Raw genomic sequence first — 56296 nt, forward strand, 5'->3', positions numbered from 1 at the left:
CCCTGCAACTGCTGGGGCAAAGCCAAGGCGTTGATGATTTGGCGGATTGGGCGGGCACGATCGGCTATGAGGTGCTCACCTCTTTGGGCGCAAGATATGCGCGAAACTACGCCGGTTAGGTCGGCGATTTTCCCCGCGTCGCAGCACGCCGCCGCGAAAGATGCTGCGCGACTCACTGCCATTTCCCCAGGGTACGCCTCGTCCCTGCCCTGCGCTGCCAATCACGAATTGCACTGCGCAGGCGCAAATAACTTCCGAAAAACCTGCGGTTGTGCCATAATCTCGGCAAAACTACGTTAAATCCTCAGCATAATCCCGCAGGGAATGGGAACAAAGAAGGATAAGGAGGCGTTGGTCGGCAGAAACTTGCTTAGTAGCTCTTCCAGGGGGGAGAAAGTATGTCCCAGCTTCGTTCCTTTGCCTACCTCATCCAATTCGCCTTTCAGCGGCTCGCCGTTGTGGTTTTTGCCCTCGCGGCGCTTGCCCTTACCGGGGCCAGCCTCATGGCGGCCCTTGGCCTTTGGAATTGGATCAGCCTTGATCTGCAATACGGCGGTGAGCCTGTCGAAAACGCCGGGATGTACGCCCAACTGGCGCTGACCGTCCTTGCCGTGGGCTTGTGCTTTTTCCTGCCAACCAACCGCCGTGTCATGCAGCTTGAGACCTCGCACCGCCAATTCAATGTCGGCATGCAGGACGTAGCCCGCGCCTATGCCGCTGTGCACGCCGCCGACCGGGCCGAAACCTTTCAGATGAGCTCGGAATTCGATTCGGTGCGCGAACGTCTGGCCTATCTGCGCGATCATCCCGACCTCGCCACGCTGGAGCCCGCCGTGCTGGAAATGGCCGCTCAAATGAGCCACGTCGCCCGCGATCTGGCCGAAGTCTATTCGGATGAGAAACTGGCCCGCGCCCGCAGCTTCCTCAAGCAGCGTCAGGAAGAGGTCGAACTCTTCAACAGTCGCCTCGATCAGGCCAAAGCGATCTCGACCGAGATGAAACATTGGCTGCACGAAGTCGAACTCGAAGAAAGCGTCGCCGTGGCCCAGCTTGAGCGTCTGCGCGAGGAAATGCGTGAGATCATGCCAGAGCTTGGCCTTGAACGTGTGGTCCAGACCGAAACACCCGAGCGCAAACCCGAGGCGACATCGCTCGACAATATCGTGATCGACCTGCCGCCCAAAGCCGCTGAGTAATACCAGCGGCGGCATCCGGCCCATTGGGTTCCCCCCCGGGATCATCACCCAAGGGCCGGATGCTTTTCCTTTGACGCCATCGGGCACCTGCGCGAAAAGGGCCCATGGCCAAATCCTCCTCCAGTTTTTCCTGCGCCGAATGCGGCGCGAAACATTCCAAATGGTCCGGGCGCTGTGACGCCTGCGGCGCTTGGAACTCCATCGTCGAAGACAAAGGCATCTCCGCAGGCCCGCCCAGCAAATCCTTGGGCGCAAGGCGCGGCTCTGCCATTGAACTCACCGATCTTGCCACCCAAGAAACCCCGCCCCCGCGCGCACAGTCGGGCATTGCGGAGTTGGACCGCGTGTTGGGCGGCGGTCTGGTGCCTGCTTCGGCGATCCTCGTGGGCGGCGATCCCGGCATCGGTAAATCGACCCTTCTGCTGCAAGCCGCCGCGCATTTCGCCAACTCCGGCCTCAAGACGATCTATGTCAGCGGGGAGGAAGCCAGCGCGCAGGTCCGCATGCGCGCGCAACGTCTGGGGCTTTCGGACGCGCCGGTGAAACTGGCCGCGGAAACCAACCTGCGCGACATCCTAACCACGCTTGAGGCCGAGCGCCCGCAGCTTGCCATCATCGACTCGATCCAGACCATGTGGGCCGACAACGTCGAAAGCGCGCCCGGATCGGTCAGTCAGGTCCGCGCCGCGGCGCATGAGTTGACCAGTTTCGCCAAACGCCGCGGGGTTGCGGTGATCCTCGTGGGCCATGTCACCAAGGAAGGCCAAATCGCTGGCCCCCGCGTGGTGGAGCATATGGTCGACACCGTGCTCTATTTCGAAGGCGAGCGTGGCCACCAGTTCCGTATCCTGCGCGCGGTGAAAAACCGCTTCGGCCCGGCGGATGAGATCGGCGTTTTCGAAATGACGGGCGGCGGTCTGTCAGAGGTGATCAACCCATCGGCGCTGTTCTTGTCGGAACGCGGACAACCCTCTCCCGGCTCGGTCGTCTTTGCGGGCATCGAAGGCACCCGGCCGGTTTTGGTCGAGCTTCAGGCGCTCGTGGCGCCCTCGCCCCATTCCCAAGCGCGCCGGACGGTGGTGGGCTGGGATTCGGGGCGTCTGGCGATGATCCTCGCGGTGTTGGAAGCGCGTTGCGGAATTCCTTTCGCGGGGCTGGATGTCTACCTCAATGTGGCGGGCGGGATGAAGATCTCAGAACCTGCCGCCGATCTCGCCGTGGCCGCCGCGATCCTCTCGGCGCGGGAAGACGCGGCCCTGCCCGCCGAAACCGTTGTTTTCGGTGAGATTAGCCTCTCCGGTGCGCTGCGCCCCGCCAGCCAGACGGAAAACAGGTTGAAAGAGGCGCAAAAACTTGGTTTTACGAGCGCTATTGCACCGCGCGGCGGCAAGGCTGTGGGTGTGACCGGAATTGCGCTGAATACGATGAGCGATCTGACCGGATTTGTTGGCGAAATTTTCGGGGCGGGCTGATCCCCCCTTAGACGAGGGCGAGAACGCGCATGGACGGTTTTACCATTATTGACGGGGTGGTCGCGGTTGTCATCGTGCTATCGGCACTGCTGGCCTATGGCCGCGGGCTGGTGCGCGAGTTGATGGCGATTGTCGGCTGGATTGCAGCGGCTGTGCTGGCCTTTCTCTTTGCGCCGCAGGTCGAGCCGCTGGTGCGTGAACTGCCCTATGTGGGCGAATTCTTAGCCGATAGCTGCGAATTGTCGGTGATCGGTGCCTTCGCGCTGGTCTTTGCTGCAGCACTGATCGTGGTCTCGCTCTTCACGCCGCTGTTCTCCTCGCTTGTGCACCGCTCGATGCTGGGTGGCGTGGACCAAGGGCTTGGCTTCATCTTTGGCGTCGTGCGCGGTGTGCTTTTGGTGGCGATTGCCTTCTTCGTCTACGACACCGTCATCACCGGTGAGCGGACCACAATGGTCGAAAACAGCCGCTCCGCCGCCGTATTCTCGCGCTTCACCGGCCAGATCGAAGAAAAAGACCCGCAAGAGGCGCTCGGCTGGATCACCAACCGCTATGAGGCGCTGGTGGGCAAATGTAGCGCCTAAGGCCTTCATAATCTCTTAACACAAGCCTTTTAGACAGGCGGCCAGAGCATCATGGCCGCCTGTTTTGCGTTTGGGCTTGGCAGGCTACGGTGGCCGCCTCCTTGGCGGGCAATGCGGCGCTTTATCCTGCCTCATGCCCCCCGCAGGCGACATGCGGGGTGACAGCCGCTTGCGAAGCCCCTACATAGGCAGCGACCTCACCCGGATTCGGAGTTTCCCCGTTGTCCAAGCACATGCCGCCCGCCCATCCCTTTGACACTTCCTATCTGCGCGACAGCGGAGATGAGGATAAACTGAAGGAGGAATGCGGCGTCTTTGGCGTGGTTGGCGTTGCCGATGCCGCCACTTTCGTGGCCCTTGGCCTGCACGCCCTCCAGCACCGTGGACAAGAAGCCGGTGGCATCGTCAGCTACGATCCCGCCGCCGGTTTCCAATCGGCCCGCCGCTTTGGTTATGTTCGCGACAACTTCACCTCGCAGGATGTGATGCAAACGCTCCCCGGCGAGCTTTCCATCGGCCACGTCCGTTATTCGACTTCCGGCAACAAAGGCCCCACCGCGATCCGCGACGTGCAGCCTTTCTTTGGTGAGTTCGCCATGGGCGGGGCCGCGATTGCCCATAACGGCAATATCACCAATGCCAACGCCCTGCGCCGTGAGTTGATTGAGCGGGGCTCGATCTTCCAATCCTCATCCGACAGTGAGTGTATTATTCACCTGATGGCCCGGTCCTTGCAGCAGAACATCCCCGAGCGGATGGAAGATGCGCTGCGTCGGGTCGAGGGGGCTTTCTCTGTCGTTGCCATGACGCGCACCAAGCTGATCGGCGTGCGCGATCCGCTGGGCGTGCGCCCGCTGGTGCTGGGCCGTGTCGGCGATGGCTGGGCGCTGAGCTCAGAGACCTGCGCGCTCGACATCATCGGCGCGGAATTCGTCCGCGAGATCGAACCGGGCGAGATGGTGGTGATCACCGAGAAAGGGGTCGAAAGCCACTTCCCCTTCCGCCGTGTCGCCTCGCGTTTCTGTATCTTCGAACATGTCTACTTCAGCCGCCCCGACAGCATCCTCGGCGGTCGCTCGGTCTATGAAACGCGTGAGAATATTGGCCGCGAACTGGCCAAGGAAAGCCCTGTGGAGGCCGATCTCGTCTGCCCCGTGCCCGACAGCGGCACCCCGGCGGCGATTGGCTATAGCCTTGAATCCGGCATCCCCTACGCGATGGGCATCATCCGCAACCAATACATGGGCCGGACCTTTATCGAGCCGACCGAGCAGATCCGCAACATGGGGGTCCGCCTCAAGCTCAACGTCAACCGCGCGCTGATCAAAGGCAAGCGGGTGATCTTGGTCGACGACTCGGTGGTGCGCGGCACGACCTCGCGCAAAATCAAAGAGATGATCCTCGACGCGGGCGCGAAGGAGGTTCACTTCCGCATCGCCTCCCCCCCCACGGCTTGGCCCTGCTTCTACGGCGTCGACACCCCGCAGCGCGAAAAGCTGCTGGCGGCGACCATGTCCGAGGATGAGATGCGCGACCATTTGCAGGTCGACAGTCTCAAGTTCATCTCGCTCGACGGTCTCTACCGCGCGGTGGGCGAAGCCGAAGGCCGCAACGCCGACTGCCCGCAGTATTGTGACGCCTGCTTCTCTGGCGACTACCCGGTGACCCCTGCCGATCAGGTTAAGGAAGGTTTCCAGATGAAGCCCGCCGCCGAGTAACCCACCAGCGGGATCAAACCAAAGCAAAGGCCGCGCCCGGTTCCCCGGACGCGGCCTTTGCTTTTCCGCGCTGCGCGGAGCCGCTTAATTCTGCGCCGCAGGCTCCGCCGCGTCATTGGCGCTCTCGGTTGCGCCGTCCACGGCATCGTTGATCGCCTCCCCGGCGGCATCCACGCTGCCTGCGATCGCATCGGCGGCGTCTTCGGCGGCGTTGGTCATATCTTCGGCCACCTCGGGTGCATTGATCGCCTCAGAAGCGTCGATGGCCACTTCTTGCGGCCCCTTGCCGGTGAAAAGCATATAGCCCGCCAGCGCAATCAGCGCCGCCACGACCAACCAGACCAGATTCTTCATTCCATTCCCCTTAATCTACGCCCCGCGAGGTTAAAGATTTCCCCCGGGGCCGCATAGCCGTGAATTGCGCCACAATCGCCCCAAACCCCACGCATAGCGTGATTTTGCGACTTGAAGATGGCCCCACGCGGGTTTACCTTGCATTCTCGAATTAGGTAACAATCAAAGGACCATCACCATCGCTCGCAGACCTCATAACGCGCCGCCCCAACGTGACACCGGCCCGCGCGTCAACGACAAGATTCGTGCCCCCGAAATCCGCCTGATCGGTGCCGATGGCGAAAACGTCGGCGTTGTCTCGCCGCAGCGTGCCATGGAAATGGCCGATGACGCCGGCCTCGACCTTGTTGAAATTTCGCCCAATGCCAAGCCGCCCGTGTGCAAGATCATGGATTTCGGCAAGTTCAAATATGAACAGCAAAAGCGCGAGAGCGAAGCCCGCAAGAAACAGAAGATCATCGAGATCAAAGAGGTCAAGTTCCGTCCCAACACGGACAAGAACGACTACGATGTGAAGATGCGCAATGTCTTCAAGTTTCTTGAAGGTGGCGACAAGGTGAAGGTTACCCTCCGGTTCCGTGGCCGTGAGATGGCGCACCAGAACCTCGGTCGTGAGCTTTTGGAGCGCGTCGCTGCCGACACCAAAGAGATCGGCCGGGTGGAGAACTTCCCCAAGATGGAAGGCCGCCAGATGGTCATGGTGATCGGGCCCCTGCCCAACAAGTGATCAGGCTCAATCGGGTCCGCATAACGGGCCCGACTGACACATTCACCATCCAATATCGCAAAACGCCCCCGGATCACTCCGGGGGCGTTTTCTGTTTGGGGTGGCGGTCTGCTTAGCGCAGCAGACCTGTAATGTTGCGCACCACGGCACGACGGTTCGCGGGTTCCGCCGACGTGGTCGGCACGCGCAGCTGGCTCTCGCCATAGCCTTGCGTGATCAGGTTGGCGGGCGGCACATCGAAGTACTCGGTCAGCGCCAGGGCCACGGTCTCCGCGCGGCGGTCCGACAGGGCGAGGTTATAGCTCGCATCGCCAACCGCATCGGTGTGACCTTCGACGAGGATCACGGTGCGCGGGTCCTTCTGGATCAGGTCACGCAGTGTGGTGCCGATATTGGCCAGTGCGCGGGCCTGTTCCGGCTGGATCGCGGCGGAGCCTGTGGGGAAGCGCACGGCATCGAGTTCCAGTTCCGGCGCGAGCGAGCGTACCTCACGGATTTCACGCACCTGACGCAGGGAGAATGTCCGCCCCTGATCGTTGCGCATCTCAGCTTGCAGCGCCTGACGCAGCGCGGCTTCGTCTTGGGTGCTGGCGCGCTGTGCTTGCTGGGTCTGCTGAACCTGCGGCAGATCGTTCACGACAACTTCGCGCTCTTCCACGAGGTCATCGACCAGCACATATTCACGGCCCTGCGCATCGAAGTTCGTCCGGCGCAGTACGGTGCCATCGCGCGAGCGGATGGTCTCGACCCGGCTGCCGTCGCTTTTGGTCACGATGGTCCGAGTGGAGCCGTCGTCGAAGGTCTGGGTCTGCACCTCGTCACCGGGGCGGCGGAGCAGAGCGTTGTCGTCCTTCAGCACGCGCAGCTCGCCAGTGTCGTCCTGCACGACCACACGGTCACCGGAGCGGCTGACGATTTTCTCACCATTGTTTAGAACCGAGCCGACAGCCACGGCCCCAAGGCCAAGCAGCAGCGCTTTTTCGAAGTCCGACATCCCGCTGTCGTCGTCATCAGCGGCGGCGGCGTCGGCTTCGCCTGCGGCAGTCACTTCAGTTTCGAAGTCTTCGTCCGAGCTGCGCACGTCTTCTTCGGTCACTTCTTCGGTCACGACTTCGGCGTCCGCCTCGTTTTCGGCGGCAGCGGCGGCGGCAGCGGCAGCTTCACGCTCCGCGCGACGTTGCTCACGGCGCTCTTCGCGACGTTCGGCACGGCGGGCTTCGCGGCGCTCTTCACGGGCTTGGATCTGCTCTTCGGTCAGACCGGCATTGTCTTCTTCGCCGACCGCTTCGCCGCTGGTTTCGGCTTCCATTTCGGCCTCAGATTCTTCCGAGGTCTCATCGGCTTCCGCGTCAGCCGCAGCGGCGGTTTCCTCGGTCTCTACGTTCTCGGTCGCCTCAGCATCGGACTCGGAGGTCAGCTCGGCATCAGCTTCGGCGGTCGCTTCGGCTTCAGCTTCCACGTCCTGCGCGGTCTCGGCCTCGGCGTCGTCTTCAATCTCGGCCTCGGCCTCTTCCTCAACTTCGCTTTCCTGCTCGGCTTCAACTTCCGCTTCGGTCTCGACGTCTTCGTCGACTTCGCTCTCAGCCTCGGCGGTCATTTCGGCTTCGGCCTCTCCGGCTTCCGCTTCCGCTTCGCTTGCAGTTTCCTCTGCCGCCTCGGCTGCGGCTTCGGCCTGCGCCTCTGCTGCTTCGGCGGCCTCTTCGGCCTGTTCGGTCACGTCATTCACAGCAGCCGCGGCCGCGTCCCCCGTCGCTTCTACCGCACCGGTCGCCTTATCTAGCAGCGAACCCGCCTCGGCTTCGGTCTCCGCCTCGGCCTCGACCTCTGCTTCACCTTCCGCCTCGGCCTCACCGCTCAGCCCGGCCATAACACGAAGCTCTTCGGCACTTTCTACCGTCTGATCGTCGAATGCGCAGGGGAATTCGGTCGCTTCGCCCACGGGGCCGCATTCATTCAGATTCTGCTCCTGCGCAAAGGCGCCATGCGGGAAAGCCAAGGCAAGGCTCAGACCCAGCGAAGTCGTAGATCTCAGTAGGTTTTTCATGTTCACGTCCTCATCATTACGGGAACGCCGTTCGGGCAGCGCTTGTCACCCAACGCATGATGGGGGCGCTGGTTCCGCTATCCAATATCAAGAGCTTACCCCATGAAAATACCGCGCCCCCTCTGGGGACGCGGCAAAGGTTTACGCTGCTGTTATCGGCTATCAGGCGATGGCGCCCACGGCGCGACGGGTCATCACCCCGCACAGATGGGCGCGGTAGGCGCCGCTGCCGTGCAGATCGCTGATCATGTCGCCCGCCTCCAGTGTCAGCCCCTCCAACGCCTCCGGCGCGAACCGTTCCGACAGGGCAGTTTCGGCTTCACTCCAGCGGAAGACACCGTCGTTCGACGCGCCCGTGATCGCTACGCGCACCCCATCGCCGAAGCGCGCGACATAGGCCGCGACCAGCGGGAAGCGCGAGGCGGGCTGGATGAATTTCTCGTAATGCGCGGCCTTAGGGATGGGGAAACGGACGCCGGTGACGATCTCCCCTTCCTCCAACGCGGTGGTGAACATGCCTTGAAAATAGTCATCCGCGGCAATCTCGCGGCGGTCGGTCTCAATCGTCGCGCCACTGGCCAGAGCGGCCGCCGGGTAGCAGGCAGAGGGGTCGTTATTGGCGAGCGATCCGCCGATGGTGCCCCGGTTGCGCACCGCCGGGTCGCCGATCCGTGCGGCAAGGCTGGCGAGCGCCGGGTAGCTTTCCGCCGCCTCGCGCATGACCGTGGCATGGGTCGTGCCGCCACCGATCCACAGCGCGCCATCGCGCATCTCAACCCCTTTGAGCGCATCGATCCCCGCCAGTGATACCAGAACCGAGGGCATCGCCAGCCGCGCCTTCAGCGTGGGGATCAACGTCTGCCCGCCGCTGAGCGGTTGCGCATCCTCCTGCCCCAAAGCCTTGACCGCATCCGCCACGCTGCCGGGGCGCACTACTTCGAAATCATACATCTTTCATCCTTCCCAGAGGCCGCCCGAGCGTCGCCTCTTTTCTCAAACCAATCTTCAGCAGGCGCTTAGCCATTCATCGCCTCCCAGACCCGCGCGGGGCTGACCGGCATGTCGATATGGCCGATGTCCTTCCCGCCCGAGCGCATGGCGTCAAGCACCGCATTGACCACCGCAGGCGGCGAGCCGATGGCCCCCGCCTCCCCGCAGCCTTTCACGCCCAAGGGGTTATGGGTGCAGGGCGTCTGGCAGGAATGATCCACGTCATAGAAAGGCAAATCGCTGGCGCGCGGCATGGCGTAATCCATGTAGGACGCGCTGAGGAGTTGGCCGTCTTCATCGTAAGCGCAGTTCTCCAAAAGCGCCTGACCGATGCCTTGGGCCAAACCGCCATGGACTTGGCCGGTCACGATCATCGGGTTCACCACATTGCCGAAATCATCGGCGGCGGTGAAGCGTTCGACGGTGACATGGCCGGTTTCAGGGTCCAACTCGACCTCGCAGGCATAGGCCCCCGCTGGATAGGTGAAGTTCGACGGGTCGTAAAAGGCGGTTTCCTCAAGCCCCGGTTCGATCTCTTCCAACGGGTAGTTATGCGGCACATAGGCGGCAAGCGTCACATCGCCCCAAGCCACGGATTTATCCGTGCCCGCAACGCTAAAGGCCCCATCCTTCAACTCGATATCCCCTTCCGAGGCTTCGAGCAGGTGGCTCGCGATCTTCTTGGCCTTGGCGATGATCTTTTCGGTCGCGCGCACCATGGCGCTGCCGCCCACCGCGAGCGAGCGCGAGCCATAGGTGCCCATGCCCATCGGCACCTTAGAGGTATCGCCATGGACGATCTCGACCATATTCTCGTCGATGCCGATCATATCGGCCACCACCTGCGCGAATGAGGTCTCATGCCCCTGCCCGTGGCTGTGGCTGCCGGTCATCACGACCAGCCCGCCGGTGGCGTTGACCCGCACCGTCGCGCTTTCATAAAGCCCCGCCCGCGCGCCGAGTTGGCCCACGAGGTTCGACGGCGCAATGCCGCAGGCCTCGATATAGCAGTTCACGCCAAAGCCGCGCAGCTTGCCCTTCGCCTCACTCTCACGGCGCCGCGCTTCAAAGCCTGCGTGGTCGGCAATCTCTTCGAGCTTGTCCATCGTGGCGTTGTAATCGCCCGTGTCATATTCCACCGCCACCGGGGTGGCATAGGGAAACTCCGTCACGAAGTTCTGGCGGCGCAGTTTGATCGAGTCGACCTGCAACTCATGCGCGGCCTTGTCGATCAAACGCTCCAACTGATAGGTCGCCTCGGGCCGACCGGCCCCGCGATAGGCATCTACTGGCACGGTATTGGTAAAGACCGCCTTAACGTTCACATAGATCAGCGGTGTTTTGTAATTCCCCGCCATGAGCGTGCCGTGCAGCCAGGTCGGAACCGAAGGCGCGAAGGTCGACAGATAGGCCCCCATATTGGCATAGGTATCGGTGCGCAGGGCGGTGAAGTTGTTCTCAGCATCCAGCGCCAGTTCGATCTTGGTCACATGGTCGCGGCCATGGGCGTCGGACATGAAGGCTTCCGAGCGGCTCGACGTCCATTTCACCGGACGCCCCACCGCCTTGGCCGCGAAGGTGCAAAAGGCCTCTTCCTGATAGTGGAAAATCTTAGTGCCGAAACCGCCGCCCACATCCGGGGCCACCACGCGCAGCTTGTGCTCGGGGATGCCCAGCACGAAGGCGCCCATCAGCAGGCGGATCACATGCGGGTTCTGGCTGGTGGTATAGAGCGTATGTTCCCCGTCCGAGCGGTTGTAATCACCGATGGCGACGCGCGGCTCCATCGGGTTGGCGACGAGGCGGTTGTTGACCAGTTCCAGCGTGGTGACATGGGCGGCCTCGTCAAAGGCTTTGTTCACCGCCTCCTTATTCTCTTCCACGAAACCCCAGTCGTAGCAGAGGTTGCTGGTCAGGTCGTCATGCACCTTGGGCGCATCGTCTTTCACCGCCTCTTTCATGTTCACCACGGCGGGCAACTCGTCGATATCGACGACAATCGCCTCGGCGGCGTCACGGGCCTGCGCCAACGTCTCGGCCACGACGGCGGCGATGGGCTCGCCCACATGGCGGACCTTTTCATGGGCCAGCACAGGGTGTTTCGGCTCCTGCATGGGTTGGCCGTGTTTGTCGGTCACCTGCCAGCCGCAGGGCATGCCGCCCACTTCGGCGAAATCCGCGCCGGTGAAAATCTTTAGCACGCCGGGCATGTCTTCGGCGGCAGAGGTATCGACCCCGGTCAGCCGCCCATGCGCCACATCCGAGCGCAGGAAAAACACATGGGTCTGGCGGCGCAGGTTGATGTCATCGGTGTAGCGCCCCGCCCCGGTGAGAAAGCGCACATCCTCCCGTCTTTTGCTGCTGGCCCCAATACCGCTCGTCGGTTCAAAATCCTTTGGCATAATATCCTCCCGTTTGGTGGCGGTGCGATGCACCTGATCCGTCACGCGGCCTCCGGTTCTAGCGGTCCTCCCTCCGCCATCACCGGCCTGCTCAGCGCGACACTGCTTCCAACGTTACTCTGCCGCCAGCGCGCTGACCTCTTGGCCGCTGGCCGCCATGATCGCTTTGACGATATTGTGGTAGCCGGTGCAGCGGCAGATGTTGCCGTCAAGGTAATGGCGTACCTCGGCCTCCGAAGGTTTCGGGTTTTCCTTCAGCAGGGCCGCCGCCGACATCACCATCCCCGGTGTGCAAAATCCGCATTGCAGCCCGTGGTGATCTTGAAACGCCTGTTGAATGGTGCTGAGCGTGCCATCGGGCGCCGCCTGCCCTTCAATGGTCTCGACCTCGGCGCCATCGGCCTCGACCGCGAACATGGTGCAGGCTTTGACCGCATTGCCGTTCACATGCACCACACAGGCGCCGCATTGGCTGGTATCGCAGCCCACATGGGTGCCAGTCATTTCCAGATCATCGCGCAGGAAATGCACCAGCAGCGTGCGGCCTTCGACCTCTCCCGACGCGGGTTTGCCGTTCACGGTCATCTTGACCTGTGTCATGTTCTTCCTCCCAGTCTGACGCTTGTTGAGATCAGTTAAGCACGACAAGCCCTAGTTGAGAACATATATTTTCCTACGGTTTTGCCTCAGCCGCCTGCGCTTTTGCCGGGGTTGCGCGGCTGCGGGCGCGTGGGGATCTCTTTCAGCAAGCCGCCCACCCCCATCGACGCGATATCCGCGCTGGTGACGGGAATGCCGCAAACCAGCCGCGACAGCACCCAATCGGCTCCGTTGAGCGCGGGCGAACGGGCGCAGCCCGGCAGGCCGATCACGGCGCGGGTGCCAAGTTGGCCGAGAAAAAGCAGATTGCCCGGATCGACCGGCATCCCAAAACGCGTCACCTCGCCGCCAGCAGCGCGCAGGGCGGAGGGGGCCACGTCATTGATGTCTGACGTGGCGGAGGCGGTGAGGATCAGGACCAGATCGGTCTCTGCCGCCGCAATCGCCTCGGCCAGCGGGGCGCTGCGGTGGGGAACGGTTACGACATCGCGAAGGGTCACATTAAGCGCCGTCAGCCGCCCCTCCACCGCGGCGCGGCCCTTGTCACCCGCGCCGCCGGGCACGTCGGTGATGATCAGCGTGGCGTCGCGCAGCACAGGCGGCGCGAGGCGCAAGGCGCCCTCTCCCGCCGCTGCGCAGGCGGCCTCGACTGTGCTTTCAGGCAGGGCGTAGGAGATGATCTTGATCGTCGCCACCATGCCGCTCTCGCCCATCTGCTGATAGGGGGGCACGGTGGCCAGCGTGATCATCGGGTCTACCGCATTGACCGCCTCAAGCGCCGCGCGGTCCATCACCACCACCCCAGGCCCATCGGCCAGCAGGTTCACCCGCCCGGTGAAGGGTTTTGACATCCGCAGCCCCGCACCGCAGAGGCTTTCGGCCAGCCGCGCGGCGCCTGCGTTCTCGTCAATATCACCGGGGTCGAGCCGGGCGACGATCACCTCTTCGATGCCTGCGCCTTCCAGCGCTGCGATATCCGCTTGGGTCAGCACGCGGCCCTTACGCAGCCGCCCCGCCGTCACAGCGACGGAATGGGCCAGCGTCGCGCCCAAAGCCGCGCTCAAAGGGACCGGGCCAAACCTCATGGTCGGCGCAGGCTTTGGATCATCTGGGCAAGGATCGACACGGCGATTTCAGCCGGGCTGGCCGCGCCGATATCGAGGCCGACCGGCCCGTGGATACGCGCCGCCTGCTCTGCCGCCACACCTGCTTCCGCCAGCCGATCAAGCCTGCTGGCCTGCGTCCGGGTCGAGCCGAGCGCGCCGATATAGAAAGCCTCGGACCCGAGCGCCACATGCAGCGCCGGATCGTCGAGTTTCGGGTCATGGGTCAGCAAGACCACGGCGGTACGCGCATCAACCCCGATCTCGCGCAGGGCGGCGTCGGGCCAATCGTTCACCACTTCGCAATCGGGGAAGCGGGCGGGTGAGCCGAAAGCCTCCCGCGGGTCGACGACGATCGGATCGAACCCCGCCTCTATCGCCATGCGCACCAGATGCTGCGCGATATGCACGGCACCCACGATCACCAGCCGCAGCGGCGGATTGTGGATGGCAATGAACCGCCCGGTTTCATCCTCGACGCCAGAGCGGTCGCGGCGAAAGCGGTCCTCATGTCCCGCCTCTGTCAGGCGACGGACGCTGCCGTCCAAGGCCACCTCATAGGCCACAGGCTTACGGGCCGCGCGCCTTGCCACCAATTCGCGCAGCATCTCAAGGCTCAGCGCCTCCGGCCCCACCGGCTCCACCAGCACCTTGATCGTGCCGCCGCAGGCCAGCCCCACGGCAAAGGCATCACCATCGCTGACGCCATATTCCAACAGCCGCGCGCGGCCATCCTCCAGCGCCTCCAAAGCTTCGACCACCACGGCCCCTTCGACGCAACCGCCCGAGACGGACCCCATCATCGTCCCGTCGCCCGCCACGACCAGCTGCGCGCCAGCGCGTCGGGGGGCGGAGCCCCATGTTTCCACCACCGTGGCAAGGGCCACAGGCTGTCCGGCTTCGGCCCAGTCGAGCGCTTGTTCGGGGATCCGGTCCATCGGTTGTCCTTTCAACGTGAGGGCGCAAAGTGTGTCGCAATAGGGGCAAAGGTCAATGGCAGATCCGACCTTCGGCTTCGCCTTGCACGCCGTGGCCTGCGGCACTACATCTAGCCCAAGCACTCACAACAGCCGGAGCCACCCCATGCCCATGCAAGCCAGCGAAATCGAAGACCTGATCCGCGCGTCCTTTCCGGATGCCAAGATCACCGTCGAAGGCAATGATGGTGTGCATATGGCGGCCATGGTCGTGGACGAAAGCTTTCGCGGCATGAACCGGGTCCAGCAGCAACGCGCCGTCTATGCGGCCCTCAAGGGCAAGATGGACGGGTCAAACGGCGAATTGCACGCGCTGGCGCTGACCACCCGGACCCCGGACTAACCATGTGGGGCTGGGTCGCTGCGGCAGTCGTGAGCGGGATCGCCGCCACCGCCTATGGCCAGCACCGCGCCCGGCGCGGCCAGCATGTGCCGCTGTCGCAGCGCCAGCCCCCCCGGCCCGAGACCGGCAAGGTGCCGCTGGGGATGGAGGCGCTGGATTTGGATGCCGTGGCCCGCACCGCGCGGCGCAACGAAAGCCTAGAACGCGGGCATACGAATTGGACCAAGAAACGGGGCGGCTTTTTCCTCGGCGGGGCCGAGGTTGAGGTCAAACCCTGGGCCGACGATGAAACCTATGCGCGGCGCTATCACGCTGCGTTCAAGAAACCAGATACGAAGGACGAATGACATGAGCGATGCCGCAAGCCAGATCAAGGAACAGATCACCGAGAATGACGTGGTTCTGTTTATGAAGGGCACCAAGGAAATGCCGCAGTGCGGCTTCTCCAGCCGCGTGGCCGGGGTGCTGAACTACATGGGCGTGAACTATAGCGACGTGAACGTGCTGGCCGACGAAGGTCTGCGTCAGGGGATCAAGGATTTCTCCGACTGGCCAACCATCCCGCAACTCTACGTCAAAGGCGAATTCGTCGGCGGCTGCGACATTATCACCGAGATGACGCTGTCGGGCGAATTGGACACGCTTTTCGACGAGAACGGCGTCGCATTCGACAAGGAAGCCGCCGATAAGATCCGCGAAGCCAACGGCTAATCCGGGCGCCCGCGTCAAACAAAACACCCCGGAGCGGTTTCGCGCTCCGGGGTGTTTCTGTATGTAAGGCCGGGGGGCAGCTCAGTCCTCGATGGCCGAGATCATATCGACACGGCGGCCATGCCGCCCGCCTTCGAATTCGGTGTCGAGAAAGGCATCAACAATCTCAAGCGCGAGACCGCCGCCGATCACCCGCGCGCCCATCGACAGCATATTCGCGTCATTATGCGCCCGGATCATCTTGGCCGAAAAGGTATCGCTGCACACGCCGCAGCGGATGCCTTTGACCTTGTTGGCCGCCATCATGATGCCCTGCCCCGTGCCGCAGATCAAAATGCCCAGATCGAATTCCCCCGCCGCGATGCGCCGTGCGGCGGCTTCGCCATGTTTGGGGTAATCGGTGCTTTCCGCCGTCGCGGGGCCGATGTCTTCGACAGTGAACCCGCGGTCAGCCACATGGCGCGCGATGTCTTGGCGCAGGGCGATGTCGGCGTGGTCACTTGAGATGATGATGCGGGGTTTGGTGGTCATCTGAGGGCGTCCTGATTTTGCGTCATGGAGGGTCGCCCCGGAGGGGCGCGTTTGGTGGTCGCCCCGTTGGGGCGCGCTAGGTGGTCGCGCCATAGGGGCGCGTTAGGTGGTCGCGCCGCAGGGGCGCGTTTCGCGCCCCCCAGAGCATATTGCAGCCCGCGCCGCAATCCTGCGCCGTTAGTCCTGAGGCAAACAGTCGCTATAAATCGGGGTCACCCCATCGCCCGCCCCTGCCCGCCAAGCCAGCGAAGCGCGGCCCTGATGCTCCCACCACTCATAGCCCGCGCCGTCCGAAGACCAGCCATAGCGCGCGCCAGAGGCGGATGGCAGGCGGCGCAACTGGATCAACCGCCCCTCGACATAGAGCACTGCCACGCCCGGATCGGCACCGGGCACATACACCACCGGCAGCGAGACTCCGCGCTCACAAATGTAAGTAACAGCAGAGGTTTCGGCGCCCGCAGGCGCGGCCCAGAGCAGCGCGCAAAGGGCTGCCCTGAGGACCCGGCTCATTTGCCCGCCTTCTCCTCGATCTCGGCGGCCAGCGCCTCGGCCCGGGCGGCGATTTCGGCAAGGGTGTCTTTCACCCCCTGCGGCACCACCGGCACTTCAATCCGCTCAGGCTCGACCTTGACGTTGCGCAGGCTGGTGAGTTCGGCCTCACGTTCGGCCAGTTCCGCGCGCAGCTCGGCGATGCGGTCCTCGACGCTGGCGGTCTTGTCGGCCAGAAGCAGACCCGCCATCAGCAGCATCCGCGCCTCGGGCATGCGGCCCACCTGATCGCTCAGCACGCGGGCTTCGTCATCCAGCATCTTGGCGGCGGATTGCAGATAGCTTTCTTCACCCTCCTGACAGGCGACTTCGAAATGGCGGCCGCCAATGGTGATCCGTACCTCGGGCATCAGTCGGCCCCTCCTGACTTGGGTTCTTCTTCGGCGCTGTCGTCTTGCGCAGCGCTCTCGGGCGCGGGCGCTTCGGCTTTGGCCTCTGCCTCCGTTTCATCCGCAGCTTCAACTTCCGGCTCGCCCTCTTCGACCAAGGGGGCCAGCGCGGTCAATACCGCGTCAATCTCGGCCATCTCGATCGCGCGGGTGGCGCGCAGGCTTTCCAATTCGGCAATCACGGCGGTGTCGATCAGCTTGGGATCGGCCAGCCCCTCCGCATTGGCCAGCCGCAACTGCTCACAGGCCGCCGACAGCTGCTCATTCGCCTGACGCAGACGCTGCACGTCCATATCAAGCTGCGTCACCCGGTCGTTGTTGAAGTCCATCTGCGCGCGCAGGTCGTTCAATTCGTCCTGATGGCTGTCTTTCAGCGTCTTGACCCGGTCGGACAGCTGAGCGTTGGCTTGCCGCTCCTCTTCCAAGGCCTGCACGATATCCTCATCCGGCTCTGCGGGCGCGGCGCTCAGCCGGTCCACCCCCTTGGCCATCTGGTCCATCGCGGCCGTGATGCGGCGCTGATAGTCTTCAAGTTCACTCATCCGCATGAATTCTCCTCACTCGTCCTGCTCTCTCGGCGGCGTTTTCGCCTGCCGTGCCCCGGGCTGCGCCCTGTTGCGGCGGCCCGTCCCGCAGATAGCGCGCGCCCGGCCCAATGTCACGCGCGCGAATCGCCCGTATCAGCCGGTTTTCGCAATCCTAGCCAAAGCGCGCTCAAATTGCGCCCCCCTTTCGTTTCAGCGACTTGAGCCGCCAAGTTCACTCTAGCCCGCGCTACGGGTCGCGCCGGACCCGCCCGCGCACCCCAGTTGTGCTTGAACTTTGCCCCATCGCTGGTATGCACGAGCCCAATCTGCCACAGCCCCAAAGGAAGCCCCCGTGGATCTGACAGCCCTCGCAAGCGCAAACCCCGACCACTGGTCCAAGGCCACCGCCATTCGCGCGCTGACCCTCGATGCCGTGGCCGCCGCCAATTCCGGCCACTCCGGCATGCCGATGGGCATGGCCGATGTGGCCACCGTCCTCTTTGAAAAGCACCTGAAGTTCGACGCGTCCAACCCGCTTTGGCCCGACCGCGACCGCTTCATCCTGTCGGCAGGCCACGGCTCCATGCTGCTTTATTCGCTGCTGCACCTGACGGGCTATGAGCAATTCCCCATCGAAGAGTTGAAGAACTTCCGCCAAATGGGCGCGCGCACCGCGGGCCACCCGGAGAACTTCCTCGCCGATGCGATTGAGACCACCACCGGCCCGCTGGGCCAAGGCATCGCCAACTCCGTCGGTTTCGCCATGGCCGAAGAGATGCTGCGCGCGCAATACGGCGCAAAGGTCGTGGACCATTACACCTATGTCATCGCTGGCGACGGCTGCCTGATGGAAGGCGTCAGCCAAGAGGCAATCACGCTGGCGGGCCGCCACAAGCTGAGCAAGCTCATCGTGATGTGGGACAACAACAACATCACCATCGACGGCCCCGTCACCCTGTCAGACAGCACCGATCAGGTCACCCGCTTCAAGGCCGCCGGCTGGCATGTGATTGAGATCGACGGCCACAACCCCGATGAGATCGACGCGGCCCTGACCGAAGCGAAAGCCTCTGACCTGCCCTCGATGATCGCCTGTAAGACGCATATCGCGCTCGGCCACGCGGCGCAGGACACCTCGAAAGGCCACGGCGCGCTGACCGACGCCGAGCAGATGGCCGAAGCCAAAGCCGCCTATGGCTGGACCACCGGCCCCTTCGAAGTGCCCGCTGACGTGAAATCCGCTTGGGAAGAGATCGGCAAACGCGGCGCCGACGCCCGCCGCGACTGGGAAGAGCGTTTCGACAAACTGCCCCGCGCCAAGCGCGAGACCTTCAACCGTGCGCTCGCCCTCGACGCGCCGAAAAAGATGAGCGCGACGGTCAAGGCCTTCAAAAAGCAGATCACCGAAGGCGCGCCCAAGATGGCGACCCGCGCGGCAAGCGAGAAAGCCCTCGAAGTGCTGAACCCGATCCTGCCGGAAACCGTTGGCGGCTCGGCGGACCTGACCGGTTCGAATAACACCAAGACCAGCGACCTTGGCATCTTCGACGTCGACAACCGTGGCGGACGCTATGTCTACTGGGGCATTCGCGAACACGGCATGGCGGCGGCGATGAACGGCATGGCGCTGCACGGTGGCATCCGTCCCTATGGCGGCACTTTTATGTGTTTCACCGATTACGCACGCCCCGCGATGCGTCTGGCCGCCTTGATGCAAATCCCTACGGCCTTCGTCATGACCCATGACAGCATCGGCCTTGGCGAAGATGGTCCGACCCACCAGCCGATCGAGCATCTGGCGATCAGCCGTGCCACCCCCAACACCTACGTCTTCCGCCCCGCCGACGCGGTGGAAACGGCAGAGGCTTGGGAAATCGCCTTCACCGCGAAAACCACGCCATCGGTTCTGTCGCTGACCCGTCAGGGCCTGCCCACCGTGCGTCTGGAGCACAAAAACAACAACCTCACCGAAAAGGGCGCCTATGTGCTGGCCGATGCCGAGGGCAAACGTCAGGTGATCCTGATTGCCACCGGCTCTGAGGTGCATGTCGCACTGGCCGCGCGCGAGCTGCTCCAAGCCGAAGGCATCGGCACCCGCGTCGTCTCCATGCCGTGCATGGAACTCTTCGCCGCGCAGGACGAAGCCTACCGCAAGCGCGTGCTGCCCGGTGGCGCCGTGCGCGTCGGGATCGAGGCTGGCGCACGTCAGGGCTGGGACCAGTGGCTTTTTGGCGAGCGTGGCAAATACGGCAAAGCCGATTTCGTCGGCATGGACCGTTTCGGCGCCTCCGCCCCGGCGGAAGAACTCTTCGAGCGCTTCGGATTCACCGCAGAGAACGTGGCAGAAAAGGCCAAAGCGCTGCTCTGATCTGCGGGTCATACAATACAAAAAGGGGGCGACGGTTCATCCGTCGCCCCCTTTTTCATTTGCGAGATAAGGTTGCTCTTAAACGGCTGCCTTATGAAACACCTTGCGCCAGATCGGCGTCACGATCTTCTCCCCGATCGGGATCAGTACCAGACCAAGCGCCAAACCAAAGAGCCCGTCGATCCCCGCCGTGGTGATCCATTCGACCGCCCCTTCGAACTGGGCCGGAACCGCATGGCCAACGGTCACGGCGATGTCGTGGATCCATTTATAGGGCGCGGCAAAGCCCATCTGCTCCAACCCGTGAACGATGATCGACCCACCGACCCAAAGCATGGCCGCCGTGCCGACAATCGTGAGCAGCTTCAAGAACCCCGGCATCCCGCGCACCAGCGCCCGGCCAATGCTCCGCGTCAGACCAAATCGCCCCTTGTTCGCCATCACCAGACCCACATCGTCCATTTTGACAATCAAGGCGACGGAGCCATAGACCGCAACGGTGATCATGACCGCCACCGCCGCAAGCGTCGCCGCTTCCATCCAAAAGTTGCTCTCCGGGATCGCAGAAAGGGCAATGGTCATGATCTCTGCCGACAGGATAAAGTCAGTCTTGATCGCGCCCGCGGCCTTCTTCTCTTCCAACTGCGCAGGGTCTTCGACCACCTTCTCCTTATCGGGGTAATCCTCATGCCCATGCCCCCAACCAAGCGCATGGGCGACCTTTTCGGCCCCCTCGAAACACAGGTAAGCCCCGCCCAGCATCAATAGCGGCGGGATCGCCCATGGCGCGAAATTCGCCAAAAGCAGACCCACAGGCAGCAAATAGACCAGCTTGTTGCGCAACGACCCCTTGGTGATCCGCCAGATCACCGGCAATTCACGCTCGGCCTTGAACCCATGCAGATATTTCGGCGTCACGGCAGCATCGTCGATCACCGCGCCCGCGGCCTTGGAGCCCGCCTTGGCCGCTTGCCCGATCACGTCATCCACGCTCGCCGCTGCAACCTTGGCGATGGCCGCCACGTCATCCACAAGTGCCAGTAAACCGCTCATTCCATGCCCCTTTTTGCGTGCTGCATCCGAAGTAGCATGTGCAGCCCATCTGGCAAGTCCGAAGCCACTGCGACCTTTACCGCTAACATGCAAGTTTAACGCTAACATATGGAAATCATTTGGTTTTGCCCCTTTCCCCTGACCGCCCCTGCCGGATATAGAACCCGCGACCCCGACATACGGCCCCCCACCCGCGCGGCCCGAGACAAGGAATGCACCATGACCATCAAAGTTGGCATCAACGGATTTGGCCGCATCGGCCGCTGCACGCTCAGCCATATCGCGGCCTCGGGGCGTGACGACATTGAAGTGATCAAGGTCAACGCCACCGGCCCGCTCAGCACCGCGGCACATCTCATCAAATACGATTCCGTCCATGGCCGTTTCCCGGGCGAGGTTCAGATCGACGACGGCTACATGAACCTCGGCCAAAACGACATCGAGATGATGTCGACCTACAACCTCGAAGAACTGGACTGGTCCGGCTGTGACGTGGTGCTGGAATGCACCGGCAAGTTCAACGACGGCAACAAAGCAAATGTACACCTCGAAAACGGCGCCAAACGCGTACTCCTCTCGGCGCCGGGCAAGAACGTCGACAAGACCATCGTCTACGGCGTCAACGATGACCAGCTTGAGGTCTCCGACCGGATGATCTCCAACGGGTCCTGCACCACCAACTGCCTCGCCCCGCTGGCCAAGGTGATGCACGAAGCCGTGGGCATCGAAAGCGGCCTGATGACCACGATCCATAGCTACACCGGCGACCAGCCAACGCTCGACCGCCGCCACAACGACCTCTACCGCGCCCGCGCCGCCGCCATGGCGCTGATCCCCACCTCCACCGGCGCTGCAAAGGCTCTGGGCGAAGTGCTGCCCGCGCTGAAGGGCAAACTCGACGGCACCGCAATGCGCGTACCCACGCCAAATGTCTCCGCCGTCGATCTCACTTTCCAAGCCAGCCGCGACGTGACGGTCGAGGAAATCAACGCCGCCGCCCGCGCCGCCGCCGACGGCCCGATGAAACGCGTGCTGGCCTACGACCCCGAGCAGAAGGTCAGCATCGACTTCAACCACACCGAGGAAAGCTGCATCTTCGCCCCCGACCAGACCATCGTCGTCGCAGGCCGCACCGTGCGCGTGCTGGGCTGGTACGACAACGAATGGGCTTTCTCGGTGCGCATGGCCGATGTCGCCGTCGCCATGGGCAAACTGGGCTGAGGCTTGCACGGCGGGGATGTGCCTGTAATATCAGGCTATTCCCCGGCCGGAGCCACACCATGACCAATCCCATCGCCATCGTGCTGGCCCTCGTCATCGCCGGGGCGATGGCGGTCGACCTCTATATCTATGGGGCCGACCATATGATCTATCTCGGCAAAAAACTCTTCGCGCTGATCGAATGGATGGCCTTCTGGCGGTAACCTTCCCCAATCGCTCCCCCACAGAACCCAAAAAAGACGCGGCCGCCATTCAAGCGCCACGCCCCTCCTCTTCATCCTTTTAAAAATACCTCGCAGAACCACGCCTCACGCGGCCCACTCTCCACCCCAAACGCTACTTCTGCGAAAACCGCTCAATCAGCACCTTATTCACCGCCGGCGTCACGAATTTGCTGACATCCCCATCCAACCGCGCGATCTCTTTCACCAATTTGCTGGCAATCGCCTGATGAGTGGCCTCGGCCATCAAGAAGACCGTCTCGATGGAATCGTCCAACTGCCGGTTCATACCGACCATCTGGAACTCATATTCGAAATCCGAGACTGCGCGCAGGCCGCGCACGATGGTCTGGGCGCCGACATCCCGGGCGCAGTCGATCAGCAGGTTCTCGAACGGATGCACCACGATCTCGACGCCGGTCTCCTCGGCCAATTGCGCGCACTCCGCTTCGATCAAGGCGACCCGTTCTTCGAGGGTGAACAACGGCCCCTTGTCGCGGTTGATGGCCACGCCGATCACCAGCCGGTCGACCATGCGGGCCGCGCGGCGGATGATGTCGATATGCCCCAGCGTGATCGGGTCGAACGTACCGGGGTAAAGGGCTATGCGCATGTAATTGTCCTGCGTATCTGCTGCGTTGCGGCACAGCCAATCATTTCACCGCCCCAAGCGCAAGTCGGTTAGCGGTAGCATTGCCCCGCCGTCAGTCGGCGGGGATCACAGTTCAAAGGCCGCTTCAGTGGCCCATGATCATGCCTTCAAGGGCCTGTTTCTCCATCGACAGCTCTTGCAATTGTGCTTTGACCACATCGCCGAGCGAGATCAGCCCCACCAGCTCGCCGTCCTCAAGCACCGGCATATGGCGGAACCGCCCATCGGTCATCTTTTGCAGCACCGCGTCGGAGCGGTCGTCGCGGCTACAGGTCACCAATTTGCGGGTCATGAGGGTTTCGGCCGCCTGCTCCAGACAGCCCGCGCCTGCGCGGCCCAGCTCGCGCACGATGTCCCGCTCGGACAGAATCCCATCCGGCGTCTTGCCATCGGCCGAGATCACCAGCGTCCCGATCCGTTTCTCGGCCAGCATCGCCGCCGCCTCGGAGATCGCCAATCCGGGTTTGGCCGTCACCACCTTGTCATCGGGCTTGGTCTTGAGAATCTGCGATACGAGCATCTGGCGCCTCCTTGGGTACAGGGCAAAGTCACCTCCAGCGTCACCGCGAAATCCTTTTCTGTCAAGCTTTTGGCGCAGCCCGGCCCGAGGTCAGCGCCTCCAGCCGCGCGGTCTCGGCCCGCAGTCCGGTGGCCAGCGCCTCGGCGAAGGCCGCCAACCGCGCGTTGCGGCGGTCATCGGCGTGGCGGATCAGATAGAAGGCGCGTTTGAGGCTCACGGCATCGGTGAGGATGCGCCGCACCCCCTGCGTCGCAGCGAGCGAGAAGTCATGCGCGACCCCAATCCCCCCGCCCTGCTGGATCATCCGCACCTGCACGGAGACGGAATTCGACGCCAGCGCCACCCGGCTGATGCCAAGGTCCGCAAGGTAATCCAACTCACGGTCAAAGATCATATCGGGGATATAGCCGACCATCCGGTGCCCTTGCAGATCGCCCACGGCGGTCACCTCAGGATGCTGCGCCAGATAGCTTTCGGCGGCGGCAAGATGGAGGTGGTAGTCCGTCACTTTCTGCACCACCAGCCGCCCCGCCGTGGGCGCACTCACCCCGATGGCCATATCCGCCTCGCGCCGGGACAGGTTGAAAACGCGCGGCAATGCTATGATCTGCACGTCCAGATCGGGGTTCTTCGCGGCAATGGCTGCACAGACCTGTGGCAGCAGATAGTTCGCCGCCCCATCGGGCGCGCCGACACGGATCTGCCCCGAAAGCTGATCGCTTTGCACCTGCACCCCGGCGGTGGCCGCGCGCATCGCCTGTTCAGCCCGCTCTGCCCGCTGCATCAGGTCCCGCCCCGCTTCGGTGAGCATATAGCCCTGTGGCGATTTCACGAAGAGGACGGTCTGCAACGCCTTTTCCAACCGTGCCATGCGGCGGCCCAGCGTCGCGGGATCGAGCCGCAGCAGCTTGCCCGCGCCAGACAGGCTTTCCTCTCGTGCGACGGCCAGAAACAGCCGCAGGTCGTCCCAATTCTGATCCATCTACCTGCCCTCTTACGTTTTGCAAAAATGCAAGACGGTTTTGCCATCCTTCCTCTGTTCCGCTTCTTTTTGCAAGGCTATCGTGCCGCCAACCATAGAGGAGACCGATCATGCAAGAGATGACGCATTACCTGAACGGCGAACACGTTAAGGGCACCTCCGGGCGCTTTGCCGACGTGATGAACCCCGCCACCGGCGAGGTGCAGGCCAAGGTGCCGCTCGCCAATGGCGACGAGTTGAACAAGGCCGTGGAATACGCCCAAGCCGCGCAGCCGAAATGGGCCGCCACCAACCCGCAGCGTCGCGCCCGCGTGCTGATGAAATTCGTGGCCCTGCTGAACCGCGACATGGACAAGCTGGCCGAGGCGCTGAGCCGCGAGCACGGCAAGACCCTGCCCGACGCCGCCGGCGACGTGCAGCGTGGCCTCGAAGTGGTGGAATACTGCATCGGCGCGCCGGAACTGCTGAAGGGTGATTTCACCGACAGCGCCGGCCCCGGTATCGACATGTACTCCATGCGCCAGCCTCTGGGTGTCACCGCGGGCATCACGCCCTTCAACTTCCCCGCCATGATCCCGATGTGGATGTTCGCGCCCGCCATCGCTTGCGGCAACGCCTTCATCCTGAAACCGTCGGAGCGTGACCCCTCCGTCCCGCTGATGCTGGCCGAACTTCTGGAAGAAGCCGGTCTGCCCAAGGGTATCATTCAGGTCGTCAACGGTGACAAAGAAGCGGTCGACGCGATCCTGCACCATGACGTGATCCAATCGGTGGGCTTTGTGGGCTCCACCCCGATCGCCGAGTACATCTACGCCACTGGCTGTGCCAACGGCAAACGCGTGCAGTGCTTCGGCGGTGCCAAGAACCACATGATCATCATGCCCGACGCCGACCTCGACCAGGCCGCCGACGCGCTGATCGGTGCGGGCTACGGTGCCGCGGGCGAACGCTGCATGGCAATCTCCGTCGCCGTGCCGGTGGGCGAGGAAACCGCCGACCGCCTGATCGAGAAGCTGGTGCCGCGCATCGAAAAACTGAAAGTCGGCCCCTACACCGCGGGCAACGACGTCGACTACGGCCCCGTGGTCACCGCCGCCGCCAAGGCCAACATCGAGCGTCTGGTCCAGACCGGCATCGATCAGGGCGCGGAACTGGTCGTTGATGGGCGTGACTTCAAACTGCAGGGCTACGAGAACGGTTACTTCGTCGGCCCGCACCTGTTTGACCGCGCGACCAAGGACATGGACATCTACCAGCAGGAAATCTTCGGCCCCGTGCTGACCTGCGTCCGCGCCAAGGACTACGAAGAGGCCCTTGGCCTTGCGATGGACCATGAATACGGCAACGGCACCGCGATCTTCACTCGTGACGGTGACGCGGCGCGCGACTTCGCCAACCGCATCAACATCGGCATGGTCGGTGTGAACGTGCCGATCCCGGTGCCGCTGGCCTACCACACTTTCGGCGGCTGGAAGAAATCCGTCTTCGGCGACCTGAACCAGCACGGTCCGGATGCGTTCAAGTTCTACACCCGCACCAAGACCGTGACGGCGCGCTGGCCGTCGGGCATCAAGGAGGGTGGCGAGTTCTCCATCCCCGTGATGGAGTGATCCATCCCGCCGGTCGCCCAACGTGGCGGCCGGCCCCTGCCAAAGGTCAGAGCCATGCAAAAAGAATTCACCATCGGGATCGAAGCAGAATACCTTCTGGTCGACGCGGATTCACTGGCTCTGGCCGACGCCCCCGAAAGTCTGATGGAGGATTGCCGTAAGGAGCTGGGCGATCAGGTCAGCCCCGAGTTCCTGCAGTGCCAGATCGAGATCGGCACCAAGCCCTGCAAGACCGTGGCCGAAGCCCGCGACGATCTGCGCTACCTGCGCGCCACCATCGCGCGACTGGCGGGGAACCATGGCCTTTCCCCCATCGCCGTCGCCTGCCACCCGTTCTCGGATTGGAAGACCCAAGGCACCACCGAGAAACAACGCTATTCGCAGCTTGAATCCGAGCTTGAGGACATCGCCCGCCGGATGCTGATCTGCGGCATGCATGTGCATGTCGGCATCGACAGCGACGATCTGCGCATCGACCTGATGCCGCAGCTGTCCTATTTCCTGCCGCATATGCTGGCGCTTTCCGCCTCCTCGCCGTTCTGGCAGGGTGAAGACACTGGGCTGGCCTCCTACCGCATGTCGGTGATGGACAATATGCCCCGCACCGGCCTGCCGCCGCAGTTCGACAGCTGGGCGGCTTACGAGCGGACCACTGGCACGCTGGTGGATCTCGGGATCATCGCAGACACCTCCAAGGTCTGGTGGGACCTGCGGCCTTCGGTGCATTACCCCACGCTGGAAACCCGCATCTTCGACGTGCAGCCGCGGCTGTCGCATACGCTTGGCCTCGCCGGGCTGACTCAGGCGCTCTGCCGGATGCTGCTGCGCCTGCGCGATGGCAACCTCAGCTGGCGCAAATACGACCGCTTCCTCATTGGCGAGAACCGCTGGCGCGCGCAACGCTATGGCACCGGCGACGCGCTGATCGACTTCGGCGACCGGCAGATGAAACCCTTCGACCAGCTTTTCGACGAGATCGTGAGCCTTCTGGCCGAGGATGCCGAGGCGCTTGGATGTCTCGACGAGGTCAGCGCGCTGCGCGACGCCGCACGGGGCGAAACCTCTGCCGAGCGTCAACGCAAGGTCTGGGCCGAGGCCCCCGAGGGCGAAGGCGGCAGGGCCGTCGTGCGCCATCTGATCGAGGAATACCACGCCGATCTGTGACGCTTGTTGCGACTCCTTTCGGCTGATAGAATTAAACAAGTGTTCAGTTCCAAGAACACATGACTTCAGGGAGGAGCCGCGATGGATTTCGCATTGAACGAGGAACAGACCGCCATTTTCGACATGGCCCATGCCTTTGGGCAGGACAATATCGCCCCCCATGCCCATCAGTGGGAGAAGGACGGCACCATTCCCAAGGGGCTGTGGCCGCAGATCGGCGAGCTGGGTTTTGGCGGGCTCTATGTCTCCGAAGAGACCGGCGGCGCGGGTCTCTCGCGCCTCGACGCCACGCTGGTCTTCGAGGCGCTCTCGATGGCCTGCCCCTCGGTCGCGGCGTTCCTTTCGATCCACAACATGTGCGCCAAGATGCTCGACACTTTCGCCAGTGACGAGATGAAAGCGCGCGTCATGCCCAAGGTGCTGACCATGGAGACGGTGCTGAGCTACTGCCTCACCGAACCCGGCTCCGGCTCCGACGCCGCCGCGCTCAAAACCCGCTGCGAGCGCAACAATGAGGGCTATACGCTGAACGGCACCAAGGCCTTCATCTCAGGCGGCGGCTATTCGGACGCCTATGTCACCATGGTGCGCACCTCCGACGAGGGCGCGCGCGGCGTCTCCACCGTCTATGTCGAGGACGGCACCCCGGGCCTCAGCTTCGGCGGGCTCGAGGACAAAATGGGTTGGCGCAGCCAGCCGACCGCGCTGGTGCAGTTCGACGATTGCAAGATCGGGGCCGAGAACCTTGTCGGCGAAGAGGGCAAGGGCTTCAAATACGCCATGGCGGGGCTCGACGGCGGGCGGCTCAACATCTCGGCCTGTTCGCTTGGCGCGGCACAAACCGCGCTGAACAAGACGCTGGACTACATGGGCGACCGCAAGGCCTTTGGGCAGACCATCGACCAGTTCCAGGGGCTGCAATTCCGCCTTGCCGATATGGAGATCGAGTTGCAGGCCGCGCGCACCTTCCTGCGCCAAGCGGCGTGGAAGCTCGACACCGGCGCGCCGGACGCCACCAAGTTTTGCGCCATGGCCAAGAAATTCGTGACCGAAACCGGCAGCAAGGTCGTCGACCAGTGCCTGCAACTGCACGGCGGCTACGGATACCTTGCCGACTACGGGATCGAGAAGCTGGTCCGCGACCTGCGGGTGCATCAGATCCTCGAAGGCACCAATGAGATCATGCGCGTGATCGTTGCCCGCGACATGCTCAAGAACCGCTGAGGCCCCCATGAGTGACATCGACATCCGCAAAACGGGGCGCGCGGGCCGCATCACCCTAACACGGCCCAAGGCGCTGAACGCGCTGAGCTACGACATGTGTATCGCCATCGAGAAGGCGATCGACGACTGGCGGGACGATCCGGAGGTCGCAGTCGTCGTGCTGGACGCGGAGGGCGAGAAAGCCTTCTGCGCCGGCGGCGACGTCGCGCAACTCTACCAGACCGGCAAGGACGGCGACTTCGACTTCGCCCGGCAGTTCTGGGCCGATGAATACCGGCTCAACAACAAGCTGCACGGCTACCCCAAACCGGTGATCTCCTTCATGCAGGGCTTCACCATGGGCGGCGGCGTCGGAATCGGTTGCCACGGCTCGCACCGCGTCGTGGGTGAGACGAGCAAGATCGCCATGCCGGAATGCGGCATCGGTCTGGTACCAGACGTGGGCGGCACGCTGCTGCTGGCGCAAGCGCCGGGGCGGATGGGCGAATACCTCGGCCTCACCGGGGCGCGCATGGGTCCGGCGGATGTGCTGCACGCGGGCTTTGCCGACTACTTCATCCCCGAAGACCAATGGCCCGAGCTGATCGCGCAACTGGAAGAGAACGGCGATCCCTTCATCCTCGACCGCGCGGCGACGACCCCGCCCCCATCCAGACTGGCCGAAGTTCAAGATGAGGTGGATCACCTTTTCGCACCGGAGAATTTGGAAAAGATCGAAGCCACCTTTTCCATATCGGAAAGCGCCTTCGCCGCCGAGACGCTGAAGACCCTGCGCCGCAACTCCCCCCTGTCGATGGCCTGCACGCTGGAAATGCTCCGCCGTCTGCGCGGCCCGGGCATCGGCATGGTCCCGGCGCTGCAACAGGAATACCGCTTTACCGCGCGGTCACTGGAAAGAGGCGACTTCATCGAGGGCGTGCGCGCCGCGATCATCGACAAGGATCGCAGCCCCAACTGGCAACATGCCGATTGGAACGTACCGCAGGCCGATGTCGAAGCCATGCTCGCCCCCTTGGGCGACAACGAATTGAAGTTGGAGGAAAATTCATGAGCAAACTCACAATCGGTTTCATCGGACTGGGCAATATGGGCGGCCCGATGGCGGCCAACCTCGCCGCCGCGGGTCACACCCTGCGCGGCAATGACGTGGCCGGTACCACCGCCGAAGGGGTCGCCGAGGCCAAGACCATCGCCGAGGCGGTCGCCGGGGCCGATGTCGTCATCACCATGCTGCCCAATGGTGCGATCCTGCGCCAAGTCGCCGAGGAAGCGGTCGCCCATATGGCCCCCGGCGCGCTGCTGATCGACTGTTCCACCGTCGATGTGGAAAGCGCGCGTTTCGCGGCAGAGGCGGCGCAGAAAGCCGGGTTGCTCTTCGTCGACGCCCCCGTCTCCGGCGGCATCGGCGGCGCGCAGGGCGGTACGCTTACCTTCATGGCAGGCGGTGCGGAGGCGGCCTTTGAGAAAGCCAAACCGCTCTTCGACATCATGGGTCAGAAGGCCGTGCACTGCGGCAACGCGGGCGCGGGCCAAGCCGCGAAGATCTGCAACAACATGATCCTCGGCGCCACGATGATCGCCACCTGCGAAGCCTTCGCGCTGGCCGACAAGCTGGGCCTAGATCGGGAGCGGATGTTCGACGTGGTTAGCACGTCCTCCGGCTATTCATGGTCGATGAACGCCTATTGCCCTGCCCCCGGCGTCGGTCCGCAGTCGCCTGCCGACAATGACTACAAACCGGGCTTCGCGGCGGAGTTGATGCTGAAAGACCTCGGCCTCGCGCAGCAAGCCGCTGATATGGCCAATGCCGACACGCCCATGGGCGCGCTGGCGAAAGAGCTCTACACCCGCTTCGTCGAAGAGGAAGGCGGCAAGGGCAAAGATTTCTCTGCCATGCTACCCCGTTTCGAGCAGCGCGGATATAAGGGCTAAGCCCCTAACATAACTGACACGGTGAAGTGGCGGCGGTTATTCCGCCGCCACTTTCGTTTCCTTACGCAACATGGGCTTAAGGTACTTCCCCGTATAGCTTTCGGCCACTTCCGCGACCTTTTCGGGCGTACCCGTGGCCACAACACGGCCCCCGCCATCACCGCCCTCGGGGCCAATATCGATGACGTGATCCGCAGTTTTCACCACGTCGAGGTTATGCTCAATCACCACGACGGAGTTGCCCTGATCAACCAATTCATGCAGCACTTCCAAAAGCTTACGCACGTCTTCAAAGTGCAAACCGGTGGTTGGTTCATCTAGAATGTAAAGCGTGCGCCCCGTCGAGCGTTTGCTTAACTCCTTGCTGAGTTTCACCCGCTGCGCCTCACCGCCCGAGAGCGTCGTCGCCTGTTGACCCACCTTGATATACCCAAGGCCGACCCGCATCAGCGCGTCCATCTTCTCACGGATCGACGGCACCGCGGCAAAGAAGTTCTGCGCATCTTCCACATTCATATCAAGGACATCTGCGATGCTCTTGCCCTTGAACTTCACCTCTAGCGTCTCACGGTTATAGCGCGCACCCTTACAGGTTTCGCATTCCACATAGACGTCCGGCAGGAAGTGCATCTCAATCTTAATGACCCCGTCGCCCTGACAGGCCTCGCAACGCCCCCCTTTGACATTGAAGGAGAACCGACCGGGCTTGTAGCCGCGCTCCTTGGCCTCCGGCAGCCCGGCAAACCAGTCGCGGATTGGGGTGAAGGCCCCGGTGTAAGTCGCTGGATTCGAACGCGGAGTCCGCCCAATCGGGCGTTGGTCAATGTCGATGACCTTATCGAGATGCTCCAACCCTTTGATCGTCTGACACGGCGCAGGTGTCTGTCGCGCACCGTTCAGATTCATCGAAGCGGTCTTGAACAAGGTTTCAATCGTCAGGGTCGATTTACCGCCCCCCGACACGCCCGTCACGCAGACAAATTTCCCCAACGGAAAGTCCACCGTCACATTCTGCAAGTTGTTGCCAGTGGCCTTTACCACCTGCAACTTCTTCTTATTCCCCTTGCGCCGCTTCGCCGGGACCGAGATTTCGCGAACGCCGGTAAGGTATTGGCCCGTAACAGAATTCGGATCGTCTGCTACCTCTTGCGGCGTGCCATGGCTGATAACCTGCCCGCCGTGGACCCCAGCCCCCGGCCCGATATCAAAGACGTAATCCGCCTCGCGGATGGCCTCCTCATCGTGCTCAACCACGATCACGGTATTCCCCTGATCGCGCAGGTTCTTCAATGTATCGAGGAGACGGTCATTGTCACGCTGGTGCAGACCAATCGATGGCTCATCAAGAACATAGAGAACGCCCGTCAACCCCGAGCCGATCTGGCTCGCCAAACGAATGCGCTGACTCTCACCACCACTTAACGTACCGCTTGAACGTGACATCGTAAGGTACTCAAGACCAACGTTATTTAGGAAACCAAGACGCTCCCGGATTTCCTTCAAAATGGCCCGGGCAATCTCGTTCTTCTGATCGGTCAGATGGTCTGGCACCGTTTTGCACCAGTCGAAGGCCTCGCGGATCGACATCTCGACGACTTTGCCGATATGCAGCAATTCATCTTCACCACCGTCCCGCGGGCCAATCCGCACCGCCAGCGCTTCGGGCCGCAGGCGATAGCCGCCGCAAGTGCCGCAGGGGCGGTTATTCTGATAGCGCTCAAACTCTTCGCGCACCCAGTTGCTATCGGTTTCGCGGTAGCGCCGCTGCATGTTGGGGATGACCCCTTCGAACACCCGCTTCACCTCGTAGACGCGACCGCCCTCGTCATAACGGAAGGTGATCTCTTCCTTGCCGGAGCCGTGGAGGAAGACGTTCTGCACTTTTTCAGGCAGGTCTTTCCAACGGGTCTTCTGGTCAAAATTATAATGTTTCGCAATGGCTTCGATGGTTTGCTTAAAGTACGGAGACTTCCCCTTACGCCAAGGCGCCAGCGCACCATCATAGATCTTTAGGTTTTGATCCGGCACCACCAAACGTTCGTCGAAGAAAAGCTCGACCCCGAGGCCGTCACAAGACGGGCAAGCCCCGAAAGGCGCGTTGAAGGAAAACAACCGCGGCTCGATCTCGGGGATGGTAAAGCCACTGACGGGACAGGCGAATTTCTCGGAGAACGTATGGCGTTCTGCCTCTCCTTCGCTGGGGGCCGTTTCCAGCACAGCGATCCCGTCGGCAAGGTCGAGCGCGGTGCGGAGCGAGTCCGCAAGCCGCGTCTCCAAACCCTCGCGCACCACGATCCGGTCGACGACGACGTCGATGTCATGGCGGAATTTCTTATCCAAGGTCGGCGGCTCATCCAGATCGTAAAAGTCGCCATTCACCTTGACCCGCTGGAAGCCCTGCTTGCGCAACTCAATGAATTCTTTGCGGTATTCCCCCTTCCGGTCGCGGATGATGGGGGCCAACAGATAGGCCCGCGTGCCCTCGTCCATCGTCATGATCCGGTCGACCATGTCCTGCACCTGCTGCGCTTCGATGGGCTTGCCGGTGGCGGGGCTATAGGGCGTGCCAACGCGGGCGAAGAGCAGACGCAGGTAATCGTAAATCTCGGTCACAGTGCCGACGGTCGACCTTGGGTTCTTCGACGTAGTTTTTTGCTCGATCGAGATGGCGGGGCTGAGGCCGGAGATGTGATCCACATCCGGCTTTTGCATCATATCGAGGAACTGCCGCGCATAGGCCGAGAGCGATTCCACATAGCGCCGCTGCCCTTCGGCATAGATCGTGTCGAAGGCAAGGCTCGACTTACCGGAACCAGAAAGCCCGGTGATTACAACCAGTTGGTCCCGTGGAATATCCACGTCGATGTTCTTCAAATTGTGCTCGCGCGCGCCGCGCACTTCAATATTCTTCAGCTCAGCCATCACATGCCCCTCTTAACGATTTGTACATAGGTGCTGATGCAGTGTTTTCCAACGGAAAAATGAGAACTAAACAGGAACGTGCCGCCTGCGACGTCGGGCCGCACCGAGGAGGAGATGTGCCACAAGCCCCATAACGAAGGCCCCGCCCGCAAGCAGCGGCAGCGCCGCGGCGCCGAAGCTTGCCAGACCGAAGGCCATGACCGGCGTGCCGAGGCTGTTGCCGAGGTTGCCCATCTGCGCCACCGCACCGTTGGCCTGTGCCTGCGCGGCGGGGCCGGTATTCAGCTGTGCCACAGCGGTGAAACTTGCCCCTTGGATCAGCCCCATGGACCCTGCAAGTGCCAGACAGGCCAGCGGGGTGCCGGGGGTGAGCCAGAGCCAGACCATGAAAAGGGCCGAGAGGCCAAAGCCCGTTTGCACGACGTAGACCGCTGGCAGGCGGCGCAGCAGTGCCACGCCGATGGTCATCGACACCGCGATGCTGGTGAGCGGCATGGCGGCCATTGTGACCGCGCGCCATGCCTCGGGGAGGTAGGGCGGCAAAACAGTGAGGATGGAGACGAAGCTGAATGTATAGAACAACCACCCCGCCGCCGGAGCGGAGAGAAAGGGTGAACTGTAGATCGCAAGGTGATCGCGGAGTATCTGCGGCAGGGAGAAAGGCGGCTGCGCGCCCTCCTCCGGCAAGCTGCGCAGACTGGCGGAGAGCACCAGCGCGCAGCCCGCCATATAAGCCGCGTGAACGGCGAAAAGTGCTGGCACCCCCCAGCTCAAGGCGAGCGGGCGGCCAAGAAGCGTCAGGACTGCGAAGGCGACGCCAAAGAAGGTGCCCCAGAGGGTCAGGGTAAACCCGCGGTCTTTCACGGCGCTAAGCTGCGCGATGAGGGTCGGCGCGGCGACGACGATGGCCAGGTGCGACAGCCCTTCGACGACGCGGCTGGCCAGCATCCAGCCAAAGCCCGGCAAGAACGTCTGAAATGCCGACACAACCGCGCCGAGCCAGAGGGCGAAGAGAAGCGCGCGGCGATAGCGGACCCGGGCGACCACCAGCCCCGCCACGACACCAAGGAGGATACCGACACCACCCACCAAGGAGACCAAGAACCCAAGCGCCGCCCCGGCCTGCGGGTAGATATCCGGCAGCAGGTCGAAGATGACGCTCATCTTGCCGTATTGCGCCGCTGCCCCCAGCCCCGCGGCCCAAAGCGCGAAGACGCGCAGAAAGGAGGTGTGTTCAGCCATCTGCCCTCAAGCCTTCCGGGCCAGCGCCCATGCGCAAAGCGGCATTTTGGGATCGTTGGTCAGATCATCTGTGGTCTTGTCGAAAGCTGGGGGCCAGTCAGGCTCCAGATTGCGGGCGGCGGCGGCACGGTTGCCCCATTGTTTGGCGGTGATCCGATCCGCCTCAAACCCGGATTCGATCAGCAGGTTTTTCAAGCCCCGGGCGGACCAACGGGAGTTGTCATTTGGGGCCGCATGAAAGGGGACGAAAAAGGGCACGGCGATCCAGAAATATCCGCCCGGCCTGAGCATCTGTTGAACATGCCCCAATGCCATATAAGGCCGGTCGAGATGCTCCCAAACCTGATTGGCGAGGATCAGATCGAACTGCCGCACGGCACCGCTCGTGGGATCGGTGAAGGGACCTGCGCAGATGTCATAGGTCGGATAGGCGAACTGGGTGTAGCTCTTGAACGTGAACCGTTTGCCGAACTTGCCGGAGATTTCGGCGGCTTCCAGCGTTTCAGGGTTCAAACGGTCAATCATCCGGCGGGTGCTGCGGTGCATGACGACACGGTTTAGGCTGACCACGACATGGCTCCCGACGGTTTGGCCGATGTGCGACGGGGCAAGGCGCGTTGGACGCGCCCTGCCCCGCGCGCCTTACATGTGAATCACGCGGTCGAAAGCGTCGAGCACGGATTCATGCATCATCTCGCTGAGCGTTGGATGCGGGAAGACGGTGTTCATCAGGTCTTCTTCGGTGGTCTCCAACTGGCGGCCCACGACATAGCCTTGGATCAGCTCCGTCACCTCGGCCCCGACCATATGCGCGCCCAGAAGCTCGCCGGTCTTGGCGTCGAAGATGGTTTTCACCAGCCCCTCAGGCTCACCCAAAGCCACGGCCTTGCCATTGCCGATGAAGGGGAAACGCCCGACCTTAATGTCATAGCCCTGCTCTTTGGCCTTCGCCTCGGTCAGGCCGACGGAGGCGACTTGGGGGTGGCAATAGGTGCAGCCGGCGATGCTTTCGGGTTTGACGGGATGGGGTTTCTGGCCCGCGATCAGCTCGGCCACCATGACGCCCTCGTGGCTGGCCTTATGCGCAAGCCAGGGCGCGCCCGCGATGTCGCCGATGGCAAAGAGCCCATCGACACCGGTGCGGCAGTATTCATCCGTCACGACATGGGTGCGGTCAACCTTGACGCCAAGCTCTTCCAGCCCCAGCCCTTCGGTATTGCCGACGATGCCGACGGCTGAGATCACGGTGTCGAACTCAAGCTTTTCGACCTTGCCGTCCCGTTCGATATGGGCGGTGACCTTGTCGTCGGCACGGTCGAGCTTCTTGACCGTGGCCTTTTGCATGATGGTCATGCCCTGTTTTTCGAATGCCTTTTTGGCGAACTTCGAAATCTCTTCATCTTCGACCGGCAGCACGCGGTCCATCACCTCGACCACGGTCGTGTCGGCGCCAAGGGTGTTGTAAAAGCTCGCAAATTCGATGCCGATGGCACCGGACCCGATGACCAGCAGCTTTTTGGGGTCGTGCGCAGGTTGCAGGGCGTGGCGATAGGTCCAGACACGTTTGCCGTCCGCCTCTAGCCCCGGCAATTCGCGGGCGCGCGCGCCGGTGGCCAGCACGATGTTCTTGGCCGTCAGCTCCTCGCCGCCCTTGTCGGTTTTGACGGAGACCTTCCCCTTCGCGGGGATCGAGGCTTCGCCCATGAAGACCTCGACTTTGTTTTTCTTCAGCAGATGTTTCACCCCGCCTTCCATCTGTTTGGCCACCCCGCGCGAGCGTTTGACCACGGCGGCGAGATCATAGTCGATCTTATCCGCCGCCAGACCGAAATCCTTGGCGCGATGCATCAGGTGGAACACTTCGGCAGAGCGCAACAGCGCCTTGGTGGGGATGCAGCCCCAGTTCAGGCAGATGCCGCCGAGGTTCTCCCGTTCGACCACCGCGACCTTCAGGCCGAGCTGGGCGCCACGGATCGCGGCGACATAGCCGCCCGGCCCCGCACCGATCACGATCAGATCAAAGGATTCGGCAGCCATGGCAAGGACCTCGCATTAGGGTTTGCAAATATAGTTTACCGCTAAACCATATTTGCAATCGCCACAACCACGCGTGTTGCCCCGGCCTGCCCAAGGCTCAGGCCGCTTGAAGTTCCGCGCGCAGGTCCTTGACTGTCCGCCCATAGCCGCCCGCGTCGAGATAGGAGGTCTCCTGCGCCGTGAAACTGCGTGACAGCGCCTTATTGCGATAGGGAAAACGGCCAAACTGGCGGATCACTTCGCGGTGGGCGCGGGCATGCAACAGGTTGCTGCCGTCGCTTTTCGGCATCCGTTCGCACATCAGACGCACGCAGCGGTCCTGATCGCAGAGGTTCTCGGAATGCATCAGCGGCAGGTAGAAGAACTGCCGCGCGGGCGCCTCAACGCGCATGTCCCAGCCTTTCTCAATCGCCAGTTTTGCCGCCGCCAGCGCGATACGGTCGCTGGAAAACGCCTTGCCCGTGTCGCGGAACATGTTGCGCGGGAATTGATCGGTCAGGATCAGAAAGGCCAGCGCATCGGTGGGATTGGTCAGCCAATGGTTCAGCTTGCCAGCCTGCGCCTCATCCCAAAGCCCCTCGAAACGCGCGCGGATATCGGCATCCAGCGTTTCGGAACTGTTGTACCATCCGGCCGGACCTACGTCTTCGAGCCAGAAATTCAGTACATCTTGGGGTTCTGCATTTGTGGCAGCCATCCCGCACACTCCTTTGCCGCAATCTGGGCGTTTCGCTAAAGTTAAGAACGTCTTACCGCAAAAGCCTAGTCACGTTTTATGTCATCCGCGACATCGTTATCGCTATCAGGGGCGTTTTTCTCTGCTTCGGCGTTTTCCTGGGCAGCTTCCTCGGCGGCCTCCTGTTCCGTTTCAATGATATATTCCTGCGCGATCTCCACGGCCACGGCAGTGGCCGAGGGGTAGATCGGCACGTAGTTGCCCGTCTCATCGACCGGTACCGCGGCACGCTGTGTCTTACGGTAGGAGGCATAGGCGGCCAATGCGGCGAAAAGCACGGCGGTGAAGAGGTAAAAGCCCCCCGGCCCGAGCGCCGTGCCCATCATCCAACCGGTGATCACCGGGCCCAGAACCGCGCCCAAGCCGTTGATAAAGATCATCCCGCCCGAGGCCGAGGCCATGTCCTCATGCTCCAGAAAGTCGTTGGTGTGAGCCATGAGCAGCGAGTAGAGCGGGTTCGACATGCCGCCAACCAGAAAGGCCGTGGCCAGCAGGATCGGGAAGACATGGCCCAGCGTCATCCCGATGACCGAGCCGATACCGCCGAGCGTGGCGACGATGACGATCAGGCTGCGGCGGTCCATGCGGTCCGAGATCCAGCCGATGGGATATTGCAGGATCACGGAGCCGACGAAGAACATCGCCACGAAAAGTGAAATCTGCCCGACGCTCAGCCCGGCTTCGGCGCCGTAAACCGCCGCCATGCCGAACTGCGCGGAGAAGACGCCGCCCAGAAGAAACATGCCGACACAGCCCAAGGGCGAGAAGTCCATCAACTCGCGCAGGCTCATCGGTTTGGTGGTATCAAAAGGCGGTGTCGGGCTGATCGACAGAAGGATCGGGGTCACCGCGATGCTCACCAGCACCGAGGGGATGACGAAGAGCACGAAGCCCGAGGGGTCGGCGGTCAGCAAGAGCGCCTGCGCGATCACGATGCCCAGTGTCTGCACGATCATATAGGCCGAGAGCGCCTGCCCGCGGTTCTCATTCGTGGCGGCGTTGTTGAGCCAGCTTTCCGCTGTGACGTAGACGGCGGAGAAGCAAAAGCCGATCAGCACCCGGCCCAGCGACCAGACGATGGTGTTTGGGAATGTCGGATAGATGATCATCACCGCCGAGATCAGCGAGGCCAATGCCGCGAAGACCCGCACGTGGCCCACCCGCCGAATCATCCCCGGCGCCATGCGCGATCCGCCAAGGAAGCCCAAGAAATAGGCCGACATGACGATCGACATCTGGAAGGTCGAAAACCCTTCGATGCCGCCACGGATACCCAGCAATGTACCTTGCATGCCGTTGCCGACCATCAAAAGGCACATGCCCAGCAAAAGCGCCCATGCGCTTGAAACCACTTGAATCATCAGTCAATTCCTTGTTCGCCCAAGCCCTCCCATGGACGGCAATCGCAGGCTAGTCACCCCCTGGTGCGACATTCAAGCGGGTTTTTGCGCCTCGGGCAGCAGAAGGGAAGAGTCCCCATAGGAGAAAAAGCGGTACCCCTCGCCGATGGCATGGGCATAGATGTCCTTCACCCGCTGCACCCCCATGAGGGCCGAGACCAGCATCATCAGCGTGGATTTGGGCAGGTGGAAATTCGTCATCAGCCCGTCGGTGACGTTGAACGTGAACCCCGGCGTGATGAAGATATCGGTGTCGCCTTCCCATGCGGTGATCTCACCCTCGCGCGCCGCCGTCTCAATCAGGCGCAGGGCGGTGGTGCCCACGGGGATCACGCGCCCTCCGGCGGCGCGGGTGGCGGCAATCTCTTCAGCGGCCTTTGCGCTGACCCGGCCCCATTCGGCGTGCATCTTATGTTCCGAGATGTCGTCGACCTTGACCGGCAGGAAGGTGCCCGCGCCGACATGCAGGGTGACATGGCTAAAGGTGATGCCCTTCGCGGCCAGTGCTTCAAGCAGCGGCTCGTCGAAATGCAGCGAGGCTGTGGGCGCCGCGACCGCGCCCGCATGGCGGGCAAAGACGGTCTGGTAGTCGGTCATGTCCTGCGCATCGGCGGCGCGTTTGGCGGCGATATAGGGCGGCAGCGGCATCGCCCCCGCGGCATTGAGCGCCGCGTCGAAATCATCGCCCGCGCAGTTAAAACGCAGATGCCCCTGCCCGTCTTCCACCGCTTCCAGCGTGGCGCGCAGATCATCGGAAAAGACGACCTCTTCGCCGATCTTCAGCTTGCGCAGCGGCTTGATCAGCGCCAACCATGTACCATCGCCGCGCGGCTCCAACAGGGTGACTTCGATCTTGGCCTGCACCGCCCCTTGGGCCGAGGTGCGGTGGCGAATGCCGCTCAGCCGCGCGGGGATCACGCGGGTGTCGTTCAGCACCAATCGGTCGCCGGGGCGCAGCCAATCGGTCAGGTCGGTCACGCGCCGGTCGTGCAGAGCGTCGCCCTCCGCCACCAGCAACCGCGCAGAGGAGCGCGGGTTGGCGGGACGGGTGGCGATCAGGGTCTCAGGCAGATCGAAATCGAAATCGGAAAGCTTCATCGGCGCGGCTCCGGGTCTGGCGGCAGGGTCGCCCCGGCGCTTAGCGCTCCTCCGGCACCCGGGCAACCGGATTCGCTTGGCCCTGCACCTGTGGTGTCTGGGGCGGCGGGCGGCGGAACAGCTCGCGGAACATGCCGGGGGTGAGCGCCGAAAGCGGGTTGACCGAAACGCTGGGGTCTTTCGCGGCCCCCGTGAGCCGGTAGTTGAACCCGATCAACCCCTCGCCTTTGCGGGTAAAGAGCGACCCGATCCCATTGAACATATAGACCGGAGAGATCACGCCCTGCATGTCGATAAACCCGCTGTCGAGCGCATAGACCCCGTCCATAGACAGACCCAAGGAAGCGCCCACCGCGCTGGCCTCGGTCAAGGTCAATCGGTTCGGGGTCAAGCGAAAGTTTGCCTCCACATCGTCAAAGTAAATCCCGTCGCCGTTGAGCTCGTTGATTAGCCCGACGACCGAGATGGCATTGACCAGCGCCGCGATCCCCGGCGCGTCGCGAATGGCGACATCGCTGACCGTGAGCTGCCCGTCAAAGGCGCCGCCCGAGCCCACGGGCAGCAGGGTGAGCGACAGGTTGCCCCCGACCACCTGCTTCACCAACCCGGCAGAGCGCAGAACCCCACCTGCGTCGTCCGAGACCACCCGAACCGCGCTGCGCCCCGCTTGGGGCAGCACCCGCCCCTGCACCGGCGTGCCGCCATTGAGTCGCGCAGTGAACGCGCCATCCATCCCCTCGGCCGTGTCGAACGTGCCTTTGAGATCGGTCAGGTAAATCGTATCGGTGATCTGCAACCGGTCCAGCGCCACGCGCATCGGCGGCCCGGCCTGCCCCCCGGCCCCGCCGAATTCGGCCCTACGCATGTCGAGCGTGCCGCCGCCCAGCACCACCTGCACCGGGTTGCCCTTGCCCTGCCCGATCAGTTGCAGCGGGATATCCAGCCAGTCGCCCCGCCGCAGCCGGTCGATCCGAACCCGGTCCAATGCGCCGCCGGGGGCAAGGTCGATGGAGCCCGCCACCCGCAGCCCCGGCGCGTTTAGCTGAAAGGCGTCGATATTCGGCGTCTCGCCCAAACGCCCCGCCAGTCGCAACTCGCCCTCGGTGCCCGGCGCCTTGCTCCATGACAGTTGCGGGACGGAGACGCCCAAGCCCGCCAGATCGCTTTGCAAGGTGAAGCGCGGCGCTTCGCCCTTCTTGAGGTCCACGGCGATCCGCCCGCGCCCCTCGCCGCGCAGGCTGCCGGGGGGCAGTGCCACGCCAAAGGCTTCGAGCCCCGCCGGGGTCAGCGCCACTTGAGCCGTCAGGCGGCTTTGATCCGAACCGGGGCCGATCGCCTGCGACCATTCCCCGTCGAAACCCACCCCATCGATACGCCCTTCGCCGCCGATGGTGATACGGTCATTGTTGGCGGTGATGGACAGTTTGCTGGCCTGAAGGCTCCGGTCTTTGACCAGCGTATCGGTCGAGAGCGCCAGCAGATCCCCCGCGAAATGATAGCGCACGTCTTCGGGCTTGCCGCCCTTTTTCAACGGCAGCGCCAGCGTGCCTTTCAGCACCGCCTCCCCATCCGCGAGGGTCACGGGCAGCCCGGCCTTCTCCATCACCCGCATCGGCGGCTGGTTGAGCAGCGACAGCGCCGCGGTCAGGGTGGAGCGCGTGTTGAGCCGGATCACCGAGGGGCTGCCGTCTTTCACCCGCACATCGGGAATGATGAAGGAGGACCCATCCAGCGTCACCGCCCCGCCCTGCGGCGCGATGACCTCGCCCGCGTCCACCGTGACGACAAGGCGGTTGTCGAGCAGGCTCATATGGCCGCTGCCATCGGTGATATGCGGCAGGGTTTTGAGAAACCGCACCTCGGCCCCGGCATAGTCAAAGGCGACATAGGTCTGGGGCGCCTGCCCCGGCGCCATGCGCAGCGCCAGATCGAGGTTGCGCATTCGGCCCGCGTGAAGGTTCTCATCCAGCCATTTGCGGGTCTTGGGCTTCACCCCCTCGGGCCAGAGCGCCAGCAGGCGTTCGGGGCTGAGCCGGTCCATCCGCCCATCGAGAGACAGGTTCCAGCCCGCCGCCTCGGCCACCAACGCGCCATCAAGGCGCAGATTGCGGCCCTGATCGCTGATCTCCAGACGGCCCAGCTTCAGGCGAAACGGATTAAGGCTGAGTTCAAAGTCGATGTCCGCCTGATCCAAGGCCACCGTTTCGGGGTAAACTTCCGCCGGGTTGGCCCGCAGGTCGCGCAGGCTGAACTGCCCCACCATCCGCCCCGGAATGCCGCCCGTGACATCACCCAGTTGCGAGCTGCCGGTGATATTGCCCGAGACCCAAGGGCTGTCGAGCGACATCTCGTCGAAGCGCAACAGCTGGCGCGCGGGGTCGTAGCTGAAATAGCTCTGCGCCCCATCGAAGGGGATCGGCTTGGTCTGAGGGTTGGGCTGCAAGACGCCCTTGCCGATCTGCAAAGAAGCGTTGATCGGTGCGAAACGGCCCGCGCTGTCGATGCCGCTGCGCACCGCGCCCGAGATATTGGTCCGCAGCACTTCGAGCCACGAAAAGGCAGGCCCCTGCGCCGCGATGTCGCGGGCATCGACCCCGTCGAAGGTCACGCCAAAGGTCGCGGCACTCTCACCAATTTGGCTGCTGTAATTGGCGGTGAGCGTGGCCACCCCCGCGCCGCCGCTGAGCACCGCGAGGTCCGCCGAGAGGTCAAGCGCCTCGCCATTGCGCGACAGGCGCAGCCGCCCGCCATCCCCGGTCCAAGCGCGGCCCGCGCGGGCGTCCTCGAACCGAAGCGTCAGGGCGCGCAGCTCGACCGAGCGGAGGGCGGAAAGCGCGGGGGCGGCCAGCACCTCGTCGATCTGGCCGATGAGTTGCGGCAGGGTCGCCGCCTCCCGCTCGGGTGGCGCAATCCCGGCCCCGGCGCTCAGGCTCACCCGGCCATCCGCCCCGCGGCGCAGGTTGGCCACCACGCCCGAAAGCGAAATCGCCCGCGGCTGCGCCACACCGCGCAGCAGAGACCGCATCGACAGGCTGGCCTTGAACTCATTGAAACTGACGATCTCATCGCCCTCGGGCGTGGTGACAAAGATGTCTTGCAAACGCACGCGGGGGCGCCAACCCTCATCGACGACGAATTCCATCGCGCCGAAGTCCACCCGCGCCTGCGGCAGGGCGCTCGCGATCCGCGCCTCGATCCGTGTCTGCACCCAAAGCGGCGCCGGGATCGGACGCCCGGTGAAATAGACCGCCGCCCCGGTGGCCAGCGCCGCCAAGAGCACCAGCACCAAGGCCGAGACGATCCCCGCGCGGCGGCGCGACCGGCGGCGCGGCGGCCCTTCGCCATCTGGCGCAGGGGGGCTGGAAAGGGACGGGTCGCGCATCGGGCTCCGGTTCGGATAGGGCGGCTTTCTGGGGCGGCTTTGACGTTGTCAAATCAGATGCAGTATGACAGCCCTGAACGACCCTTCACAAGCCAAAGGAACCGCCCCATGTCGCAGATCGGACCCCAGCCCGGCCAACCGGCCCCGGATTTCACCCTACCCGTGACCGGCGGTGGCGAGATCACGCTCTCTGCCTTGCGCGGCGCGCCGGTGGTTCTGTTCTTCTACCCGCGCGACGACACGCCCGGCTGCACCAAGGAATCGATCGGCTTTTCCGAGCGTTTGTCTGACTTCGCCGAGGCAGGCGTGCAGGTCTTCGGGATTTCGCGCGACAGCATGGACAAACACGACAAATTCGCCGCCAAACACGCGCTGACGGTGCCGCTTTTGTCAGACACCGATGGCGCGGTGACCGAAGCCTATGAGGTTTGGGTCGAAAAGAACATGTACGGCAAGAAATCCATGGGTATCGAACGCGCGACCTATCTGATCGACGCCGAAGGGCAGATCGCGCAGGTCTGGCGCAAGGTGAAGGTGCCCGGCCATGTGGATGCCGTGCTCGACGCGGTGCGCGGCGCATGATGCCGCTGGCGGAAATGGCCGAGGCGGTGCTGCGCACGGCGGATGGGCGCGAGAAGACGGCGCTGTCGCGGAAATATGCGGCGCAGTGGCTCTCGGCCCGCGAGGCCGGCGAACGCCCCGACGTGGGCCGCGCCGACCCGCCGCTGCACCCTGCCCGGCCCGCACAGCCCGAATTGCTCTCGCCCCGCGACGTCCCGCGCCGCCGCCCCGGCACGCCCGAAGGCCGCGCGGCGCTGCTCCATGCCGTGGCGCATATCGAGTTGAACGCCGTTGATCTGCATTGGGATGTGATCGCCCGCTTCTCCCATGTGCCGCTGCCCTTGGGCTTTTATGACGATTGGGTCAAAGCGGCGGATGACGAATCCAAACATTTCAATCTGATGTGCGATTGTCTTGAGGAAATGGGCAGCCATTACGGTGCCATGCCCGCCCATGCGGGCATGTGGCGCGCCGCCGAAGACACCGTGGACGATCTGATGGGCCGCCTCGCCGTGGTGCCGATGGTGCTGGAGGCCCGCGGCCTTGATGTGACCCCCGGCATGATCGAGATTTTCCGCAAAGCCAAGGCCGACAGCGCCGTGGCCGCGCTTGAGACGATCTATGCCGAAGAGGTCGCCCATGTGGCCTATGGCAGCAAGTGGTTTCACTTCCTCTGTGGCCGCCATGACGACGACCCAAAGGACCGTTTTCATGCCCTCGTGCGCAAGTATTTCCACGGCGATCTCAAGCCGCCCTTCAACGAGGAAAAGCGCGCCGAGGCCGGAATCCCGCCCGATTTCTACTGGCCCCTGACCGCGGATGGCGGGCCAAGCTGATCAGGGTCTGACGCAGCAAGTGCTTGGTATCGGCGGATTTTTGCCAATGAAAAAGCGCTTTTTCGGACGAATGGGGGATTGCCGCGCAGGCGCGGGTCAATAGGGTTGCCCCATTCGCGGGCACTGGCTATTGACGTTGGGCGCGAAGGGGCCGAGGCCCCGCGCAGCGACGGGACGGGACAAAGGACGAAAACGTGCGCACACGGATTGCCATCAAGACGCATGCTCTGCTTGAGCATTACTTTCCCGAACGCCGCGTCTTTTTGAAATCCGACAGCGACACACGTTTCATCCGCCTGCGGCCCGGCACCCAGATCCTTGGGCTGGCGGGGTCGGCCTTTCTGATCTCTTGGGCCATCATCGCCACCGCCATCATCTTGATGGATAGTATCGGTTCGGGCAATTTTCGCGAACAGGCCAAACGCGACCAGCGCACCTATCAGGCCCGGCTGAACGAGCTTTCCGCGCAGCGCGATCTGCGCGCCGAAGAGGCGCTTGCCGCCCAAGACCGCTTTAACGCCGCGCTGACGCAGATTTCCGTCATGCAGTCCGAACTGCTGGCCTCTGAGACCCGCCGCCGTGAATTGGAAACCGGGATCGAGGTGATCCAATCCACCCTGCGCGACACGATGAAAGACCGCCAGAAGGCCCGGCTGAAACTGGCCGAACTGGAAGGCAGCCTTGAGAATGGCGAAGCGGGCAGCCTGCGCGCCGATGCCGACCAAGCGCCGGTCGATTTCCTTGCCCAAGCCCTTGCCCGGACCGCGGCGGAGCGCGACAAGGTCGTGGTCGACGCGCAGGATGCGCTGCTGCAAGCCGATGAGATGGCCCAAGAAATCGCTCTGATGCGCGATCAGAACGACGCGATCTTCCGCCAGCTTGAAGAGGCGATGAGCGTCTCCGTCGCCCCGCTCGACAAGATGTTCCGCAGCGCGGGCATGCCGACTGACCGTATCCTCGCCACCGTGCGCCGGGGCTATTCGGGCCAAGGCGGGCCGATGACGCCGCTCTCCTTCACCACCCGCGGCGAAGAGATGAGCCCCGACACGCTGCGCGCGAACAAGCTGCTGGGCCAGATGGACCGGTTGAACCTCTACCGCATCGCCGCCGAAAAGGCGCCCTTCGCGAACCCGGTCAAAAACGCTTTCCGCTTCACCAGCCAGTTCGGCTATCGCCGCGATCCCAAGACCGGCGGCCGCCGGATGCACAAGGGCGTCGACTTTGCCGCCGGGATGGGCACGCCGCTTTATGCGACCGCCGATGGCGTGGTGATTCACGCAGGCTGGTCCTCGGGCTATGGCCGTCTGGTCAAGATCCAGCATGAGTTCGGCATCGAGACCCGTTATGCCCACATGTCCAAGCTGCGCGTGAAAGTTGGTCAAAGAGTCTCGCGCGGGCAGCATATTGGTGATATGGGAGCATCAGGACGGGTCACCGGTGTCCATCTCCACTATGAAGTCCGCGTAGGTGGCAAGGCTGTTAACCCCATGATCTATATCAAGGCTGCAAACGATGTTTTCTAAAAGCAAAATCAACGATCCCGCCCCTCAGGATGCAGATGTGTCCAAACCGGCACCCTCCGGTGCATCCTCGGCCCCCGCGCCCTCCAAGCAGAGCGAATTCAAGGCCAGCGCGCCCAAGGCCAAGCCGCCTGCATCCGTTCTGTCTTCGGACCTGCATGTGACCGGCAACATGAAAACGACGGGCGACGTTCAGGTTGAAGGCACCGTCGAAGGCGACATTCGCGCCCATCTGCTGACCATCGGTGAGACGGCGACGATCAAGGGCGAAGTGGTTGCCGATGACGTGGTGATCAATGGCCGCATCGTGGGCCGTGTGCGCGGCCTCAAGGTGCGCCTGACATCGACCGCGCGGGTGGAGGGCGACATCATCCACAAGACCATCGCGATCGAATCCGGCGCGCATTTCGAAGGCTCCGTGCAGCGTCAGGACGACCCGCTGAACCCCGGCGCGAAATCCGCACCCGCGCAGAAGCCGAACCCCGCATCCTAAGGTTTCGGCAGGCTGAACAGTCGCAGGCGTCGCAGGCAATGCGGCGCCTGTTTGCTTTTGGGGGGACAGGCTACGCTGCGCCCTGCCCGCTTCGCCAATATCAGTAGTTCGGAATATTCGCCCCGCTGCGTTGCTGGCAGACCACTGGCGATAACGCTCATTTCATCACGGCCTGAGCAGGCCGATGCGTGGGGAGAGCAAGCCCACCCCACGCGCTGCTAGTCGGGACGTTACTCGGTCACAGTGACCTTCTGCATCACGTCCGGCGTGCCCACGACGGCCCCGTTCGGGCCGGTGCCGCGCTTGATGGCATCGACCACGTCCTGCCCTTCGGTGACCTTGCCGACAACGGTGTACTGACCGTTGAGGAAAGGTGCTTCGTCGAACATGATGAAGAACTGGCTGTTGGCGCTGTCGGGGCTCTGGCTACGGGCCATGCCGACGACGCCTTTCTCATAGGCGATGTCCGAGAACTCGGCCTTAAGGTCGGGCTTCTCGGACCCGCCCATGCCGGCGCGGGCGGTGTCGCCATCGGCGCGGCCGAACTGCACGTCACCGGTCTGGGCCATAAAACCGTCGATCACGCGGTGAAAGACCACCCCGTCATAGGCGCCTTCCTCGGCCAGTTCGGTGATCTGCGCGACATGGTTGGGCGCAACGTCTTCGAGCAGGTCGATCTTGACGGTGCCATTGGCCTCGCCCGCGACCTCGATCTCGAGCCCGGTGGCCATGGCCGCCGAGCCGAGGAGCGCGAGAACTGCGCTGGAGGTGGCGATCTTACGCATCTGCGGCCACCTTGACGGAGATCATGCGGTCGGGGTTCGCAGGCGGCTCGCCCCGGGTGATCGCATCGACATGCTCCATGCCGGAAATGACCTGCCCGTAAACGGTGTACTGACCGTTGAGGAAGTCATTGTCCTTGAAGTTGATGAAGAACTGGCTGTTGGCGCTGTCGGGGTTGGCCGAACGGGCCGCACCGATGGTGCCGCGCGCGTGCGGAACCTTGGAGAATTCTGCGGGCAGGTTCGGCAGGTCCGAGCCGCCAGTGCCCGCCGCGCGCAGGTTGAAGTTGTCTTCCATGTTGCCATTGGCCACGTCGCCAGTCTGGGCCATGAAACCTTCGATCACGCGGTGGAAGGCGACGTTGTCGTATTTCCCGGCGCGGGCCAGTTCCTTCATCCGCTCCACATGTTTGGGCGCAAGGTCGGGCATCAACTCGATGGTGACGGTGCCGCCTTTCAGTTCCATCAGGATGGTGTTCTCGGGGTCTTTGATCTCGGCCATGGGGCAATCCTTTGATTTGTCTTTGCCAGATACCTAAGGAGCTTGGCCGCGATTGCCAAGCCGCGCATTGACCTGAGGACAGATAACAGCAAAACACAGCGCAACGGATTGGATTGGGAGAAGACCGATGGGCTGGAAATCACTGGACGATATGGAACTGGACGGCAAGCGCGTGCTCTTGCGCGTCGATATCAACGTGCCGGTCGAGGAGGGCCGCGTCACCGATGCCACGCGGATCGAGCGGATCGTGCCCACGGTGAACGACATCCTGTCGCGCGGCGGCAAGGTGACGCTGCTGGCGCATTTCGGACGGCCCAAGGGCAAGGTCGTCGAGGAGATGAGCCTGCGCCAAGTCCTTCCCGCGCTGGCAAAGGCCCTGGGCCGCGACGTGGCATTCCTGCCATCGCTGGACGCCGCAGGCGACGCGCAGGCCGATCTGCAACTCATGGAAAACATCCGCTTCTACCCCGGTGAAGAGGCCAATGACGAAGATTTCGCCCGCCAACTGGCCGCGCTCGGCGATATCTATTGCAACGATGCCTTCTCTGCCGCGCACCGCGCCCATGCCTCGACCGAGGCGCTGGCGCGGCTGCTGCCCGCCTGCGCGGGCCGTTTGATGCAGGCGGAACTCTCGGCGCTGGAGGCAGCACTTGCCAATCCCGAACGCCCGGTGGGCGCGGTCGTAGGCGGGGCCAAAGTCTCGACCAAGATCGCGCTTTTGGAAAACCTCGTGAACCGGCTCGACGTCTTGGTTATCGGCGGCGGCATGGCGAACACCTTCCTTGCCGCACTCGGGGCCGATCTGGGCAAATCGCTGGAAGAGCCGGACTACTACGACACGGCCAAGGACATCATGGCGCAGGCCGAAAAGGCAGGCTGCCGGGTCATCCTGCCGGTCGACGGTCTGGTCTCGCGGGAGTTCGCCAAGGGCGCGGCCCATGAGGTCGCCCCGCTTGGCCCCGATGCGAAGCTCTCGACAGATCAGATGGTGCTCGACGCGGGCCCTGAGACTGTCGCATTGGTCGAGACGGCCTTCGCCGAACTGCGTACCCTGATCTGGAACGGCCCCATGGGGGCCTTTGAAATCCCGCCCTTCGACACCGCCACCGTCGCCGCGGCCCAAGCCGCCGCCGCCAAGACCCGCGAGGGCACGCTGACCTCCGTCGCCGGGGGCGGTGACACGGTCGCGGCGCTGAACCAAGCGGGCGTGGCGGATGATTTCACCTATATCTCCACCGCCGGGGGCGCCTTCCTTGAATGGATGGAGGGCAAGACCCTGCCCGGCGTGGCCGCATTGGATGGGTCGGCTGCGTAAAAAGGCGATTTACCGCTAAAAACAACGGGTTTCCCGCAATTGTGGGATTCCCATGACGAATCGCCTGTGCCATACTGATGTCACGTCCGCCAAGAGACGCAGAGGCAGTACCATGACACGCAACACCCGTCCGGCTTTCGGCACATTGCTGTTCTTCGCAATCGCTTTCGCGCTGAGCCTGTATTTTACCTTTGCCGCCGTGCAGGGGGATTTCGGCCTGTTCCGCCGGACCGAGATCGTGGCCGAGAACCAAAAGCTGAGCGACCGTTTGGCCGAGGTCCGCGCCGAAGTTGCCCGAATGGAGAACCTGACCCGCCGCCTGTCGGACGACTACCTCGACCTTGATCTTCTGGACGAACGCGCGCGCAAAGTGCTGGGCATGGTCCGCACCGATGAGATCGTCATTCGCTGAGCTTCGCGGCGTATCGTCTATCGGCCCCTGCCCTGCGCCTGCGGCCTTGCAATCACACGAAATCTCTGGCCTCCTTCGCCTTGTCAGCCGTGGTGCGCGCACCACGTCACAAAGTCTCTCGCAATCCATTCTGGAATGCGTTAGGGAATAGTTTAACGCTAAACTACTTTTGGCACCTGACCAAAGCCGACGGAGGAGACGTCCATGGCCGCGAGGAAATCGAGCAAGAAACCCAATGTCTCGGCGGAGGAGCTGACCAGCTACTACCGCGACATGCTGCTGATCCGGCGGTTTGAAGAGAAAGCCGGACAACTTTACGGCATGGGGCTGATCGGGGGGTTCTGTCACCTCTATATCGGACAAGAAGCGGTCGTTGTCGGCCTCGAGGCCGCCGCCGAGGAAGGCGACAAGCGCATCACCTCCTACCGCGACCACGGCCATATGCTGGCCTGCGGCATGGACCCTAACGGCGTCATGGCCGAGCTGACGGGCCGCGAGGGCGGTTATTCCAAAGGCAAGGGCGGCTCGATGCATATGTTCTCGAAAGAGAAGCATTTCTACGGCGGCCATGGCATCGTCGCGGCGCAGGTGCCGCTTGGCGCGGGCCTTGCTTTTGCCGATCAATACAAGGGCAACGGGCGCGTCACCTTCACCTATTTCGGCGATGGTGCGGCGAACCAGGGCCAGGTCTATGAGACCTTCAACATGGCAGCACTTTGGAAGCTGCCGGTGATCTTTGTCATCGAGAACAACCAATACGCCATGGGCACCTCGCAGCAGCGCTCGACCTCCTCGGCCGAGATCTGGGAGCGCGGCCGCGCCTTCGGCATCCCCGGTGAGGCGGTTGACGGCATGGACGTGCTGGCTGTGAAGGAAGCCGGCCAGAAGGCCGTGGAACACGCCCGCAAGGACGGCCCCTATATTCTGGAGATCAAGACCTACCGCTACCGCGGCCACTCCATGTCCGACCCCGCGAAATACCGCACCCGCGAGGAAGTGCAGAAGATGCGCGACGAACGCGACCCGATCGAGGCCGTGCGCAGCCTGCTCTTGGAGGGCAACCACGCGAGCGAGGAAGATCTCAAGGCCATCGACAAGGAGATCAAGCAGATCGTGAACGAAAGCGCCGATTTCGCCAAGGAAAGCCCGGAGCCCAATCTCGACGAGCTCTGGACCGACATCTACGCAACCGAAGTTCCGCAGGAGGCCTGAAGCAATGGCAACCGAAATTCTCATGCCCGCCCTCAGCCCCACCATGGAAGAAGGCACGCTGGCGAAATGGCTGGTCAAGGAAGGCGACGAAGTCTCCTCTGGTGACATCCTCGCCGAGATCGAGACCGACAAGGCCACGATGGAATTCGAGGCCGTGGACGAAGGCACCATCGGCAAGATCCTGATCGAAGAAGGCACCGAAGGCGTGAAGGTGAACACCGCCATCGCCGTGCTCTTGGAAGAAGGCGAAAGCGCGGACGACATCGACACCGCAAAATCCGCCCCCGCCGAGGATAAGGGCGAAGAGGTTAAGCCCGCTGAGGCCAAATCCTCGGACGATGACCGCGAAACGCCTGCCGAGGGCAAGAAACAGCCCGAGCCCGACACCAGCCCCGATTGGCCCGAGGGCACCGAGATGAAGCAGCAAACCGTCCGCGAAGCGCTGCGCGACGCCATGGCCGAGGAAATGCGCCGCGACGAGAACGTCTTGCTCATGGGCGAGGAAGTGGCCGAGTACCAAGGCGCCTACAAGATTTCCCAAGGTCTGCTAGACGAATTCGGCGCCAAGCGCGTGATCGACACGCCGATCACCGAACACGGCTTTGCCGGTATCGGCGTCGGCGCGGCCTTCGGCGGTCTGCGCCCGATCGTCGAATTCATGACCTTCAACTTCGCCATGCAGGCGATGGACCAGATCATCAACTCCGCGGCCAAGACGCTTTACATGTCAGGTGGCCAGATGGGCGCGCCCATGGTCTTCCGCGGCCCCAACGGCGCTGCGGCCCGCGTCGGTGCCCAGCACAGCCAGGACTACGCCGCATGGTTCATGCAGATCCCCGGCCTCAAGGTCGCGATGCCCTATTCGGCCAGCGATTACAAAGGCTTGATGAAGTCCGCGATCCGTGACCCGAACCCGGTGATCTTCCTTGAGAACGAGATCCTCTACGGTCGCAGCTTCGATGTGCCGGACATCGAGGACTATACCGTCCCCTTCGGCAAGGCCCGGATCTGGCGCGAGGGCGCGGATGTCACCATCGTCAGCTTCGGCATTGGCATGACCTATGCGCTGGAAGCGGCCGAGAAACTGGCCGAAGACGGTATCGAGGCCGAGGTCATCGACCTGCGCACCCTGCGCCCGATGGACACCGAAACAGTGCTGAAATCCGTGATGAAGACCAACCGCTGCGTGACGGTCGAAGAAGGCTGGCCGCAGGGCTCGGTCGGTGGCTACATCAGCGGCGTGATCATGCAAGAGGCGTTTGACTACCTCGACGCCCCGGTCATCACCTGCACCGGCAAGGACGTGCCCATGCCCTATGCCGCCAACCTCGAAAAACACGCGCTGGTCACCACCGACGAGGTGATTGAGGCCGTGCGCAAAGTCACCTACCGGTAAGGAGCGGAACATGCCCACAGAAATTCTCATGCCCGCCCTTTCGCCCACGATGGAGGAAGGCACGCTCGCCAAGTGGCTGGTCAAGGAAGGGGACGAGGTCGCCTCCGGTGACATCCTCGCCGAGATTGAGACCGACAAGGCCACGATGGAGTTCGAGGCCGTCGACGAAGGCACCATCGGCAAAATCCTGATCGAAGAAGGCAGCGAAGGCGTGAAGGTAAACACGCCGATTGCGGTGCTGCTCGAAGAAGGCGAAAGCGCCGACGATATCGAGACATCCTCCGCCCCGGCCAAAGAAGAGAAACCTCAGGCCGAGGAAGCGCCCAAAGCAGCCGAGGCCGAAACGCCCGAAGCGGGCTATGGCCGCGGTGCGACGGATGCGAATGACGCGCCGACAAAGAGCGACGCCAAAGCCCCCGCCGCGCCCAAGGACGACAAGGGCGGGCGCATCTTCGCCTCCCCCCTCGCCCGCCGGATCGCCGCGGACAAGGGTCTCGACCTCACCCAAATCGAGGGCAGCGGCCCGCGCGGTCGGATTGTCAAAGCCGATGTGGAAAGCGCCAAGCCGACGGCTGCCAAGGCCGACAGCCCCGCCGCCGCCAAGGACGCCGCGCCGGTGACACAGCCCGCTCCCGCCGGCCCCTCCTCCGATGCCGTGCGCAAGATGTACGAGGATCGCGAGGTCGAAGAGGTCAAGCTCGACGGCATGCGCAAGACCATCGCCGCGCGGCTTACGGAGGCCAAGCAGACCGTGCCGCATTTCTACCTGCGCCGCGACATCCAGATCGACGCGCTGCTGTCCTTCCGCAGCGATCTGAACAAGCAGCTCGAAGCCCGCGGCGTGAAGCTCTCGGTCAACGATTTCATCATCAAAGCCTGCGCGCTGGCGCTGCAATCGGTGCCGGATGCCAACGCGGTCTGGGCCGGGGATCGTATCCTGAAGCTCAAGCCCTCGGACGTGGCCGTGGCCGTGGCCATCGAAGGCGGGCTCTTCACGCCGGTCTTGCAGGACGCCGACACCAAGTCGCTCTCGACCCTCTCGGCGCAGATGAAAGACCTCGCCACTCGCGCCCGCGACCGCAAGCTCGCTCCGCATGAGTATCAGGGCGGCAGTTTCGCGATCTCCAACCTTGGGATGTTCGGGATCGACAATTTCGACGCGGTCATCAACCCGCCGCATGGCGCGATCCTCGCCGTGGGGGCTGGTGTCAAAAAGCCGATCATCGGTAAGGACGGTGAGATTACGGCGGCGACAGTCATGTCCGTGACCCTCTCGGTCGACCACCGCGTGATCGACGGGGCGCTCGGGGCTCAGCTGTTGAACGCGATCGTTGAGAACCTTGAAAATCCGATGATCATGCTGGCCTAAGGGCTGCACCATCCAAACGAAGAAAGCCGGGGCATGCCCCGGCTTTTTTATTGCGATACTGGCCTCTGCCGTTATTCGGCGTCTGGCCCGAAAAGATGGTTCATCGACATCGACGGCTGATCGCAACCCGCCTCCCCTACAATCCGCGCGGGGATCCCGGCGACGGTTTTGCAGGCGGGCACAGGCTCCAGCACCACCGACCCCGCCGCGATGCGGCTGCAATGGCCGATAGAGATATTGCCCAAAACCTTCGCTCCCGCGCCGATCAACACGCCATTGCCGATCTTGGGGTGACGGTCCTCTTCCTCTTTGCCGGTCCCGCCAAGGGTCACCGAATGCAGCATCGAGACGTTGTCGCCCACCACCGCCGTCTCACCGATGACGATGGAATGCGCGTGGTCGATCATGATGCCCTTGCCCATCTTGGCCGCCGGATGGATATCCACGCCAAAAATCTCGCTCACCCGCATCTGGATGAAATAGGCCAGATCGCGCTTGCCCTTAGCATAGAGGTAGTGGCCCACCCGGTAGGCCTGCACCGCCTGATAGCCTTTGAAATATAGAATCGGCTGCAACAAACGGTGGCAGGCTGGGTCGCGGTCATAGATGGCCACGAGATCCGCGCGCGCCGCGGCGACGAGGTCCGGGTCTTCGGCATAGGCTTCTTCGACCATCTCGCGCACGACCATCATCGACATCTCGTTCGACGAAAGCTTGGCCGCGATGCGGTAGGAAAGCGCATTCTCGATCGATTTATGGTGCAGGATACAGGCGTGTACAAAGCCGCCGATCAACGGCTCATCACGCACCGCATCCTCGGCCTCTTGCTGAATCTGGTCCCAAACCGGGTCCACTTTCGAGATATTTCTGCGTGTCTGCGCCATGGCACGGGCTCCTTCACTCTGCCGTAAGGGTAGCTCATGCAATAGCGCAGGACCATTTGTAAATCCGCACATGCTCAAAATCGTGATAACGCGCGGGCCTATCCGGAAACGGTCAAACCTGTGGCCGGCCCCGCGCCATATGTGGCCGAGACCTGCGCCACCGTCACGTCAAACGCCCCGCTGACGCCATCCGCCGCCCGTGCCGCAGTGCTGTAGGTCCACCGCGGCGTATCGAGCAGCACCTCCCGCCGCTGCTCGCCGCCTTCGTAAACGCGTAAGAGATAGCGTTCACTTTCCTCGCCAAGCGGCACCTCCGGCCCCTCCCAAGCGTCGCCGTCGATCCGCGTTCGGCGAATCCAGCTAAGGGTGATATCGCCACTGGCCCCAGCCTCGGCCCGCAGATGACAGGGGCTGTAGGGCCGCAGACCATTCCCGTCGAAGGCATGAACCTGATGCAGGTAAGAGGGGTCATCCACCGGTCGCCGCGCAGGCCCGATGCGGTAATGCTGTGCCACACGGCGCAGATGCGGGCTCAGCTCGACCTGCTGTGGCGTCCCGTTCATCAGCACAAAGCGCGACCCGGCGGGCCAAACCTCGGGCATCAACCCATCGCTGCCTGCCTGCCCGCGCAAACGACCGGTCAGCCAATAGGTCATCGGGGCGACAAGCTGCGCCTCCTCAAACTGGAACAACTCCCAACGGTCCGCGCTCCCATCCCCGATGGCGGCAAGGTTCGCCCCATTTAAAAGCGCCTCTTTGCTAACGGACTGGAGGCTGCCGCTGGTCAATTTAACCTCCAGCACCGGCCCCGCGTCGATTAACCCTGGCGGTGCTGCTTGCAGCGGCGTTTGTGTAACGCCCATGATCGACCGGTTCGCCACGATGGCGTTCAGCGCATAATCCGAATCCACGGCAGAACGGTAGACCGCGACGGACCCCGGCCAAGGGGTCGCCGTCACCGCCAGATGCGGCGCATAGGGCACCTCATCCCCGCGCAAAAGCGGCAGGTCCATGAACTGCGGCAGAACCGGCAGCGGCGGGACGAAGGGGCGCAGCGCTGCAAGCTCTTCTTCTAGCGGTGCGGGATCATAGACTTCGGGCTCAATCCGAACGCCGTCGATCAGCAGGGAGCCGGCCTGTTCCACCCGGTCGATGCGGTAGCGCCCCGGCCCCTCCGCCCCATCGCCCGGCAGTTCGATCACATCCCCCGCCCCGACAGCCATCCGCGACGGCGGCAATGCCAGCCGCAGCGTCTCACGCGCGACGCGCGCTTCGGTCAGCCAGCGTTCGGCTACTTGCCGCCCCTCACCTCGGGTCAAGGCCATGTTCAGTTCGGTCCCGGTGACCGCATGGGTCGCCTCATCCGCCAGAACCGCCTCTTCGGCAATCGGGTCAAAATCCGCATCGGCCTGAACGAACCGCAGCCGCACACGGCCCGAGACTTCGGCCTCCGCCTCACGCAACTGCTCGGTCAGCCCGCTCAGGTCGGGGTGAACCGCGAGGCGATCGGGGTCGAGGGGAAGCGCATCTGCCCCGTCACGCATCCGAAACTGCAAAACCCCGTCGCGTTCGATCGCGTCAAACCCATAACGCAGCATCAGCGGTTGCAGCGCGGCACGCGCCTCGCCAACCTCGGCCACCGTATAGCCCCGCACATAGCCGAACAGCGCGGAGGTATCGAAATGCGCCACACCCGCCCGGCGGCAAATCTCGCCCACGACCGAGGCCAGCGACCGCGCCGAGGCGCGCCCGTTCAACCAATGGCCGCGGCTGTAATTCTCTCCATCGCTCCAGAGATCGACATTGTTGGGGAAGAAGGGAAAAGGCCGCGTGTCCCATGCCCAGACGAAGGCGCGCGTCATATCCAGCATCGGCGCGCCATATTCCTCCGAGATCGGATTATGCGCCGGATCGCGCCAGTAGTCCGAGATCGCCCGCAGATATTGCATCTGCATCAGATCGTCCCGTGCGCCGGTGGAATAATGCGGCAAGGCGCTTTCCGAGCTCTTCAGATCGAGGAACTTGTTGGG

Annotated in this window: 53 protein-coding genes (2 of these 53 cut by a window edge); 26 read left to right on the plus strand and 27 right to left on the minus strand. The window is 63.1% G+C overall.

The window, feature by feature from the left end; translation table 11 throughout:
- The 5 genes from alr to purF form a co-directional block, all read left to right on the plus strand.
- Positions 1-119, plus strand: partial view of an alanine racemase gene (gene alr / locus ACGYLQ_RS06615; protein ID WP_394441349.1) — the 3' portion only. It extends 925 nt beyond the left edge of the window; 119 of the gene's 1044 nt are visible here — the last part of the coding sequence; the start codon falls outside the window, past its left edge; the stop codon is at positions 117-119.
- A gap of 279 nt (positions 120-398) precedes the next feature.
- Positions 399-1196: a DNA repair protein gene (locus ACGYLQ_RS06620; protein ID WP_394441352.1), complete on the plus strand. Its 798-nt coding sequence runs from the start codon at positions 399-401 to the stop codon at positions 1194-1196.
- A gap of 104 nt (positions 1197-1300) precedes the next feature.
- Positions 1301-2668: a DNA repair protein RadA gene (gene radA / locus ACGYLQ_RS06625; protein WP_209217645.1), complete on the plus strand. Its 1368-nt coding sequence runs from the start codon at positions 1301-1303 to the stop codon at positions 2666-2668.
- 29 nt (positions 2669-2697) lie between these two features.
- Complete coding sequence (locus ACGYLQ_RS06630; protein ID WP_067268241.1) at positions 2698-3252, plus strand: CvpA family protein; 555 nt, start codon at positions 2698-2700, stop codon at positions 3250-3252.
- A 233-nt stretch (positions 3253-3485) separates the two neighbouring features.
- A complete protein-coding gene (purF, locus tag ACGYLQ_RS06635; RefSeq protein WP_209217844.1) occupies positions 3486-4970 on the plus strand; it encodes an amidophosphoribosyltransferase in 1485 nt (494 codons plus the stop codon).
- Positions 4971-5054: 84 nt separating this feature from the next.
- On the opposite strand, the gene ACGYLQ_RS06640 is transcribed toward purF, so the two are convergent.
- Positions 5055-5324 carry a hypothetical protein gene (locus tag ACGYLQ_RS06640; protein WP_394441355.1) on the minus strand — a complete coding sequence of 90 codons (270 nt, stop codon included), beginning with the start codon at positions 5322-5324 and terminating at the stop codon, positions 5055-5057.
- A 178-nt stretch (positions 5325-5502) separates the two neighbouring features.
- Here ACGYLQ_RS06640 and infC point away from each other — a divergent pair, with 178 nt between their 5' ends.
- The gene (gene infC, locus ACGYLQ_RS06645; RefSeq protein ID WP_209217843.1) at positions 5503-6051 is read left to right on the plus strand and encodes a translation initiation factor IF-3; all 549 of its coding nucleotides are present in this window, start codon (positions 5503-5505) and stop codon (positions 6049-6051) included.
- A 112-nt stretch (positions 6052-6163) separates the two neighbouring features.
- On the opposite strand, the gene ACGYLQ_RS06650 is transcribed toward infC, so the two are convergent.
- The 6 genes from ACGYLQ_RS06650 to ACGYLQ_RS06675 form a co-directional block, all read right to left on the minus strand.
- Positions 6164-8095, minus strand: coding sequence for an OmpA family protein (locus ACGYLQ_RS06650; RefSeq protein WP_394441358.1), 1932 nt, complete (start codon positions 8093-8095; stop codon positions 6164-6166).
- A gap of 162 nt (positions 8096-8257) precedes the next feature.
- Entirely contained in the window at positions 8258-9046 is a 789-nt protein-coding gene (locus tag ACGYLQ_RS06655; RefSeq protein WP_394441361.1) for an FAD binding domain-containing protein, read from the minus strand.
- 65 nt (positions 9047-9111) lie between these two features.
- Positions 9112-11487: a xanthine dehydrogenase family protein molybdopterin-binding subunit gene (locus tag ACGYLQ_RS06660; RefSeq protein WP_394441364.1), complete on the minus strand. Its 2376-nt coding sequence runs from the start codon at positions 11485-11487 to the stop codon at positions 9112-9114.
- Between the two features lie 114 nt (positions 11488-11601).
- Positions 11602-12087, minus strand: coding sequence for a (2Fe-2S)-binding protein (locus ACGYLQ_RS06665; protein WP_394441367.1), 486 nt, complete (start codon positions 12085-12087; stop codon positions 11602-11604).
- 86 nt (positions 12088-12173) lie between these two features.
- A complete protein-coding gene (locus ACGYLQ_RS06670) occupies positions 12174-13172 on the minus strand; it encodes a molybdopterin-binding protein (RefSeq protein WP_394441370.1) in 999 nt (332 codons plus the stop codon).
- On the minus strand, positions 13169-14128 hold the full coding sequence (locus ACGYLQ_RS06675) for an XdhC family protein (protein ID WP_394441373.1): 960 nt from the start codon (positions 14126-14128) through the stop codon (positions 13169-13171). The genes ACGYLQ_RS06670 and ACGYLQ_RS06675 overlap by 4 nt, the downstream gene beginning before the upstream one ends.
- Positions 14129-14273: 145 nt before the next feature.
- On the opposite strand from ACGYLQ_RS06675, the gene ACGYLQ_RS06680 reads away from it, so the two are divergent.
- From ACGYLQ_RS06680 to grxD, 3 genes are read left to right on the plus strand one after another with little or no spacing between them, the layout of a single operon-like run.
- A complete protein-coding gene (locus ACGYLQ_RS06680) occupies positions 14274-14510 on the plus strand; it encodes a BolA family protein (protein WP_067268222.1) in 237 nt (78 codons plus the stop codon).
- Positions 14511-14512: 2 nt separating this feature from the next.
- On the plus strand, positions 14513-14857 hold the full coding sequence (locus ACGYLQ_RS06685) for a hypothetical protein (protein ID WP_394441376.1): 345 nt from the start codon (positions 14513-14515) through the stop codon (positions 14855-14857).
- 1 nt (position 14858) lies between these two features.
- On the plus strand, positions 14859-15221 hold the full coding sequence (gene grxD, locus ACGYLQ_RS06690; protein WP_394412511.1) for a Grx4 family monothiol glutaredoxin: 363 nt from the start codon (positions 14859-14861) through the stop codon (positions 15219-15221).
- An 81-nt stretch (positions 15222-15302) separates the two neighbouring features.
- Here the strand turns inward: grxD and rpiB are convergent, their stop codons facing one another.
- The 4 genes from rpiB to ACGYLQ_RS06710 form a co-directional block, all read right to left on the minus strand.
- Positions 15303-15752, minus strand: coding sequence for a ribose 5-phosphate isomerase B (gene rpiB / locus ACGYLQ_RS06695; RefSeq protein WP_394441379.1), 450 nt, complete (start codon positions 15750-15752; stop codon positions 15303-15305).
- A 177-nt stretch (positions 15753-15929) separates the two neighbouring features.
- Positions 15930-16265 carry an MliC family protein gene (locus ACGYLQ_RS06700; protein WP_394441382.1) on the minus strand — a complete coding sequence of 112 codons (336 nt, stop codon included), beginning with the start codon at positions 16263-16265 and terminating at the stop codon, positions 15930-15932.
- Positions 16262-16654: a cell division protein ZapA gene (locus ACGYLQ_RS06705; protein ID WP_168613525.1), complete on the minus strand. Its 393-nt coding sequence runs from the start codon at positions 16652-16654 to the stop codon at positions 16262-16264. Before ACGYLQ_RS06705 ends, ACGYLQ_RS06700 begins: the two co-directional genes overlap by 4 nt.
- Positions 16654-17241 (minus strand): hypothetical protein, encoded by a 588-nt coding sequence (locus ACGYLQ_RS06710; RefSeq protein ID WP_394441385.1) that lies wholly within the window; start codon positions 17239-17241, stop codon positions 16654-16656. Before ACGYLQ_RS06710 ends, ACGYLQ_RS06705 begins: the two co-directional genes overlap by 1 nt.
- 331 nt (positions 17242-17572) lie before the next feature.
- On the opposite strand from ACGYLQ_RS06710, the gene tkt reads away from it, so the two are divergent.
- Positions 17573-19588: a transketolase gene (gene tkt / locus ACGYLQ_RS06715; RefSeq protein ID WP_394441388.1), complete on the plus strand. Its 2016-nt coding sequence runs from the start codon at positions 17573-17575 to the stop codon at positions 19586-19588.
- A gap of 78 nt (positions 19589-19666) precedes the next feature.
- On the opposite strand, the gene ACGYLQ_RS06720 is transcribed toward tkt, so the two are convergent.
- The gene (locus ACGYLQ_RS06720; RefSeq protein ID WP_394441390.1) at positions 19667-20641 is read right to left on the minus strand and encodes a DUF808 domain-containing protein; all 975 of its coding nucleotides are present in this window, start codon (positions 20639-20641) and stop codon (positions 19667-19669) included.
- 219 nt (positions 20642-20860) lie between these two features.
- Between ACGYLQ_RS06720 and gap the strand changes: the two genes are divergently transcribed.
- Both gap and ACGYLQ_RS06730 read left to right on the plus strand, forming a co-directional pair.
- Complete coding sequence (gene gap, locus ACGYLQ_RS06725; protein ID WP_394408285.1) at positions 20861-21862, plus strand: type I glyceraldehyde-3-phosphate dehydrogenase; 1002 nt, start codon at positions 20861-20863, stop codon at positions 21860-21862.
- A gap of 59 nt (positions 21863-21921) precedes the next feature.
- Entirely contained in the window at positions 21922-22065 is a 144-nt protein-coding gene (locus tag ACGYLQ_RS06730) for a hypothetical protein (protein WP_394441393.1), read from the plus strand.
- Between the two features lie 133 nt (positions 22066-22198).
- On the opposite strand, the gene coaD is transcribed toward ACGYLQ_RS06730, so the two are convergent.
- The 3 genes from coaD to ACGYLQ_RS06745 all read right to left on the minus strand — a co-directional run bounded on the left by coaD (position 22199) and on the right by ACGYLQ_RS06745 (position 24237).
- A complete protein-coding gene (gene coaD / locus ACGYLQ_RS06735) occupies positions 22199-22696 on the minus strand; it encodes a pantetheine-phosphate adenylyltransferase (RefSeq protein WP_168613531.1) in 498 nt (165 codons plus the stop codon).
- Between the two features lie 124 nt (positions 22697-22820).
- Entirely contained in the window at positions 22821-23255 is a 435-nt protein-coding gene (locus ACGYLQ_RS06740; protein ID WP_067265447.1) for a CBS domain-containing protein, read from the minus strand.
- 61 nt (positions 23256-23316) lie between these two features.
- A complete protein-coding gene (locus ACGYLQ_RS06745) occupies positions 23317-24237 on the minus strand; it encodes a LysR family transcriptional regulator (RefSeq protein ID WP_394441395.1) in 921 nt (306 codons plus the stop codon).
- Between the two features lie 110 nt (positions 24238-24347).
- Between ACGYLQ_RS06745 and ACGYLQ_RS06750 the strand changes: the two genes are divergently transcribed.
- From ACGYLQ_RS06750 to mmsB, 5 genes are all read left to right on the plus strand, one after another.
- Positions 24348-25847 carry a CoA-acylating methylmalonate-semialdehyde dehydrogenase gene (locus ACGYLQ_RS06750; RefSeq protein WP_394441398.1) on the plus strand — a complete coding sequence of 500 codons (1500 nt, stop codon included), beginning with the start codon at positions 24348-24350 and terminating at the stop codon, positions 25845-25847.
- A gap of 54 nt (positions 25848-25901) precedes the next feature.
- Positions 25902-27011, plus strand: a complete 1110-nt coding sequence (locus ACGYLQ_RS06755) for a carboxylate-amine ligase (protein WP_394441401.1) — start codon at positions 25902-25904, stop codon at positions 27009-27011.
- Between the two features lie 81 nt (positions 27012-27092).
- Entirely contained in the window at positions 27093-28235 is a 1143-nt protein-coding gene (locus ACGYLQ_RS06760) for an acyl-CoA dehydrogenase family protein (protein WP_394441404.1), read from the plus strand.
- Between the two features lie 7 nt (positions 28236-28242).
- Entirely contained in the window at positions 28243-29286 is a 1044-nt protein-coding gene (locus ACGYLQ_RS06765; protein ID WP_394441406.1) for an enoyl-CoA hydratase/isomerase family protein, read from the plus strand.
- Positions 29283-30167, plus strand: coding sequence for a 3-hydroxyisobutyrate dehydrogenase (gene mmsB / locus ACGYLQ_RS06770; RefSeq protein ID WP_394441409.1), 885 nt, complete (start codon positions 29283-29285; stop codon positions 30165-30167). Before ACGYLQ_RS06765 ends, mmsB begins: the two co-directional genes overlap by 4 nt.
- A gap of 36 nt (positions 30168-30203) precedes the next feature.
- Here mmsB and uvrA read toward each other — a convergent pair whose 3' ends face one another.
- From uvrA to ACGYLQ_RS06810, 8 genes are all read right to left on the minus strand, one after another.
- Positions 30204-33089, minus strand: coding sequence for an excinuclease ABC subunit UvrA (uvrA, locus tag ACGYLQ_RS06775; RefSeq protein ID WP_394441412.1), 2886 nt, complete (start codon positions 33087-33089; stop codon positions 30204-30206).
- Between the two features lie 66 nt (positions 33090-33155).
- Positions 33156-34331, minus strand: coding sequence for an MFS transporter (locus ACGYLQ_RS06780; protein ID WP_394441414.1), 1176 nt, complete (start codon positions 34329-34331; stop codon positions 33156-33158).
- A gap of 6 nt (positions 34332-34337) precedes the next feature.
- A complete protein-coding gene (locus ACGYLQ_RS06785) occupies positions 34338-34901 on the minus strand; it encodes a class I SAM-dependent methyltransferase (RefSeq protein ID WP_394441417.1) in 564 nt (187 codons plus the stop codon).
- A gap of 72 nt (positions 34902-34973) precedes the next feature.
- A complete protein-coding gene (lpdA, locus tag ACGYLQ_RS06790; protein ID WP_394441419.1) occupies positions 34974-36368 on the minus strand; it encodes a dihydrolipoyl dehydrogenase in 1395 nt (464 codons plus the stop codon).
- Between the two features lie 97 nt (positions 36369-36465).
- Positions 36466-37065, minus strand: a complete 600-nt coding sequence (locus ACGYLQ_RS06795) for a DUF924 family protein (RefSeq protein ID WP_394412559.1) — start codon at positions 37063-37065, stop codon at positions 36466-36468.
- 65 nt (positions 37066-37130) lie between these two features.
- Complete coding sequence (locus tag ACGYLQ_RS06800) at positions 37131-38465, minus strand: MFS transporter (protein WP_067265408.1); 1335 nt, start codon at positions 38463-38465, stop codon at positions 37131-37133.
- Positions 38466-38537: 72 nt separating this feature from the next.
- Positions 38538-39602, minus strand: coding sequence for a tRNA preQ1(34) S-adenosylmethionine ribosyltransferase-isomerase QueA (gene queA, locus ACGYLQ_RS06805; protein WP_394441421.1), 1065 nt, complete (start codon positions 39600-39602; stop codon positions 38538-38540).
- A 40-nt stretch (positions 39603-39642) separates the two neighbouring features.
- A complete protein-coding gene (locus ACGYLQ_RS06810) occupies positions 39643-42984 on the minus strand; it encodes a DUF3971 domain-containing protein (RefSeq protein ID WP_394441423.1) in 3342 nt (1113 codons plus the stop codon).
- Between the two features lie 108 nt (positions 42985-43092).
- Between ACGYLQ_RS06810 and ACGYLQ_RS06815 the strand changes: the two genes are divergently transcribed.
- The 4 genes from ACGYLQ_RS06815 to ACGYLQ_RS06830 all read left to right on the plus strand — a co-directional run bounded on the left by ACGYLQ_RS06815 (position 43093) and on the right by ACGYLQ_RS06830 (position 46394).
- Positions 43093-43566, plus strand: coding sequence for a peroxiredoxin (locus tag ACGYLQ_RS06815; protein WP_322327569.1), 474 nt, complete (start codon positions 43093-43095; stop codon positions 43564-43566).
- On the plus strand, positions 43563-44381 hold the full coding sequence (locus ACGYLQ_RS06820; RefSeq protein WP_394441426.1) for a ferritin-like domain-containing protein: 819 nt from the start codon (positions 43563-43565) through the stop codon (positions 44379-44381). The genes ACGYLQ_RS06815 and ACGYLQ_RS06820 overlap by 4 nt, the downstream gene beginning before the upstream one ends.
- 194 nt (positions 44382-44575) lie before the next feature.
- Complete coding sequence (locus ACGYLQ_RS06825; protein ID WP_394441429.1) at positions 44576-45904, plus strand: DUF5930 domain-containing protein; 1329 nt, start codon at positions 44576-44578, stop codon at positions 45902-45904.
- Positions 45894-46394 carry a polymer-forming cytoskeletal protein gene (locus tag ACGYLQ_RS06830; protein WP_209217613.1) on the plus strand — a complete coding sequence of 167 codons (501 nt, stop codon included), beginning with the start codon at positions 45894-45896 and terminating at the stop codon, positions 46392-46394. The genes ACGYLQ_RS06825 and ACGYLQ_RS06830 overlap by 11 nt, the downstream gene beginning before the upstream one ends.
- 230 nt (positions 46395-46624) lie before the next feature.
- Here the strand turns inward: ACGYLQ_RS06830 and ACGYLQ_RS06835 are convergent, their stop codons facing one another.
- Both ACGYLQ_RS06835 and ACGYLQ_RS06840 read right to left on the minus strand, forming a co-directional pair.
- On the minus strand, positions 46625-47179 hold the full coding sequence (locus ACGYLQ_RS06835) for a peptidylprolyl isomerase (RefSeq protein WP_394408336.1): 555 nt from the start codon (positions 47177-47179) through the stop codon (positions 46625-46627).
- Positions 47172-47678 (minus strand): peptidylprolyl isomerase, encoded by a 507-nt coding sequence (locus ACGYLQ_RS06840; RefSeq protein ID WP_174858656.1) that lies wholly within the window; start codon positions 47676-47678, stop codon positions 47172-47174. The genes ACGYLQ_RS06835 and ACGYLQ_RS06840 overlap by 8 nt, the downstream gene beginning before the upstream one ends.
- Before the next feature lie 127 nt (positions 47679-47805).
- Here ACGYLQ_RS06840 and ACGYLQ_RS06845 point away from each other — a divergent pair, with 127 nt between their 5' ends.
- The 5 genes from ACGYLQ_RS06845 to ACGYLQ_RS06865 all read left to right on the plus strand — a co-directional run bounded on the left by ACGYLQ_RS06845 (position 47806) and on the right by ACGYLQ_RS06865 (position 53382).
- Positions 47806-48993, plus strand: coding sequence for a phosphoglycerate kinase (locus tag ACGYLQ_RS06845; protein ID WP_394441432.1), 1188 nt, complete (start codon positions 47806-47808; stop codon positions 48991-48993).
- A 112-nt stretch (positions 48994-49105) separates the two neighbouring features.
- Positions 49106-49405 carry a septum formation initiator family protein gene (locus ACGYLQ_RS06850; protein ID WP_067265383.1) on the plus strand — a complete coding sequence of 100 codons (300 nt, stop codon included), beginning with the start codon at positions 49106-49108 and terminating at the stop codon, positions 49403-49405.
- 204 nt (positions 49406-49609) lie between these two features.
- Positions 49610-50617: a pyruvate dehydrogenase (acetyl-transferring) E1 component subunit alpha gene (gene pdhA, locus ACGYLQ_RS06855; RefSeq protein ID WP_067265381.1), complete on the plus strand. Its 1008-nt coding sequence runs from the start codon at positions 49610-49612 to the stop codon at positions 50615-50617.
- A gap of 4 nt (positions 50618-50621) precedes the next feature.
- The gene (locus ACGYLQ_RS06860; protein ID WP_394441435.1) at positions 50622-52013 is read left to right on the plus strand and encodes a pyruvate dehydrogenase complex E1 component subunit beta; all 1392 of its coding nucleotides are present in this window, start codon (positions 50622-50624) and stop codon (positions 52011-52013) included.
- Positions 52014-52023: 10 nt separating this feature from the next.
- Complete coding sequence (locus tag ACGYLQ_RS06865; RefSeq protein WP_394441438.1) at positions 52024-53382, plus strand: pyruvate dehydrogenase complex dihydrolipoamide acetyltransferase; 1359 nt, start codon at positions 52024-52026, stop codon at positions 53380-53382.
- Positions 53383-53453: 71 nt separating this feature from the next.
- Here the strand turns inward: ACGYLQ_RS06865 and cysE are convergent, their stop codons facing one another.
- Positions 53454-54266, minus strand: coding sequence for a serine O-acetyltransferase (gene cysE / locus ACGYLQ_RS06870; RefSeq protein WP_209217607.1), 813 nt, complete (start codon positions 54264-54266; stop codon positions 53454-53456).
- A gap of 98 nt (positions 54267-54364) precedes the next feature.
- Positions 54365-56296 carry the 3' portion of a glycoside hydrolase/phage tail family protein gene (locus ACGYLQ_RS06875; RefSeq protein ID WP_394441441.1) on the minus strand. Its footprint extends 1998 nt past the window's final position, so only the last 1932 of its 3930 coding nucleotides appear in the window; its start codon lies beyond the right edge, outside the window; its stop codon occupies positions 54365-54367.

Origin of the sequence: Sulfitobacter sp. 1A12779 (genome assembly GCF_043557315.1) — a bacterium.
GTDB classification, from domain to species: Bacteria; Pseudomonadota; Alphaproteobacteria; order Rhodobacterales; family Rhodobacteraceae; genus Sulfitobacter; species Sulfitobacter faviae.

Bases quoted from the DNA above. Each gene is read 5' to 3' on its own strand.
- ACGYLQ_RS06620 (WP_394441352.1), top strand. From the start codon at position 399: ATGTCCCAGCTTCGTTCCTTTGCCTACCTCATCCAATTCGCCTTTCAG.
- radA (WP_209217645.1), top strand. From the start codon at position 1,301: ATGGCCAAATCCTCCTCCAGTTTTTCCTGCGCCGAATGCGGCGCGAAA.
- ACGYLQ_RS06630 (WP_067268241.1), top strand. From the start codon at position 2,698: ATGGACGGTTTTACCATTATTGACGGGGTGGTCGCGGTTGTCATCGTG.
- purF (WP_209217844.1), top strand. From the start codon at position 3,486: ATGCCGCCCGCCCATCCCTTTGACACTTCCTATCTGCGCGACAGCGGA.
- ACGYLQ_RS06640 (WP_394441355.1), bottom strand. From the start codon at position 5,324: ATGAAGAATCTGGTCTGGTTGGTCGTGGCGGCGCTGATTGCGCTGGCG.
- ACGYLQ_RS06650 (WP_394441358.1), bottom strand. From the start codon at position 8,095: ATGAAAAACCTACTGAGATCTACGACTTCGCTGGGTCTGAGCCTTGCC.
- ACGYLQ_RS06655 (WP_394441361.1), bottom strand. From the start codon at position 9,046: ATGTATGATTTCGAAGTAGTGCGCCCCGGCAGCGTGGCGGATGCGGTC.
- ACGYLQ_RS06660 (WP_394441364.1), bottom strand. From the start codon at position 11,487: ATGCCAAAGGATTTTGAACCGACGAGCGGTATTGGGGCCAGCAGCAAA.
- ACGYLQ_RS06665 (WP_394441367.1), bottom strand. From the start codon at position 12,087: ATGACACAGGTCAAGATGACCGTGAACGGCAAACCCGCGTCGGGAGAG.
- ACGYLQ_RS06670 (WP_394441370.1), bottom strand. From the start codon at position 13,172: ATGAGGTTTGGCCCGGTCCCTTTGAGCGCGGCTTTGGGCGCGACGCTG.
- ACGYLQ_RS06675 (WP_394441373.1), bottom strand. From the start codon at position 14,128: ATGGACCGGATCCCCGAACAAGCGCTCGACTGGGCCGAAGCCGGACAG.
- ACGYLQ_RS06680 (WP_067268222.1), top strand. From the start codon at position 14,274: ATGCCCATGCAAGCCAGCGAAATCGAAGACCTGATCCGCGCGTCCTTT.
- ACGYLQ_RS06685 (WP_394441376.1), top strand. From the start codon at position 14,513: ATGTGGGGCTGGGTCGCTGCGGCAGTCGTGAGCGGGATCGCCGCCACC.
- grxD (WP_394412511.1), top strand. From the start codon at position 14,859: ATGAGCGATGCCGCAAGCCAGATCAAGGAACAGATCACCGAGAATGAC.
- rpiB (WP_394441379.1), bottom strand. From the start codon at position 15,752: ATGACCACCAAACCCCGCATCATCATCTCAAGTGACCACGCCGACATC.
- ACGYLQ_RS06700 (WP_394441382.1), bottom strand. From the start codon at position 16,265: ATGAGCCGGGTCCTCAGGGCAGCCCTTTGCGCGCTGCTCTGGGCCGCG.
- ACGYLQ_RS06705 (WP_168613525.1), bottom strand. From the start codon at position 16,654: ATGCCCGAGGTACGGATCACCATTGGCGGCCGCCATTTCGAAGTCGCC.
- ACGYLQ_RS06710 (WP_394441385.1), bottom strand. From the start codon at position 17,241: ATGCGGATGAGTGAACTTGAAGACTATCAGCGCCGCATCACGGCCGCG.
- ACGYLQ_RS06720 (WP_394441390.1), bottom strand. From the start codon at position 20,641: ATGAGCGGTTTACTGGCACTTGTGGATGACGTGGCGGCCATCGCCAAG.
- gap (WP_394408285.1), top strand. From the start codon at position 20,861: ATGACCATCAAAGTTGGCATCAACGGATTTGGCCGCATCGGCCGCTGC.
- ACGYLQ_RS06730 (WP_394441393.1), top strand. From the start codon at position 21,922: ATGACCAATCCCATCGCCATCGTGCTGGCCCTCGTCATCGCCGGGGCG.
- coaD (WP_168613531.1), bottom strand. From the start codon at position 22,696: ATGCGCATAGCCCTTTACCCCGGTACGTTCGACCCGATCACGCTGGGG.
- ACGYLQ_RS06740 (WP_067265447.1), bottom strand. From the start codon at position 23,255: ATGCTCGTATCGCAGATTCTCAAGACCAAGCCCGATGACAAGGTGGTG.
- ACGYLQ_RS06745 (WP_394441395.1), bottom strand. From the start codon at position 24,237: ATGGATCAGAATTGGGACGACCTGCGGCTGTTTCTGGCCGTCGCACGA.
- ACGYLQ_RS06750 (WP_394441398.1), top strand. From the start codon at position 24,348: ATGCAAGAGATGACGCATTACCTGAACGGCGAACACGTTAAGGGCACC.
- ACGYLQ_RS06755 (WP_394441401.1), top strand. From the start codon at position 25,902: ATGCAAAAAGAATTCACCATCGGGATCGAAGCAGAATACCTTCTGGTC.
- ACGYLQ_RS06760 (WP_394441404.1), top strand. From the start codon at position 27,093: ATGGATTTCGCATTGAACGAGGAACAGACCGCCATTTTCGACATGGCC.
- ACGYLQ_RS06765 (WP_394441406.1), top strand. From the start codon at position 28,243: ATGAGTGACATCGACATCCGCAAAACGGGGCGCGCGGGCCGCATCACC.
- mmsB (WP_394441409.1), top strand. From the start codon at position 29,283: ATGAGCAAACTCACAATCGGTTTCATCGGACTGGGCAATATGGGCGGC.
- uvrA (WP_394441412.1), bottom strand. From the start codon at position 33,089: ATGGCTGAGCTGAAGAATATTGAAGTGCGCGGCGCGCGCGAGCACAAT.
- ACGYLQ_RS06780 (WP_394441414.1), bottom strand. From the start codon at position 34,331: ATGGCTGAACACACCTCCTTTCTGCGCGTCTTCGCGCTTTGGGCCGCG.
- lpdA (WP_394441419.1), bottom strand. From the start codon at position 36,368: ATGGCTGCCGAATCCTTTGATCTGATCGTGATCGGTGCGGGGCCGGGC.
- ACGYLQ_RS06795 (WP_394412559.1), bottom strand. From the start codon at position 37,065: ATGGCTGCCACAAATGCAGAACCCCAAGATGTACTGAATTTCTGGCTC.
- ACGYLQ_RS06800 (WP_067265408.1), bottom strand. From the start codon at position 38,465: ATGATTCAAGTGGTTTCAAGCGCATGGGCGCTTTTGCTGGGCATGTGC.
- queA (WP_394441421.1), bottom strand. From the start codon at position 39,602: ATGAAGCTTTCCGATTTCGATTTCGATCTGCCTGAGACCCTGATCGCC.
- ACGYLQ_RS06810 (WP_394441423.1), bottom strand. From the start codon at position 42,984: ATGCGCGACCCGTCCCTTTCCAGCCCCCCTGCGCCAGATGGCGAAGGG.
- ACGYLQ_RS06815 (WP_322327569.1), top strand. From the start codon at position 43,093: ATGTCGCAGATCGGACCCCAGCCCGGCCAACCGGCCCCGGATTTCACC.
- ACGYLQ_RS06820 (WP_394441426.1), top strand. From the start codon at position 43,563: ATGATGCCGCTGGCGGAAATGGCCGAGGCGGTGCTGCGCACGGCGGAT.
- ACGYLQ_RS06830 (WP_209217613.1), top strand. From the start codon at position 45,894: ATGTTTTCTAAAAGCAAAATCAACGATCCCGCCCCTCAGGATGCAGAT.
- ACGYLQ_RS06835 (WP_394408336.1), bottom strand. From the start codon at position 47,179: ATGCGTAAGATCGCCACCTCCAGCGCAGTTCTCGCGCTCCTCGGCTCG.
- ACGYLQ_RS06840 (WP_174858656.1), bottom strand. From the start codon at position 47,678: ATGGCCGAGATCAAAGACCCCGAGAACACCATCCTGATGGAACTGAAA.
- ACGYLQ_RS06845 (WP_394441432.1), top strand. From the start codon at position 47,806: ATGGGCTGGAAATCACTGGACGATATGGAACTGGACGGCAAGCGCGTG.
- ACGYLQ_RS06850 (WP_067265383.1), top strand. From the start codon at position 49,106: ATGACACGCAACACCCGTCCGGCTTTCGGCACATTGCTGTTCTTCGCA.
- pdhA (WP_067265381.1), top strand. From the start codon at position 49,610: ATGGCCGCGAGGAAATCGAGCAAGAAACCCAATGTCTCGGCGGAGGAG.
- ACGYLQ_RS06860 (WP_394441435.1), top strand. From the start codon at position 50,622: ATGGCAACCGAAATTCTCATGCCCGCCCTCAGCCCCACCATGGAAGAA.
- ACGYLQ_RS06865 (WP_394441438.1), top strand. From the start codon at position 52,024: ATGCCCACAGAAATTCTCATGCCCGCCCTTTCGCCCACGATGGAGGAA.
- cysE (WP_209217607.1), bottom strand. From the start codon at position 54,266: ATGGCGCAGACACGCAGAAATATCTCGAAAGTGGACCCGGTTTGGGAC.